Origin of the sequence: Thermobacillus sp., from assembly GCF_003390775.1 — a bacterium.
GTDB lineage: Bacteria > Bacillota > Bacilli > Paenibacillales > Paenibacillaceae > Thermobacillus > Thermobacillus xylanilyticus.
The window spans coordinates 113,965-171,635 of the sequence record NZ_QEWA01000033.1 but is presented as its reverse complement, the minus strand read 5'-3'; the positions used below and the strand labels follow the sequence as shown (position 1 = coordinate 171,635).

Genomic DNA, 57,671 nt, shown 5'->3' with positions numbered 1-57,671 from the left:
GCAGCTCCTGTATCCGCGCCGCCGGTTCGACGCGGATGCGGGCGATCTGTCGCTTCATCCATGACCACTCCCGCTCGCTTCCGCGCCCGCCGGCCGACTGAAGCACCGGACGGGCGGCGGAAGGCATAATATCCTAATCTAGCACGGATTGACGGGGCTGTCGAGTGGTTGAGGATTATTTTTCTGTGTGAAGCGGTCGGAATACCCCGGAATAATTATTTTAGTCGGATAGTGAACAAGCTCGGCTAGTTAGAGGAAGATTCTTCGCTTAGCTAAGATGGGCCGACTGAACGGGGCGATAAAGGATCGACTGAACGAGAGTGATGAAGCCAACCGCACGGTGAGACGGTCCGGCCGATGGCTTCTGCCGACCACAGGCGAACGGCTGACAGGCGTTCGAGCCGCCCGTCAGCCGGTTGACCGGTCCGCAACCGGCCCTGGAATATGCCGGAGTCCGCGGCATCCGGCAGCCTGTGCGCAATCCGGCTATTACTTCGGAGCGCCCGGGGCGGCGATCTTGCGGAAGAACGGTCTCAAGTCGGCGTCGAAGTTCAGCAGGTACGGCCGGTTGCCCGAATCGAAAACGAGCAGCATCGGCTTCTCCCGTTCGCAATGGAACAGGAAGATGTCGCGGACGGTGATCGATGCACCGCCGATCCGCACCACGCCGGGCTCGGCAAGCGGCACCCGGTAGACGTAGCCGCATTCCTCGCCGGGCTGCAGCTTCGGCGACAGGCTGGTCACCGATTGCAGCCATTCGCGCGCCATCCGCTGGAATTCCTCGTCGTTCGCCACGGAATGGACGACTTTGCCGGCTTTCACGTCAAAGATTTGCACCGGTCTTGCGGGCAAACGCTCTGTCTTCCCGGCCGCGTGCAATCCGGCGGACGGCAGCAGGACAGTCGCCAGCGCAATTAGTGCGGCCAGCAGGGATCTCGGCATGGGATCAGCTCCTTGTCAGGGGTTGGGATGGATGTTGCCGTTAGTGTTGCCAACTTGACATGACGCCATGTCAGGGTAATATGAGAAGAACACGGCAAATCAGGAGGCGGAGCGATGGGACGGAAAATGCGGATTTCCCTCGTGCAGATGCACGTAGATGCGGGCAGCCCGGAGGCGAATTTCGGACGGGCGGCCGAACGGATGGAGCAGGCGGCGGCGGACAAGCCGGACTTGATCGTCCTGCCCGAAATGTGGAACACCGGCTATGCGCTGGAGGTAATCGGAACGATTGCCGATCCGGCAGGCGAGCGGACGAAGGCGTTCGCATCCGATTTCAGCCGCCGGCACGGCGTGAACGTGATTGCCGGTTCGATCGCGGAGCGCCGGGAGGACGGCGTCTACAACACGATCCGGATTTTCGGCAGGGACGGAGAGCCGGCCGGCGAATACGACAAAATCCATCTGTTCCGGCTGATGGACGAGGAGAAGCATCTGAGGCCCGGACAGCGGATCGGCCTTGCGGAAATCGACGGCGTGCGTGCGGGCGTCATGATCTGTTACGACATCCGCTTCCCCGAACTGGCGCGGACGCTTGCGCTTGCGGGCGCCAGACTGCTGGTCGTGCCGGCGGAATGGCCGCACCCCCGCCTGGAGCATTGGCGGACGCTGCTTCGGGCGCGGGCGATCGAAAATCAGATGTACGTCGCGGCTTGCAACCGGGTTGGGTCCAGCAACGGAACGGATTTCTCCGGCCATTCGATGATCATCGATCCGTGGGGTGAAATCGTCGCGGAAGCGGGCGAAGAGGAGACGATCCTGACGGCGGAAATCGACCTGGAACTGGTGGAGGACGTGCGCCGGCGCATTCCCGTTTTCGAAGACCGGAGGCCGGCGCTGTACAAACTCGATGCCGGGCAGCCGGTATAGGCGGCGAAGCCGCGCCAACAAGCCCTTTTCCTTGCCTGACCGGCGGGGAGAAGGGCTTTGAAATTCCCGTTGTGCGCGGACGGGGAGCTGTGCGATAATGATCAACGGATTTTCGCGAATCGGTGCGCATGGCCGGAAGACTGCGCGTGTGGGGGACGTCGATTGGCCGCGGTTGCATTGTCCATTTTCATAGTCACGATTGCGCTCATTATTTGGCAGCCCAGGGGACTTCCTGTCGGCTGGACCGCGTCGGGGGGCGCCTTGCTGGCGCTCGCCGCCGGGGTGGTCAACTTGAGGGATGTCGGCGACGTTGCCGGGATCGTCTGGAATGCGACGCTCGCCCTCGTGGCCGTCATGCTCATCTCGTCGGTGCTGGAGAAAGCCGGCTTCTTCGAATGGGCCGCGCTGCATATGGCGCGGCGGGCGCGCGGCGACGGGCTGCGCATGTTTCTGCTGATCATCGTGCTCGGCGCGGCCGTATCCGCGCTGTTCACGAACGACGGCGGCATTCTGATCATGACGCCGATCGTGCTTGCCATGGTCCGCGCGCTCGATTTCGACGCCCGGACGGTCGTGCCGTTCGTGATGGCGACCGGATTCATCGCGGACACGACTTCGCTGCCGCTCGTCATCAGCAATCTGGTCAACATCATTTCCGCCGACTTCTTCGGCATCGGGTTTGCCGCATACGCGAGCCGGATGATCGTGCCGAATCTGGTCTCCGCCACCGCCAGCCTGCTCGTCCTGTATCTGTATTTCCGGAAGAGCATCCCGGCCGGCTATGACTTGTCCCGGCTGAAGCATCCGAAGGAAGCGATCCGGGATCCGCGGATGTTCCGGTGGGCGTGGGCGGTGCTTGGCATTCTGCTGGTCTCCCTGTTCGCCGGCGAAGCGCTGAACATTCCCGTATCGGCCCTGGTCGGCGCCGCCGCTGTCCTGCTGCTCGCCATCGCGCGGCGAAGTCCGGTCATCAACACGAAGCAGATTGTCAGGGATGCGCCCTGGAGCATCGTCGTGTTCTCGATCGGGATGTACGTCGTCGTGTACGGTCTTCGGAACGCCGGACTGACCGACCTGCTGAGCCGCTTCATCGAACATGCCGCCGGATGGGGATGGTACGCGGCGACGATCGCGATGGGCCTGCTGGCGGCCGTGCTGTCTTCCGGCATGAACAATCTGCCGGCGGTCATGATCGGCGCGTTGGCCGTCTCCGGCACGGAGACCGGGGGCTTCATCCGCGAAGCGCTCATCTACGCGAATGTGATCGGCTCGGATCTGGGACCGAAAATGACGCCGATCGGCTCGCTCGCCACGCTGCTGTGGCTGCACGTGCTGTCCGCGAAGCAGGTGAAGATCGGGTGGGGGGATTATGTCAAAGCCGGCGTCATCCTGACCGTGCCGACGCTGCTTGCGACGCTGTCCGGTCTGGCCGCATGGCTGTATGCGCTCCACGAACTCCGTTGGAACGCCTGGCTCGCGATCGCGCTCATCGCCGCGGCGTTCGCCGTCATCGCGCTGGTTCGCAGCGTCGTAAAAGCGGCGAAGCTGCATCGGCACAAGCGGGGGCCTGCCGTATCCGGCCGCTGAGATTTCCGGCCGGCGGGGAAGCCCGCGCATTGCCAGACTTCCCCGCCGGTCAGCCGCCGCTCTTGCCGGGCGACGGCGCGGCCGCTCCCGGGGCGGTCTCCCGAAGCGTCTCGATGAACGCCCGCGCCGCTTTCGACAGGTAGCGGCCGCTGCGGCTGGCGATGACGAGGGTGCGCGTCGGAGCGGACGCAAGCCGCAGGTAGACGGGCGAGAACGGCGTGCCGGGCGCCCGCGCCACCATCTGCGGCACGAAGGCGATGCCCATGCCGGCCGCGACCAGCGACTGCACCGTCTCGATGTTGCCGCTCTCGAACACGATGCGCGGCTCGATGCCGGCTTCAAGGCACAGGTCGAGCGTAATTTTGCGAAACCCCTGGCCTTTCTTCAGCACGATGAACGGCTCGCCGGACAGCTCCGCCACTTCCACGCCGCCGGTTCGCCCGGCCAGCCGATGGCGGGGCGGCACGGCGAGGATGATTTCTTCCTCGATCAGCGGCTCCCAGGTCAGTGAAGGATCGCCGAGGGGAAGCGAGAGGAGCGACAGGTCGGTCTGTCCGCCGGCCGTGAGCTGCTCCAGACGCGATGTCGTATCTTCGACAAGCGTCACTTCGATCTCGGGATAGCGCGCCCGGAAGACGGGCAGAACATGCGGCAGCACATGCGCACCCGTAATCGGGAGGCTGCCGACGATCAGCCGCCCTTTGCGCATTTGCGCGAGGTCGTCCATCTCCTGGCGGAGCTGCTCGACGGCATCCAGAATGACCGCCGCCTTCTCGATGAAGACGGTGCCGGCGTGGGTCGGCTCCACACTGTTCGTCGTGCGGCTGAACAGCAGGACGCCGAGTTCGTTCTCGAGCTTCGACAGCTGCTGGCTGAGCGAAGGCTGGGCGATATGCAGTTTCTCGGCGGCGCGGGAGAAGTTCCGCTCCTTCGCGAGCTGCACGACGTATTGCATTTGTCGCAAATCCACGAATCTTGCACGCTCCTTCAGGCAAGAAACCGTTTTTCGAATCAGAAAGCCGATGGTGCTATAGGTGAAACCTATTGCCTATATAGTTATTATATCTTTGTTCAATCAATGAGAACATGATAAAATAGAACCAGCATAGGCGGGACGCCGCGCTCCCGCGCAACCGACAATGGGGTGATCGCATGGCGAAGACAATGTACGAGAAAATCTGGGATAACCACGTCATTCATTCGGAGCCGGGCAAACCGAGCATTCTTTACATTGACCTTCATCTGGTGCACGAAGTGACGTCGCCGCAGGCGTTTGAAGGGCTGCGCATGGCCGGCCGCAAGGTCCGCCGTCCGGATCTGACCTTCGCGACGATGGACCACAACGTGCCGACGAAGGATCGGTTCAACATCACCGACCCGATCTCGAAGCAGCAGATCGACACGCTGACGAAGAACTGCCGCGACTTCGGTATCCGGCTGTTCGACCTGAACGACATCGACCAGGGCGTCGTGCACGTCATGGGTCCGGAGCTCGGGCTGACGCAGCCGGGCAAGACGATCGTGTGCGGCGACAGCCATACGTCGACGCACGGGGCGTTCGGCGCGCTGGCGTTCGGCATCGGCACGAGTGAAGTCGAGCACGTGCTGGCGACGCAATGTCTGCAGCAGGCGAAGTCGAAAACGATGGAAGTGCGCTTCGTCGGCAAGCGCAAGCCGGGCGTCACGGCGAAGGACATGATCCTCGGCCTGATCGCGAAGTACGGCACCGACTTTGCAACCGGCTACGTCATCGAGTACACGGGTGAAGCGATCCGCGAGCTCTCGATGGAAGAGCGGATGACGATCTGCAACATGTCGATCGAGGCGGGCGCCCGCGCCGGCATGATCGCGCCGGACGAGAAGACGTTCGAATATCTGCGCGGCCGCGAGTACGCGCCCAAGGGCGAAGATTTCGACCGGGCGGTCGAGTATTGGAAGACACTCCGCACCGATGAAGGCGCGGTCTTCGACAAGGTCGTCGAGTTCGACGTCGAATCGCTCGTACCGCAGGTCACCTGGGGCACGAGCCCGGGCATGGGCACGGACATCACGTCCTGCGTGCCGGATCCGGACAGCTTCCCGACGGAGAACGAACGGAAGGCCGCGGCAAAAGCGCTTGAATACATGGGCCTTACGCCGGGCACGCCGATGACGGAGATCGAGATCGACTACGTTTTCATCGGCTCCTGCACGAACGGCCGCATCGAAGACCTGCGCGCCGCCGCCGAGATTGCCCGCGGCTACAAGGTGCATCCGCGCGTGACGGCGATCGTCGTGCCGGGTTCCGGCCGCGTGAAGATGCAGGCGGAGAAGGAAGGCCTCGACAAGATTTTCAAGGAAGCGGGCTTCGAATGGCGCGACGCGGGCTGCTCGATGTGTCTGGCGATGAATCCGGATGTGCTGCAGCCGGGCCAACGCTGCGCGTCGACGTCCAACCGGAACTTCGAAGGACGCCAGGGCCGCGGCGGCCGGACGCATCTCGTCTCGCCGGCCATGGCGGCCGCTGCGGCGATCATGGGCCGCTTCACCGACGTGCGGGATTGGAAGATCAAGACCGAATTGACGGTCTGATTCGCAAAGTGAACGGAGAGGAGCATATACGATGGAACCTTTCATCCGACATACGGGCATCGTCGCGCCGGTTGACCGCGTGAACGTCGACACGGACGCGATCGTACCGAAGCAGTTCCTGAAACGGATCGAGCGGAGCGGCTTCGGCCAGTTCCTGTTCTATGAATGGCGGTTTGACGAAAGCGGCAATCCGAATCCGGATTTCGAACTGAACAAGCCGCGCTACAAAGGCGCATCCATTCTTATCTCGCGCGCGAACTTCGGCTGCGGTTCGTCCCGCGAGCACGCGCCGTGGGCCATTCTCGACTACGGCTTCAAAGTCGTCATCGCCCCGTCGTTCGCCGACATTTTCTACAACAACTGTTTCAAGAACGGCATTCTTCCGGTCACGCTGAGCGAGGAGCAGGTCGACGAACTGTTCCGCCGCACGGCCGAGCATGAAGGCTACCAGCTCACGGTCGATCTGGAAGCGAAGAAAATCACCGACGGACGCGGACTCGAAATCGGATTCGACCTCGACGAGCATCGCCGCCAGTTCCTGCTGCTCGGCCTGGACGACATCGGCCTGACGCTGCAGCATGAAGACAAGATCGCGGCGTACGAAGCAAGACGCGCGGCACAGCCGTTCTGATCGCGGACGGATAAGAGCCGTTCCGGATTTTCCGGAACGGCTCTCGTGCGTCAGGCACCTGAAAATGCGCGAAATCACGCGCAATCGGGAGATTTCCGGCGGTTTAGTCGTTCGGTCCCATCTTTTTCGACATCTCGCAACTTTTCTCAGGTACAGGCGTCTAATCCTTCAGACAAGCGTTCGGCTACATCAGCTTCTACGTTTGCAGTATTTCCGCAGCCAGAGGTGGACCCATGAAGAGAATTGTTGCGTTGCTGTCTCTGTTGTTCGCGCTCATTGCGCTGTATCCAGCCGAATCGCATGCCGCCGAGCCGCCGAGCCTGTACATGAACGGCGTACGGATCGCGGAAGGCGCAAGCCCGCGCGTCGTGAACAACTTCACGATGGTTCCCATCCGCGTCATTGCCGAAGATATCGGCTACACCGTCAATTGGACCGCCGGCACGGATCAGGTCCGCATCTCGAACGGCAGTTCGCTCATCGAACTGACCTTTGGTAAAGATACCGCGCTGGTCGACGGCCGGGAACTCAAGCTCGGGGCCGCCGCATTTGTCGACAAGGGCGTCACCTATGTGCCGCTGAGGTTTGTCGGGGAGCAGCTCGGTCTCCAGGTCTATTGGGATTCGTATTCGAAATCGGTTTTCCTGTACAATCCGCAATCGGCCAACCCGGATGAAGGCGATGCGGACGGCGATGAAGGAATTGGGACGGAAGATGGAGAAGTAAAAGAACCGGGCGGTGAATTGCCGGCCGTGCCGGCAGATGCGCTCGCCGTCGTGAAAGAGATCCAATTCGACGGCGCCCGCCGCGTCACGGTGCTTTTCCAGGGTTCCATGACGCCGAACAAGCCGCTCTGGTCAGGCACGAAACTTGTCATCGACATTCCCTACGCCTCGCTTTCGCCGGAGATCATGGCGGACCTTGCCGCCCGGAAGGCGTCGCAGGGGGAACTGATCACCGACACGAGGGCGCTCGAACGCGTCCGCTATTCGTACTACAGCAACAATCCTTCGACGGTTCGGGTCGTATTCGATCTGAAGGTGAGACAGGACTACGAGATCACGCTTGAAGAAGGCGCGCTTCATGTCGATTTCGTGCTGGAAGAATTGCCTGCAGCGGATCCGAACAAGAAGTACAAGGTCGTCATCGACGCGGGGCACGGCGGAGAAGATCCCGGCGCGCCGAGCGTGACCGGCGATTGGGAGAAGACGTTCAATCTGGCCGTCGCGCGCAAGGTGTACAAGCTGCTGGAACAGGACAGCCGGATTGCGCCCTACATGACGCGGAGCGACGACACGTACATCGGTCTGTACGAGCGGGCCGGTTACGCCAACAACCTCGGCGCGGACCTGTTCATCTCGATCCACGCCAATCGCTACACTTCTTCGGTCAGCGGCGTCGAGACCTACTACAACCGCGCGGAAAGCCTCAAGCTGGCGGAGGTGCTGCACAAGCATCTCGTCAAGGCGACCGGATTGCCGGACCGAAAAGTGCGCAAGGCGAATTTCGTCGTCATCCGGGAGACGAAGATGCCGGCCGTTCTGCTCGAATGCGGATACCTGTCGAACGAGAAGGACGCGAAGCTGCTGTACACGGAATCGGTGCAGGACCGGATCGCCGCGGAGATCGTCGCCGGCATCAAGGAGTACCTGACAGCATACGGAGGGAAGTGATCGCGTGCGGAAAATGTCGGGATTGACGGCGCTGCTCGTCGCCATGCTGCTGATCGCATCCTGCGGGAAAGGAACGGAACCGGCATTGCCCGGAAACGGGGCTGACACGAACACCCCGGCCGCGGGACAGAACGGCGAGCCGGAGACGAAGCCGGAATCGGTGACGGTGAAGTACTATGTCTCGGACGAAGAGATGAACAGCCTGATCGAGAAACAGACGACGATCGAACCGGCCGGACCGGGGGATGTTTACCGGCTGGCCATCGAGGCGCTCAAGCAGGAGGATGAGGCGGCCGGCGAATTTTCGTTGTGGAAGAACGCGATCTTCCGTCAGGTCGAACTGGACGGCGGCGTGCTGACGGTCGACATCTCCCTGCCCGGCGAAGCGCGCCTCGGTTCGATGGGCGAATCGCTGGCCCTCGAAGCGATTACCCGGTCGGCTTTCCAGTTCGATGAAGTCGAAGCGCTCGAAATTCTGGTGGATGGCGAACAGGCCGAAAGTCTGATGGGACATGAGGAGCTTCCTCATCCGATCGAACGGGGAGCCTATCCCGACGACCTGAATTTCCGGACTGCGCAAGCCATGCAAGACGAGCCGTAAACGCTGATAGCGGACCGGCGGATGCCGGTGAACTTGATGGGAGGGGAACGAACATTCATGGCAGTACATAATTGGAAGAAATGGCTGTCTGCCGCGCTTGTCTGTTCGATGCTGGCAGGCGGCGGCGCGGCCTATGCGGAGTCCGACGACGACGCGGCACAAACGGGGACGGAGGCGGAATCGACGGACGCCGGCGCGAATGCCGGAACGGACGGCGTATCGGACGGTGGAGACGAAAGTCCCTTGCCGGTTTCGGGCACCGGGTTCTCCGATGTTCCGAACAACCACTGGGCAAGAAAGCATATTACGAAGCTGAACCTTCAAGGTATTGTCCAGGGCTATGAAGGCAAATTCAATCCCGCCGCGAGCGTCTCGCAGCAGGATGCGGTGCTTATGGCGCTTCGCTTCACCGGCGCGGCGGAGAAGGTCGATCCGGATACGCAGGTGCTGTTCCCGGATTCGTTCATTGTATCGGGCTACGCCAAGCCGTACATCATGCAAGCGATCTATGAAGGGCTGATCGAGGAGAAGGAAGAGTTCCGCCTTGCGGAATCCGAACCGGACAAGGCATGGGGAACGAAACCGGCAACCCGGGAATGGGTGACGAAGCTGATCATCCGGGCGATCGGCGAGACGGCCAAGGCGGAAGCGATGGCCCGGGATCTGCCCGCGTTCGCGGATGCTTCGCTGATTTCCGACATGTACGTCGGCTATGTGAACGCCGCGGTCGAACTGGGCATTGTGAAAGGCATTTCGGCCGACCGGTTCGCCCCGAAAAATACGGTTTCCCGCGCCGAGCTGGCGACGATGCTGAGCCGCGCGCAATATCTGTATCCCGTCGAATACAAGCGGCAGCACAGCGGCATCCTGACTTCGCTGAGCGGCACGCAGCTGACGCTTGCGCATGAGGACGGCACGACGCAGACGTTCACGCTCGATTCGGATACGGCCGTGTACCGTTTTGATTCCGAGAGCGCATCCTCGCTTGCGAATCTGAAACTCTATACGCAGGCGGCCGTCATCGCGGACGGCCGGCGGGCGCTCTACGTCGAACAGATGGACAATGAGGAGCGGCTGGAGAAGACGACCGGCGTCATCGTCAGCATCGATTCTTCCGAGCGGCTGCTGTATGTGAAAGTCGGCACGCCCGTCGTGACCATTCCATACGAGAGCGACCTGGCCGTCCTGGACCGCGCAGGAAGCAATCTCGGGCTGTCTGCACTGGCCGAGAACAGCGAAGTCGACATCTTCCGCGAGACGTTCAGCGAGTCGAAGCGGGCGGTGCGGATCGAGCTGAAGTCCGCGCCGGTCAACAAGCAGGGACGGGGCAAAATTGTCAGCATCCAGCCCGGCGTAATCGAAATTGCCGACGACGGCGCCGAAGCGGCGGAAACCTGGGATATCGCGGCCGCGGCGGTCATTTCGAGACAGGGATCGCCGGCCACGCTGTCCGATCTCCGCAGCGGCGATGTCGTCTCGTACACGGTGAAGAACGGCGCGATCACGCAAATTGCGGTCGAATCCGGCGCTTCGCGGACGGTGACCGGTCTGTTCGACGGTTTCAGCGCCGACCGCAGTTCGATCATCTATACCGTGAACAACAAGAAGGAAGTCAGCGATCTCGCTTCCGGCGCGACGCTGGAAATTCCGGGATTTGCCGCCGCGTCCTGGGACGACCTGTACAAGGACGACCGGATCGAGCTGACCCTTGACGGCAGCGACAAGGTGACGGGGGTCAAAGTGGTCGGCCGGAACATCACGACGGTGAACGGCGCGTCGATCGTCAACCTGTCGAACGACACGCTGACGTTCAAGGACCAGAACGGCAAACCCGCCGCCGTTACCCTGAACAGCAAGACAAGGATCGAAATGAACAATTCGTATCTGTCGCTGGATGCGGCCAGAATGTTTTTCGTTGCAGGCCGCAAAGTGACGATTACGTATTCGGAAGACCAGGCGATCACGATCCGTTTCGCTTACCGCCATACCGGCACGCTGCAGTCGCTGAATACGGCCGGCTCAAGCATCGTACTCAAGCTTGATGACGGCAGTACGGTGACCATCCCGTACCAGACGCCGGCGGTCCAGATCCCCGGCAAGGCGGGCGCGACGATCTCGGATCTCAAGCCCGGCGACCGGGTCACCGTACAGCTTGATCAGAATCTCGACAAGGCGCTTGCCATTCTGGCGCACCGCGTCGTGCAGATGAACGTGGCATCCGTTGACGCGTCCGCCCGCAAGGTGCGGCTCACTTCGGAAGCCGGCGTGACGAGCGAGTACACGCTCTCGGCCGATACCCGTCTTCTGGACGAAAACGGCAGCAGCCTAACGCTGTCCCAGCTGGCGGCGGGCCGGACGGTGAACGCCGAGTTCGCCGGCAGCGATCTGATCCAGCTGCAGACGGTTATCGTGAAAGTGGGCAAGATCGTCTCGACTTCGCCGGGCGCCGTCTCGTTCGCGGCTTACGGCGGTTCGGTCGAGGATATCGCGCTCGGCGCGAACTTCAAGATCGTCAAGAACGGCGTCGTCTCGACGTCCACGGCCGCGCTGGCCGCGAATGACCGCGTCGAGATCCGGACGAGCGAGTCGGGCGAATACGTCGTGACGGTCATCGCCGGACAGGTGAAGACGTTCTGGAAGTATGACGCCGCCGCGAACGAGATTCAGGTGCGCAAGACCAGCCTGAACGATCAGAACCAGTACAAGCTGTCGAACGATACGCTCATTACGTCCGGCGGGCAGACGATCGCCGTCACCTCGCTGAAGATGGACGACAAGATCGCCCTGTACATTCATAACGGCAAGCTGCTTGAAATCGAAAAGCTGTAATCTTGCAATTTCAGACTTGCTGAATTGACCCGTGCCGCCCCGCGCGTCCGCAAGGATGCCGGGGCGGTTTCTTTCGCACATATTGCGGCTGCCGGTATTTTTCGATACACTACGAACGAATGCTGTCGGCAGGCGTCTGAAGATGCGGACGGGTTTAAGCGGGAGTGGTGAAGCGATGAAGCCGGACAAGATGCGCACTATTTTGGACACGATCGCCGGAATGTTCCCCGATGCGCATTGCGAGCTGGTGCACAGCAATCCGTTCGAACTGACGATTGCGGTGCTGCTCTCCGCGCAGTGCACGGACGAGACCGTGAACAAGGTGACGGCGGATCTGTTCAAGAAATACAAACGGCCCGAAGACTATCTGGCTGTGCCGATCGAGGAGCTCGAGCAGGATATCCGCCGCATCGGCCTGTACCGGAACAAGGCGGCCAATATCCAGAAGCTGTGCCGCATGCTGATCGAGAAGCACGGCGGCGAAGTGCCCCGCGACTACGAATCGCTCGTCGAACTGCCGGGCGTCGGCCGCAAGACGGCGAACGTCGTCATCTCCAACGCGTTCGGCGTGCCGGCGATCGCCGTCGATACGCATGTGGAGCGGGTATCGAAGCGGCTCGGCATTGCGAAGCCCGACGATTCGGTGCTGGAAGTCGAGAAGAAGCTGATGCGGCTCGTGCCGCGGGACGAATGGACGATCACGCATCACCGGCTGGTTTTCTTCGGCCGCTACCATTGCAAGGCGCAGCGCCCGAACTGTCCGGAATGTCCGCTGCTCGATCTGTGCAAGGAAGGAAAAAAGCGCATGAGGCCGTCGGGCTGACGGCATACTATTCGGAGATACACGCATTCGACATTGAAGACAGAGGTGAGCCGCGCAATGCGTTGTATATCCGTCTATACGCGCGACTTCGGATCGTTCTCGGATCTGTATGAACAGATTCTCGTTTCGCTGCCGGCCGAGAACGAAGAGATCGTGCTGGAAGGCATTACGGTCAGCGGCGCGGGCGAGGTGCCCGAAGGCTACATCGAACGGCTGCGGGAACGGCCGGATGTGGTCGTCATGAAAGAACGGACGCACAGCGCGACAATTTTACAACACGGCGATCTGTTCGAGATTTGTCTGCCCTGACGGGGGCCGGCATGGAGAGGAGAAGAACGTGGGGAACCAAGGGGAGCTTGCGGCGCGCATTTCCGCCGCGCTGGACGATATTCGGCAACAAATGATCGCGGCCGGAGACGATACGCATGCGCAGCGGGTCGGCGCGCTGATCGGCAAACTGGCCGAGCCCTTCGCGCAGGTGGCGTTCTGCGGCCATTTTTCCGCGGGCAAATCGACGCTGGTCAACCGGCTGTGCGGCAGTCGGCTGCTGCCGTCCAATCCGATTCCGACGAGCGCGAACGTCGTCACGATCCGGCACGGCGAGCCGAAGTCGGTCATTCGGCTGGCGCGGGACGGCCGGCGCGAGACGAGGACCGTGCCGCTTGACGAGCTGGAAGCGCATTGCCGGGACGGCGAAGGCGTGGAGTCGATCGAACTGTATCATCCGGCCGCGCTGCTTGAAGGCGGGGTGGCGCTTCTCGATACGCCGGGCATCGACTCGACGGACGACGCGCACAAACTGGCGACAGAGTCGGCGCTTCATCTCGCCGATGTCGTCTGCTATGTGATGGACTACAATCACGTGCAGTCGGAGATCAACTTCGAATTCGCGAAGCGGCTGGCCGACTGGGGTAAGCCGCTTGTGCTCATCGTCAGCCAGGTGGACAAACACCGCGAGGCGGAATTGCCGTTCGCAGCCTATCGCAAGAGCGTCGAGACGGCGTTCGCCGATTGGAATCTGTCACCGGCTGCGATTCTGTACATCTCGAACCGGCAGCCGGACCATCCGTATGACCAATTCGAGGCGCTGCAGGCGCTGCTGGCCGGCATCGCCGGGATGAAGGAGGAGCTGAGCGCATACAGCGTCCTCAGTTCGGCGCGCTATCTGATCGCCGAGCACGGCCGCTGGCTCGAAGCGCGGTCCGAAGGGGAGCGGCAGCGGCTCATCGAGGCCGCAGGCGGCGAAGAGGCGATGACGGCGGTGCGGGCCGAGCTGGACGCGCTGCGCCGCGAGCTGGAGGAGCTGAAGCGCGGACCGGCAGAGCTGAGACTCAGGCTCCGCCGCGAAACGCAATCGCTGCTCGACAACGCGAATGTGATGCCCGCCGCGGTGCGTGATCTGGCCGGCGCGATGCTGGAGAGCCGCAAGCCGGGATTCCGCGCGGGGCTGCTGTTCGCCGGCGCGAAGACCGCCGCGGAGAAGGCGAACCGGATGCGGCGGTTCGTGGACGAGCTGAACAACCAGGCGAAGGCGGCGGCCGAATGGCATTTGAAAGCGATGCTTCGGCAGGCGGCCGAACAACTCGACTGGCGGGGCGATACGGTCGAGCGCGAGCTGATCGATCCGGTCGGCTTCGAGTTGACCGAGACGCAAGCGGAGTCGCTGATCAAGTCGGGCGCGGTGTTCGGCAATGAATATACGATGACGTACAGCCGGGATGTGGCCGAAGCGGTGAAAGCCGGGTATCGCGAGCGGGCCTGGGCGGCCATCGACCGGCTGGCCGAAGCCGCCGCCGCGCGCGCGGAAGCCGCGGCATCCGCCGCGGCGGAGAAGCTGGCGGCGCTGGCGGAGCAGGCGCGCGCACTGGACGCGCTCGAGGCGCTCGACGCGGAGCGGCTCGGGGCGCTGGCCCGCCTCGAAGCGCTGCTGCCGGAGACGCCCCCGCGTCCGGCGCTGCCGGAGGTCGAAGCGCCGGACGCAGCGCCGGCTGAAGCAGCGCAGACCGCGCCGGTGCGTGCGGCGGTGGATCTGTCCGCCGCGGTGAACGCAGGTGCCGCGGCCGGCCCGGCCGATCGGCCGCGGCGGTCCGGCGCGCCCGCGCCGGGAGAAGGCGCGCTCGGGCCGCAGCGCCGCGCGGCCGCCCGGCTGCGCGAAGCGGCGGCGCTGGTGGGGCCGCACGCGCCGCTGAAGTCCGCGGCGCAGGCGATGCTGGCCAAGGCGGAGCGGCTCGCCAGCGGCAAGTTCACGATCGCGCTGTTCGGCGCGTTCAGCGCGGGCAAGTCGTCGCTGGCGAACGCGCTGATCGGCCGCCGGGCGCTGCCGGTGTCGCCGAACCCGACGACGGCGGCGATCAACCGAATCGCCGCCCCCGAGCCGGGCGAACCGGACGTGCATGCGCGCATCACGATGAAGACGCGCGAGCAAATGGCGGCCGATGTCCGCCATTCGCTGACGATGCTCGGCCTGGGCGAAGAGGCCGGCAGCACGGACGATCTGGACGCGCTGCTCGAGCTGGCGGCGCGGATCACGCCCGACCGGCTCCACCCCGGCGGCCGGCCGCACTACGCGTTCCTGAAGGCGGCGCGCCAGGGCATCGCGTCCTGCGGCCCGCTGCTCGGACAGCAGCTGCGCGCCGATGCCGAGGCGTACCGCTCGTACGTCGCGGACGAGACGCTGTCCTGCTTCGTGCAGGAGATCGATCTTTATATCGACAGCCCGCTGACGGCGCAGGGCATCGTGCTCGTCGACACGCCGGGCGCCGATTCGGTGAACGCGCGGCATACCGATGTCGCGTTCCACTACATCAAGAACGCGGACGCGATCCTGTTCGTCACCTATTACAATCACGCCTTCTCCCAGGCCGACCGGCGTTTCCTGACGCAGCTCGGGCGGGTGAAGGACCAGTTCGAGCTCGACAAGATGTTTTTCATCGTCAACGCGGCCGATCTGGCCGCGGACGAAGCGGAACTGCGGGATGTCATTGCGCACGTCGAGGACAACCTGCTGAAGCACGGCATCCGGCATCCGCGGATGTTCCCGGTGTCGAGTCTCGCCGCGCTGGAGGCGAAGCTGAGAGGCGAGGCGGACGAATCGTCCGGCATGCCCGCGTTCGAGCGGGCGCTGGCCGGCTTCGCGGCCGGGGAGCTCGGCGGGATGGCGCTCGAGGCGGCCGATCGGGAGCTCGAACGGGCGGCCGGGGCGCTCAAGCGCTGGCTCGACGATTCGCTGCAGGACGAGGCGGTGCGGCGCAGCCGGCTGGAGACGCTCAAGCAGCGCGCCGCCGAAGCCGCCGATGCCGTCCGCGCCGCGGCGGCGGATGCGCCGTTCGAACCGCTGCGCCAGGAACTGGGCGAGCTGCTGCACCACGTGCAGCGCCGCGTCGCGTTCCGGTTCGGCGAAATGTTCGGCCTCGCGTTCCATCCGTCGGCGCTGCAGGACGACGGCCGCGATCTGAAGCGCGCGCTCGCCGCGTGCTGGGAAGAGCTGCGCCATGCGCTCGCCGTCGAGCTCAGGCAGGAGCTGCAGGCGACATCGCTGCGCATGGACAACGCGCTGCGCCGGCTGGCGGCGCGGCTGTACGACGCGGAAGCAAGCCGGCTGAAGGCGGAGCTGGAAGGGTTCGATCCGGCGCCGTACGAAGTAGAGGTGCAGTCCGCCGCCCCGCACGACGACGGCTGGACGACGGATGCCGTCGACATGAAGCGGCTGTGGAGTCTGTTCAAGAGTCCGCGGAAGTTTTTCGAACAGGGCGGAAGAGACGAAATGCGCGCCGAGCTGGAGCGGCGGCTGGAGCCGGACATCCGCCGCTGGATGGAAGAGCGGGCCGCCGCCTGGGAGGCGGCATACGCATCGGCCTGGCGCGCCGCGGCGGAAGCGGCCGCGGAACGGCTTGCGGGCGAGATCGGCGCCTTCATCGGCAGTTCGGAGGCGGCGCTTGCCGGCGCCGCGCGTCCGGATGAACTGCAGGCCCTGCTCGAACGGCTGGAAGCGCTGCGGGTGGATGAAGGCATTTCTATCACGATTTAAACGAATATTTGCAAGATCGCAACCGGCGTCCGGATTCACGGGCGCCGGTTTTGCCGTCTGTACGGCGATCCTTCCTCCGGATGTCAGAGAAACGGCGAATACGCCAGCCATCCGCGGTGATTCGGAAGAATGACGGGAAATAGTTCTCCTTATTACCGCGATTCCGAGAGTAAACACGGAATATCGAACGGCACCATGTTTGCCCCCGGCACGGCAAGCTGTTAAGATTCATTCATGCTTTGCAACTTAAGGGATTGCGGGGGAGCCTATCCAAGTGGACGTCTTCAGGCAATTGAAATCTTTTTACTGGCCGCACCGGAAGCTGTTGTTTCTGTCAATTGCCGCTCTGGTGTGCGTCACGGCGCTGGGCCTTGTCCAACCCTATTTGCTGCGTGTGTTGATCGACGACGTCATCATGGCGGAACAATTCGACCTGGTGCCGGCTGTGGCGCTGTCGGTTGTCGGAGTTGTCATCGTGAAGGCGTCCATGCAGTTTCTGCACGGCTTCACGGGAGGACGGCTGGGGAACCGCGTCGCCTACAACCTGCGGAACGCGCTGTACAAGAAGCTGCAGTATCTGTCGTTCCAATATTACGACACGGCGAAGACGGGCGACCTGATGTCCCGTCTGACGGGCGATCTGGAAGCGATCCGGAATTTCGTCGGTTTCGGATTCGCGCAAATTCTGAACATGTTCCTGATGGTCAGCTTCGGCGGCGCGATGCTGCTGTCGATCCACTGGCAGCTGACGCTCGTCACGCTCGTGTCGATGCCGTTGCTGGTCATCGTGGCGATGAAATTTCAGAAGGTCATTCATCCCGGCTTCCGCGAAATGCGGCTCGCGATGAGCCGGCTGACGACGGCGGTGCAGGAGAACATCACCGGTGTGCGAACCGTCAAATCGTTCGCCCGCGAACGGCATGAAGTCGAGAAATTTACGACACGCAACGACGACTATCGGGAAAATCAGCTCAATATCGCTTTCCTGTGGGGCAAGTACTTCCCGGTCATGGAAGTGCTCGCGAATGTATGCGTTGTCATCCTGCTTGTCTACGGCGGAACGCTGGTCATCCGGGAAGAACTGTCGCTGGGTGCGCTGGTTCAGTTTTTCAGCATGGTCTGGTATATCATCGGGCCGCTGTGGGGGCTCGGCTTCCACATCAACGGCTACACCCAGTCGAAGGCATCCGGCGAACGCGTACTGGAGATTCTGAACCAGCATATTCACGTGAAGGATAGCAAGGATGCGATCGAGCTGGATCCCTCCAGGGTGAAGGGGCATGTGCAGTTCAAGAACGTCACGTTCAACTATCCGGACAAGGGGCCTGCGGTCCACGATCTGACGATCGACGCGAAACCCGGTTCGGTCATCGGGCTGCTCGGCGGCACCGGCTCCGGCAAATCGACCATCATCCAGCTGCTGATGCGGGCGTACAACGTGAAGCAGGGAGAGATTCTGCTTGACGGCATCGACATCCGCAACATCAAGATCGAAAGTCTGCGCTCGCAGATCGCGCCGGTGTTCCAGGAGACGTTCCTGTTCTCCGCGTCGATCCGCGACAACATCGCCTACGGCGTGTCGGAATATACGATGGACGACATCATTCGCGCGGCCAAACTGGCGAAAGCGCACGATTTCATCATGGAATTGCCGCAAGGGTATGACACCGTCGTCGGCGAGCGCGGGCTCGGATTGTCCGGCGGACAGAAGCAGCGGATCGCCATCGCGCGGGCGCTCATCCGCAACCCGCGCATCCTCGTTCTGGACGACGCGACGAGCGCCGTCGACATGGAGACCGAGCAGGAGATCCAGGCGGGCTTCAAGGAAGTGATGGCCGGACGGACGACGTTCATCATCGCGCATCGCATCTCGTCGCTCCGCCATGCGGATGAGATCATCGTGCTCGATCAGGGCCGGGTGATCCAGCGCGGCACGCACGACGAGCTGCTCGCCGTGCCCGGCCATTACCGCGATACGTACAACATTCAATATGCCGACCGGCCGGACGCCGAACGGGACGGGGCGGAAAGAAGGGTCGCGAAGTGAGCGGGAAGCACAACGGACACCATCATCGAGCGGAAAACGGCGCAGACCAGGCCAAAATCAAGAACGAGCGGTTCGTCTACCAGGACGACGAGCTGATCGAGAAGCCGTTCAACTGGTCGCAGCTCACCCGTCTGTACGGCTATATGAAGCCGTACAGACGGCAATTGCTGCCGGTCATCATCATCACGATGGTGCTCGGCACGCTGACGAGGCTGACCGTTCCGGCGCTCATCGCCTTCGCGATCGACGAAGCGATCGCGCCCGCGGACGGATCGCCGAGCCTGACGAAGCTGTATCTGTTCGGCGCCTCGGCGCTCGCCCTCTACCTGATCCAGTGGGGGACGAACGTGTTCCGGATCCGGTACACGAACATCATCGGCCAGCGCGTCATTTTCGACCTGCGGCGCGAACTGTTCACCCACATCCAGAAGCTGTCGTTCCGCTTCTTCGACCAGCGGCCGGCCGGCTCCGTGCTCGTCCGCGTGACGAACGACATCAACGCGCTGCAGGATCTGTTCACGAACGGCGTCGTCAACCTGATCATGGACTGCGTTCAGCTCGTCGGCATCGCCGTCCTGCTGCTCGTGCTGAACTTCAAGCTCGGCCTGGCCGTCATGATCACCGTGCCGCTCATGTTCATCGTGTCGACCTCGCTGCGCAGACGGATCCGATTCGCCTGGCAGGATGTCCGGATCAAGCAGTCGCGGCTGAACGCCCATCTGAACGAGAGCATCCAGGGCATCCGCGTGACGCAGGCCTATGTGCAGGAGAAGGCGAACATCGGCTATTTCGACAAAATGAACACGGTGAACCGGCTGGCCTGGAACAAGGCGTCCGCCATGAACCAGTCGTTCGGTCCGGTCATCGAGATCACAGCAGCCGTCGGCACGCTGATTCTGTTCTGGTACGGCTCTTATCTGGTCCAGTCCGGCGCGATGACGGTCGGCCTGCTCGTGGGCTTTGCGAACTACATCGGCAACTTCTGGGAGCCGATCAACCGGCTCGGGCAAATGTATTCGCAGCTCTTGATCGCGATGGCTTCCTCCGAGCGGATCTTCGAATTCATGGATGAAAAGCCGACGGTCGGCGAGCTGCCGGAAGCGAAGAGGATGCCGGAAATCCGCGGCGACGTCAAATTCGAGAACATCGTCTTCGAATACGAGCCCGGCCGTCCGGCGCTGCGCGGCATCAGCCTGGAAGCCGCGGCGGGACAGTCGATCGCCCTGGTCGGCCACACCGGCTCGGGGAAGAGCACGATTATCAATCTGCTCTGCCGCTTCTATGATCCGGCTCACGGCCGCGTGCTCATCGACGGCATCGATATCCGGGACGTGACGCTCGAAAGCCTCCGTTCGCAGGTCGGCATCGTGCTGCAGGATACGTTCATTTTCTCCGGCACGATCCGCGACAACATCCGCTACGGCCGGCTGGACGCGACGGACGAGGAAGTCGAAATGACGGCGAGGGCGGTTCACGCCCACGATTTCATCATGAAGCTTCCGCAAGGCTACGACACCGAGGTGCAGGAACGCGGCAGCGTCCTCTCGATGGGGCAGCGCCAGCTGCTGTCGTTCGCCCGCGCGCTGCTCGCCGATCCGCGCATCCTGATTCTCGACGAGGCGACGGCCAGCATCGATACGGAGACGGAGCTGAAGATCCAGGAGGCGCTCAAAACGCTGCTGACCGGCCGGACTTCGTTCATCATCGCGCACCGGCTGTCGACGATCCGCCACGCGGACAACATCATCGTGCTCGACCACGGCCGCATCGTCGAGCAGGGCAATCACGACGAGCTGATGCGGAAGCGGGGCGTCTACTACGGGCTGATCGAGGCGCAATATCGGTTTTTGTCGGCTTGAACGGCATGGTTTAAGTAAAAAGGGCTGTTTCGCAGGCGGTTTAAGCCGTTTCGCGAGACAGTCTTTTTTTCATGGATCTGCCGCCAGAGATTGTGACGTAAAAAATATTATGTAAACCAAAATTCGATTTCATTTGATAACAAGGGATCCCTCCAAACGCCCAAAATCCCGCGTCCCGCTGGCCCGCTTTACGAAACGGGATATAATGAATTACAATAAAGCTTGTTTGCCGCACTGGATAAGGCGGCAAAATCAGCCGAATCCGGCACGCCGTGAGAATCGATGAAGGAGGGCGCGCATGGCGGAGCAATTGGATTTATTCGCAGATGAGACATCCGTGCGGGAGCGCGGTTACGATGCAGACGACATCCAGGTGCTGGAAGGCTTGACGGCCGTCCGGAAACGCCCGGGCATGTACATCGGCAGCACGTCCAGTTCCGGCCTGCATCATCTCGTCTGGGAGATCGTGGACAACGCCGTCGATGAACATCTGGCGAAGTTCGCGACCGAGATCGATGTGACCATCCACGCCGACCAGTCGGTGACGGTCTGGGACAACGGCCGCGGCATCCCGACCGGCATGCACAAGACGGGCATCCCGACACCCCAGCTCGTATTCACGGTGCTGCACGCGGGCGGCAAATTCGGCGGAAACGGTTACAAAAAGTCCGGCGGTCTGCACGGCGTCGGCGCTTCGGTAACGAACGCGTTGTCCGAATGGCTCGAAGTGGAGATTTACCGCGACGGCAAAATTCACCGCCAGCGGTTCGAATATTGGGTCGACAAGGATGGCAAGGAACATGTCGGCGAGCCGGTGACCGGTCTTGAAATCATCGGCAACACGCGGAAGACCGGAACGAAGGTGACGTTCAAGCCGGACGCCCGGGTGTTCCACGGCAACATTTCGCTCAATTATGACACGCTGGCCGAACGGCTGCAGGAGATCGCCTTCCTGAACGCCGGTCTGAAAGTGACGCTCAAGGACGAGCGGACCGGCAGGGAGGATCTCTTCCATTATGAAGGCGGCGCCAGCCAGTTCGTCGCCTTCCTCAATGAAGGCAAAGCGGTGCTCACCGATGTCATCCATTTCTACGCGGAACGGGACGACATCGAAGTCGAGGTGGCGCTGCAGTACAATGACGGCTACACCGAGACGATCGCGTCGTTCGTCAACTCGATTCCGACCCGAGGCGGCGGCACCCACGAGACCGGGTTCAAAACGGCGTATACCCGGGTCATGAACGAGTATGCGCGGAAGAACGGCATTCTGAAAGAGAAGGACAAAAACCTTGACGGCGCCGACCTGCGCGAAGGGATGATCGCCGTCATCAACGTGAAAATGTCCGACGTCGAATTCGTCGGGCAGACGAAGGACCAGCTCGGCAGCGCCTCGGCGCGCAGCGCGGTCGACGCGGTCGTCTCCGACAAGATGGCCGTGTTCCTCGAGGAGAATCCGCAGGTCGCGCAGCAGCTGCTGAAGAAGGCGATTCAGGCGGCGAAGGCGCGCGAGGCGGCCCGCAGGGCGCGCGAGGAAGTCCGCTCGGGCAAGAAGCGGAGCGAGTCGTCCAACTTGAACGGCAAGCTGACGCCGGCCCAGTCGAAGGACTTCATGCGCAATGAGCTGTTTATCGTCGAGGGCGATTCCGCCGGCGGTTCGGCGAAGCAGGGGCGCGACTCGCGCTATCAGGCGATCCTGCCGCTCCGGGGCAAGCCGATGAATCCGGAGAAGGCGCGGCTCGCGGATATTCTGAAGAATGAGGAATACAAGACGATCATCTCGGCGATCGGCGCCGGCGTCGGCCCGGAATTCGATCCCGATGAGGCGAACTACAGCAAGATCATCATCATGACCGACGCCGACACGGACGGCGCGCACATCCAATGTCTGCTGCTGACGTTCTTCTACCGGTACATGAAGCCGCTCATCGACATGGGCAAGGTGTACATCGCACAGCCGCCGCTCTACAAGATCTCCCGCAAGACGGGCAAGCTGGAGACGGTGCGCTACGCCTGGACGGATGAGCAGCTGCAGAACTATCTGAAGGAGTTCGGCAAAAACTGCGAGCTGCAGCGCTACAAAGGTCTCGGCGAGATGAATCCGGAGCAGCTCTGGGAGACGACGATGAACCCCGAGACGCGGACGCTGCTGCAGGTGCGGATCGAGGACGCCGCCAAGGCGGAACGGCGCGTCTCGACGCTGATGGGCGACAAGGTCGATCCGCGGAAGAAGTGGATCATCGAGAACGTCGATTTCACCGAATACGAAGAGTAGGAGAGAAGCGGCATGGGCACGCTTGAACAGTTCCTGCCGGCATTTCTCGAAGAGGTCGTGGGAGACCGCTTTGGCCGGTACTCAAAATATATCATCCAGGACCGGGCCATTCCCGATGTCCGCGACGGGCTGAAGCCGGTGCAGCGCCGCATCCTGTACGCGATGTACGAAGCCGGCAACACGCCCGACAAGCCGTACCGCAAGTCGGCGAAAACGGTCGGCGACGTGATGGGCAACTACCATCCGCACGGCGACGCTTCCATCTATGAAGGCATGGTGCGGATGGCGCAGCCGTGGAAAATGGGCCATGTGCTGATCGACGGCCACGGCAACTGGGGTTCGCTCGATGACGATCCGCCCGCCGCGATGCGGTACACGGAAGCGCGGCTGTCGCCGATCGCGATGGAGATGCTGCGCGACATCGACAAGCGGACAGTCCCGTTCAAGGACAATTTCGACAACACGGCGAAGGAGCCGGTCGTGCTGCCTTCGCGTTTTCCGAATCTGCTGGTCAACGGCGTCAGCGGCATTTCGTCCGGCTTTGCGACCGAGATTCCGCCGCACAACCTGCGCGAAGTGATCGACGCCTGCATCGCACGGATGGATGATCCGGACATTACGCTCGAGAAACTGCTGGGCATCGTGAAAGGTCCGGATTTCCCGACGGGCGGCATCATCATGGGCGAGGAGGGCATCCGCGAAGCCTACGCGACGGGCAAAGGGCGCATCTATATCCGGGCGAAGACGGATATCGAGGAGCTGCGCGGCGGCCGCAAACAGATCGTCATCACCGAGATCCCGTATCAGGTCGTCAAATCCCGGCTCGTGACGGCGATGGAGACGATCCGCCTGGAGAAGAAGGTGGACGGCATCGCGGAAGTGCGCGACGAGAGCGGCCGGAACGGGCTGCGTATCGTCATCGAGCTGAAGAAGGACGCGGACGCCGAAGGCATCCTGGCCTATCTGCTCAAGAAGACGGATCTGCAGATTACATACAACTTCAACATGGTGGCGATCGTCAACAAGGCGCCGCGCCAGCTCGGCCTCAAGGAGATGCTGACGGCGTATATCGACCACCAGAAGGAAGTCGTCTCCAATCGCTGCCGGTACGAGCTGGAGAAGGCGGAAGACCGCGCCCACGTCCTCGAAGGACTCGTCAAGGCGCTGAATATTCTCGACGATGTCATCGCGACGATCAAGGCATCGAAGAACCGCCAGGACGCGCAGCAGAACCTGGTCGCGAAGTTCGGGTTCACCGAGCGGCAGGCGGACGCGATCCTGACGCTCCAATTGTACCGGCTGACGAATCTCGAGATTACGCAGCTCACGAAGGAACTGCGCGAGACCGAGAAGCGCATCGCGTACCTGAAGTCCATCCTGTCAAGCGAGAAGAAGCTGCTCGGCGTCATCAAGGACGAGCTATTGGAAATCCGCGGCGCGTACGGGGTCGACCGGCGCTCCGACATCCGCGGCGAAGTGGAGGAGCTGAAGGTCGGCCTCGAAGTGATGGTCGCGTCCGAAGACGTACTGGTGACGCTGTCGCAGGAAGGCTACATCAAGCGGACGAGCAGGCTGTCCTTCACCCGATCCGGCGGCGACCTCGACAATTCCGGCGTCAAGGAAGGCGATATCGTCCGCCTCGTGCTGGAAGTGAATACACTGGATCAATTGCTGCTGTTCACGCGGAAGGGTTCGTACTTCCTCCTGCCGGTTCACCAGATTCCGGAGTTCAAGTGGAAGGACACCGGGACGGCGCTGGTCAACGTCGTGCCGCTCGCGAAGGACGACGGCATCGTCGGCATCGTTCCGGTGCGGGATTTCGAGCGGGAAGATCTGTCGCTTCTGTTCGTGACGAAACGCGGACAGGTGAAGCGGACCGCGCTGAAAGAGTATCAGACGACCCGCACGGGGCCGATCGCCGCATGCAGACTTGCGGACGGCGACGAAGTGGTGCAGGTGCTGGCGAGCACGGGCACACAGCAGCTCATGCTCGTCACGAAGCTCGGGATGAGCATCCGCTTCGAGGAGTCCGAAGTCAGTTCGATGGGACGCGTCGCCGCCGGCGTGCGCGGCATCATGCTGAAAGAGAACGATGAAGTCGCGGCCGCCCTGCTCGTGAAAGGCGAAGAAGGCGAGGTGCTCGTCGTCACCGATCTGGGCTGGGCGAAGCGCTCGCTGCTGCTGGATTACCCGGTGCAGGGCAGGGGCGGAAGAGGTCTTGCGACATTCGTGTTCAACGAAAGCAAGCGTGGAAAATCGAACGGCAGCCGGCTGATCGGCGCGTTCCATTGCAAGGAAGAAGCCCGCTATACGCTGGCAACATCGTCGGGCGCTTCCTTCACGTTCAGTACGGAAGATACGCCGATCGAGCTGCTGCGGTCGGGCGGCAAGCGCGTCGCCGCGCTTGACAAGCAGGACGCGGCGGTCTGCTGCTTCCGACGTCCGGACCTTGAATCCCGGGAAGGGGAAGCCTGAGCCTGATCTGACGCATTGCTGAACCCGCGCAACCGGAAAGGATTTTCCGGGGGCAGCGGGTTTTTGACGTTTGCAGAACGGGCGGTCTCCAGGCGCTTCAAGTGGTTTTACTTGTTTCGACGTCGGGCCTTGCGTACAAAATGTCATCGGTTGTCGGCTGGAAGGGGGAAGTATCGATTCGCGGCATAAATTATTAAGTGCATTAACCTTTTTTTCGACAAGAGCGGCTGATATAATGAAAACAAGGCGGATATTGGGAGGGATTGGGATGTTTGCCGCGGAATTTGCCCGTCTGTGGATGAAAATCACGAAAGACTGGAAAATGCATCTCGATGAAGCGCTGGCTCCCGCCCTGACCGAAAGCCAGCTGAACGTGCTGGAACTGCTCCTTGAACATCAGCCGATGAAACCGTCGGATATGCTTCACTATCTGTCCACGACGCCGGCCGCGATCACGACACTGCTCGACCGGATGGAGCGGGGAGGACTCATTGCGCGCACCCGGGACGAAACCGACCGCCGCATCGTGTGGGTGACCGCGACGGACCGGGGGTTGCGCGAAGCGCGGCGCGGGGTGGAAATCCGCGAACGCTACATCGGACAGGCCCTGGACCGGATTTCGGCCCACAATCAGCAGCTGCTCATCTATCTGCTGGGCAAGATTGCGGATGAGCCGATTGTACGGCCGGCCGCCGCGGGAGACGAGCGGTAGCGCTCATCGCCCGTCCGGTGCGCCCATGGCAGCCAGCCGCTTCCGGAGCGCGTCCAGGTTTGTCTCCATCTGCTCATAATCGGCCGCAGAGAGCAGCGGATCGCTGCGCTCTTCGAGCACGCGCTCGACGGGGAGGATCCGGTAATGATTGCGGCCGTTCGCTTTGTAGCGGTGAACCCACGTGATGACCGGCTCCACGTCCGCCATCCGCGTCACGCCTTCCTCTTTGCGCAGCATGATCCGGTACAGTACGCCGTAATCCTTCGTGCCGCCGCGCTGGTTCGAGATGAAATTGCCCATCGAATAGATGATGACGCCCTGGCGCGCAGCACCGCTTTCGTCCTGTGTCTCCACGACTTCATACGGCTGGATGACATGCGGATGCGAGCCGGCGATCAGGTCGGCTCCGGCGGCGATCAGCCTGCGCGCGAGCGCTTTCTGTTCCTCGTTCGGCATCGTCTGGTACTCCACGCCGAAATGCAGCGCGATGACGATATAGTCGGCGCCGGCTTCCCGCAGCGCCGCGATGTCCCGGATGATGCGTTCCTCATCGATCAGCGCGACGAGCCACGGTTTGTCTTCCGGCACCGGGATGCCGTTCGTGCCGTACGTGTAGGCGAGCAGTCCGATGCGGATGTGATGCCGCTCGACGATGGTCAGCTCGGCCGCTTCGTCCGCGGAGCGGGCGGTGCCGCGGGTGACGAAGCCCTGTTCTTCCAGAAACCCGAGCGTGTGTTCGACGCCCCGTGCGCCGCGGTCCAGCGAATGGTTGTTCGCGGTTGTGACAATGTTGAATCCGGCGTCCTTCAGCGCGGCCGCCAGCTCATGCGGCGAGCTGAAGCGGGGGAAGCCCGAATAGTCGCCATCGGCCGACAGCGTCGTTTCGAGGTTGGCCATCGCCCAGTCGGCTTCCGCAAGGAGCGGCTTGACCTCGGTGAAGTACGGCGAGAAATCATACCGCTTGCTGTCCATGTCATAGTAAGCCGGAAGCTGCGGCATGTGCATCATGATGTCGCCGACCGCGGCGAGCAGGCCTTCCGCCGGCACGCCGGAGCCCGGCTCGCCGGGGGCTGCCGGTTCCGGCTCCGGTTCGACCGGCAGCTCTTCCGGCGTCTCGTCCGGTTCGGTACCGGCAGATCCGCCGCCGCTGCCGGCATCGTTGCCCGATCCCGCATGATCCGCCGCGCTCTTGCCGTCAGGCACGCCGGACGTTCCGTTCCACGCGGTCAGCGCATAGATGAGCGCCAGCCCGGCAAGCGAGACGGCGAGCATGAGGAGGATCGCGAAGCGCCGTTTCATCATCTGTCCGTCCTTTCGGCGGTGAACGATCCTTCCGCAAGCGACCATGCCGAATCGGGCCAGGAAGCCCAGACGCCTTCGCGCGGCGGAAGGGAGCGGATCTCGAGCCATTCCTTCGTCACCGGATGGGCGACGCCGATATAGGCCGACCAGAGCGCCGCGGTGTCATGGGACCGGACGCCTTCGCCCGCGCCGTATTTCCGGTCGCCGGCGAGGGGGCAGCCGATGGCGGCCATCTGCACCCGGATCTGGTGGGGCCGGCCGGTGTGCAGGCGGACGGCGACGAGCGCCCGGCCTTCCGCCTCGGCGACGACCCTGTACGACAACACCGCTTCCTTCGCGTCCGGCACGGGCTTGGGATAGGCGGTTACGATGTTGGTCTTCGCGTCTTTGCGCAGATAATGGACGAGCGTCGCCTCGCGGGAAGACGGCACACCTTCCGTGCAGGCGATGTAGCCTTTGGCGAACGAGCGGTTCCGCACCGCGTCGGACAGCCGCGACGCGGCCTTCGACGTCTTCGCCAGAAGCATCGCGCCGCCGGCCGGCCGGTCGAGTCGGTGGACGAGTCCGAGGAAGACGTTGCCCGGTTTGTTGTAGCGCGCCTTCAGATCGGCCTTGACGACCGTCAGGATGTCCGGCGCGCCGGTCTCGTCCGCCTGCGACAGCATACCGGGCGGCTTGACGACCGCGATCAGGTGGTTGTCCTCGTACAACACCTGAACGGCGGGCGCGCCGCCGTCATGGCCCGTCATGACGCCTCCCAGCGGCCGAGAATGCCGCACGGCAGCACCAGGCCGGAGCGGGTGATCGGCAGACCGATTTCGCCGCAGCGGATCGTGCCACCGAACTTCCGGCCGATCGTCATTTTGAGCAGATTGTTCAGCACGGCGGGGGACAAGCCGGTCGTATAGGCGTTGATCAGGACGAACAGCGGTTCGTCCGACAGGATCGGCAGACACGACTCCAGGAACGGGTACAGGCTCGTCTCCAGCTTCCACATTTCGCCGTTCGGACCGCGCCCGTAGGAGGGAGGGTCCATCACGATGGCGTCGTATTTGCGGCCGCGCCGCTGTTCCCGCTGGACGAACTTGAACACGTCATCCGTAATGTAGCGGATCGGCCGGTCCGCAAGCCCCGACAGGGCGGCGTTCTCCTTCGCCCACTGCACCATGCCCTTCGCCGCATCCACATGGACGACCTCGGCTCCCGCCGAAGCCGCGGCCACCGTTGCGCCGCCCGTGTAGGCGAACAGGTTCAGCAGCCGGACCGGCCGACCGGCGCCACGGATCTTGTCCATGATCCAGCTCCAGTTCACCGCCTGTTCGGGGAACAGTCCCGTATGCTTGAAATTGGTCGGCCGGATGAGAAACGTCAGCTCGCCGTACCGGATGTTCCAATGTTCCGGCAGCTTGCGCCGATATTCCCAATGTCCGCCGCCGGACGAGCTGCGGTGGTAATGGGCATGGGCGGTCAGCCATTCGTCCGTCTCCCGCCCGATCGGCCAGATGATCTGCGGATCCGGCCGGCGGAGGACCACCGTTCCCCAACGCTCAAGCTTCTCGCCGCCTCCGGCGTCAATCACTTCATAATCGACCCATTGATCTGCTATGTAGTACATCGGACAGACCTTCCTTGACTTCGCATAATTGGCGCCGGGATATCGATCAGGGACGCGAAAAAATCGCCCGACCGCACCCGCGCCTGACAATGGAACTATTATAGCGGAAGGCGGAAGCGAGGACAATTGCGGACCGGCGCCGCCGCCGTTTCCGTCTTTGGACTCGCCGCCGAGCAGCGAGCTGATCAATCCGCCGAGATCGGAGAGAAACGCGAGCAGATCTCCGAGCAGACCTCCGAATGCGAGCGTCCTGACGGATGCGGACGAGACGAAGCCGGCTGCGGAAGCGGGGGCGGCTTGCGAGAAGGAAGCCGTCAAGACCAGAATGAGTGCCAGCGTGAGAAATTTGACCCGTGTCAAGATCATCACCTCCTATTCATTAATACGAACATTACTGTACGTTATAAAGGTTATCACAGACGGTTGACTTGTATATGGCGCAAGACGCGGTCGGCGTTCGGACAAATATTTTTATTTCCGCTGAACTGTCAAAAGGGTTTCGCGCGCATCCGACGAATGGAATAAGAAGGGAAAAGCATCCTCGGGAGGAATCGACGTGAAATTCAAATTCAGTATCATGAAAAAAGTCGTACTCGGTATCACGGCAGTATCGGCGGTAACGTACGGAACAAGCGCGTTCTTCATTCTGGTGCTAATGGATTATTTAGATGAACATATATCCGAAGTCTGGTTTATTGTCGGCACGCTGCTGCTTGGCATTTTCTGGACCGGATTTCTGGGCATGCTGGCGGCGAACCGATTGATCAAGCCGCTCAAGCAGCTCATGCAGACGGCCAACAAGGTGTCCGAAGGCTACCTGAACGTCGAGGTCGTTCCGCCGCGTTCGGACGATGAACTGCGAGCGCTTGCCCTGTCGTTCGACGCGATGATCCGGCAGCTGCGCACGATCGTCGACGGCATCGCGGACAACTACAAGGCCACCCATCTGCATGTCGGCGAATTGGGGAATGCGATCGAACAGGCCACCCGGCACATCCAGAACATTACGGACCGTGTCGACAAAATGTCCGACGGCGCGGAACATCAGTCCAAATCGACGGCCGTCATGTTCCGTTCGCTGGAGCTGGCATCAAGCGCCGCGAACGAGATCAGCGAGCTGGCCGAAGAAGCGCGGAGATCGGCGATCAAGATGGATCAGACGATCCGCGAGAACGGCGAAGCGATTGCGTCGCTAGTGGAAGGCATGCGGAAAATGGCCGTCCTCAACCGGGAATCGATCGAAACCGTGCGGCGGCTGGACGAGCATGCCGGCCTGATCGGGAACATCTCCGAAGTCGTCGCCGGCATCGCCGACCAGACGCACATGCTGTCGCTCAACGCCTCGATCGAAGCGGCGCGGGCCGGGGAGGAAGGACGCGGATTCGCGGTCGTCGCGGAAGCCGTCCGCAAGCTGGCCCAGCAGAGCGCCGAATCAGTGCAGGATATCCGGCAGCTGATCGAACAGATCCAGCAGGAGATCAGACAAGTGGTGGAACAGATCTCCGAGCAGTATGAAGTGGCGGAACAGGAGTCCGAACACGGCGAGAAGTCCGCGGAAGCGCTGCGCCTGATTGCCGGAGAGGCGGACAATGTGCACAAGATCGTGGTGGAAGCGTCGAACCGCGTCATGATGCAGGCGGAGCAAATGAACAGCACGCTCGCCGAGGCGCGCGCGGTCGTCGAAATTGCGGAACAGATCCGGGAAGGGGCGCAGCAAGTGTTCGCGTCGACGCAGGAACAATATGCGCTCATGCAGGAAATCACGTCGACGTCCGAACAGCTTCAGCAGCATTCGGCCAATCTGAGAAAACGGATCGAATTTTTCAAATCCTGACCCTTACGAATCGAGTAGGAGGGGGCTAGCCGCCCCCTCCTACTCGATATGCGGCCGGCATCCGGCACGGCGTGCATAACTTCGGCCCGTTCCCGAATACAATCGTGTAGCGGCATCGCTTGTCCGATTGCGGGCAAGCGGCGGCTGATGCGACAGGAAAGGGTGAGTGCGGGATGGACCATACGCCGGATATCGCGCTGCTCGGCATCGGCACCGCCGTTCCGGCCTGGCGACTGGATCAGGCGGATACGGCGCTGCGGGTGGCGGAAGCGCTGCGGGACGATCCCGGCGCGGCGCGCTGGGCACGGCGCATCTTCCGCCAACAGGGCATCGAGGCGCGCTACACGTGCGAGCCGAATCTGCTGGAGGAAGCCGGCGCGTGCCGCTATTTTCCGCGGAGCCGGGAGGCGGCTCCCGCCACCGCCGAACGGATGGGCGTCTATCGCCGTGAGGCGCTGCCGCTCGCGCGTCTTGCGGCGGAGCGGGCGCTCGCGGACAGCGGCACGCCGCCCGGGGCCGTGACCCACCTGATCACGACAAGCTGCACGGGGCAATATTTGCCCGGACTGGACGCGGAGCTTATCCGGGCGCTCGGCCTGCCGGCGAGCGTCAATCGGCTGCCGCTCACGTTCGTCGGCTGCGCGGCGGGGCTCAAAGCGATCGGGCTGGCCCGGCAGTTCGCGGCCGCTTCCCCGAACGGGGACGTCTGCGTGCTCGTCGTCTGCGTCGAGCTCTGTACGCTGCATTTCCAGCCTTCGGGCGCCAGGGAAGATCTGTTCGCCGCATCGCTGTTCGGAGACGGCGCTTCCGCCTGCGTCGTCGGCGCGCCGGCGGACGGGCGGACTGCCGTGTTCAGGCTCGGGCAGCCCCGGTCTGTCCTGCTGCCGGGCGGGGAAGCGGACATGACCTGGAACATCGGGCCGTACGGATTCGAACTGATGCTTTCGGCGAATGTGCCCAGGCTGATCCGCACCCATCTGCCCGCGGAGATCCGTCCGTTCATGGCGGGGGGAACGGCTCCCGGGCTGTGGGCGATCCATCCCGGCGGACGCGGCATCATCGACGCGGTGGAGGAGACGTGCGGGCTGTCGGCGGAGCAGACGCGTCCGAGCCGGGAAGTGCTGCGGCAGTACGGCAACATGTCCTCCGTGGCCATTCTGTTCGTGATGCAGGAGCTGCGGCGGGAGCTTCAGCGGCGGCCGACACGGACCGGACCGCTTGACGGCATCGCCGTCGCCTTCGGTCCGGGGCTGACGGCCGAGCTCTTGCCGTTCGGCTTCGCGCATGCCCCGGTTCCCGGGGAGAGCGGGCAGGTTGCCGTCCATGCTTGACCTGCTTCGGATGCGGGCTTCGCAGCCTGAACGGATGGACGGCAGCGGCGTGCCGGAAGCGGAGCTCGCGGGCGCCTACCGCCGGCTGCGGACGCTCAACCGGCTGTTCGCGGCCGCGGCGCCGATCCGCACCGGCGTCGAGCGTCTCTGGATCGAAGCGGGCAGGCCCGCGCGGCTGTCGGTGCTCGATATCGGCGCCGGTTCCGGCGATGTGAACCGTTCGCTGCTCCGCTGGTCGGAACGGAACGGGATCGGGATCACGATCCGGCTGGTCGACGTCAGGGAAGAAGCTTGCCGCGAGGCGAGGCGGCTGTTTCGCGGGGATGCGCGGATCGAAGTGGCGCGCGGCGATTTGTTCGACCTGCCGGATCAGGCGGCGGATATCGTCACGGCGACGCAGTTCGTCCACCATTTCGGACCGGACGAGCTGCCCCGCGTCATCCGCCGCATGCTCGGCGTCTCCCGGATCGGCGTCGTCCTGAGCGATCTTCGCCGCCACATCGTCCCCTGGGCCGCAGTGTGGCTGACGGCGCGGCTGTTGACGGGGAACCGCTGCATCCGGGTCGACGCGCCGCTGTCCGTGGCGCGCGGATTCCGCGACGAGGATTGGGACAAGCTGGCCATTGACGGCGGCATCCGGGAGATGTGGTATGCGCGCAAGGCGCCGTACCGCTACGTCGTCGTCATCCGGAAAAGCGGTACGGAAAAAGGCGGTGATGCGTCTGGCGGACAAGACGGTTGACGCGGTCGTGATCGGCGGAGGCCCGGGCGGCAGCGCCGCGGCCCGCGAGCTGGCCGCGGCGGGATGGGAGACGATCGTCCTGGAGCGGCGCGCCTTTCCCCGGCACAAGGTATGCGGCGAATTTCTGTCGCCGGAAGCGAAGACGACGCTGCGCGAGCTCGGGCTCGAAGACACGGTGAACGGCCTGTCGCCCGTCCGGATCGAGCGCGTCCGCCTGTCGGCGGCCGGCGGCAGGCCGCTCGACGTGCCGCTTCCCGGCGCCGCGCTCGGCATCAGCCGCCGTGAACTGGACGCGGCGCTGCTGGACGGCGCCCGGCGGGCGGGAGCGGAAGTGCGCGAAGGAATCCGGGCGGCGGGCATCCGCCGGGAAGGCGGTATCTACGCCGTCGACACGCAGGGGGACGGAACGGCGGGGACGGTTCACGCGCGCGTCGTCGTCGGCGCCTGGGGAGCGGGAGCGCGCAAGGCGTTCGCGGACCCGCGCGCCGCCCGGACGGGCGCATCCCGGCTGCTTGGCGTGAAGGTCCATTTCGAGGGAATCCCCGTCATTCCGGTGACGGAGCTCTACGCGTTCCGCGGCGGATACCTCGGCCTGTCGCCCGTGCCCGGCGGGAGGGTCAACGCCGCGGCGCTGCTCGATCCGCGGGCGTTCAGCGGCGGGGAGTCTTCCGCCCTGGCCTGGATCGCCGCAGCGGCGCGCCGCCATCCCGAACTGGCGCGCAGACTCGAAGGCGCCAGGCCCGTGCCCGGCACGGAGGCCGCGGTCTCGCCGGTCATGCTCGACCGCAGGCCGCTCGCCTGGTCCGGCTGCCCGCTCGTCGGCGACGCGGCGCTCCGCATTCCGCCGCTCTGCGGCGACGGCATGTCGATCGCGCTGCGCTCCGGCCTGGTCTGCGCGCGGCTGGCCGATCGCCGATTGCGCGGCGACATGACGGATGATGCGTGGCGCCGCGAATACGAGCGGTTCTTCCGCCGGGAATGCGCCGGCGCGCTGCGGCTCGGACGTCTGCTGCAGACGGTGCTCGGCCGTCCGGGCGCCGCCCGGCTGCTGCTTGCAATCGGGCATGCCGCGCCGGAATGGGCTGCCTCGGTCGTGCGGCGCACCCGGCTGGCGGAGCCGGGCAGCTGAAAGCCGGGGAAGAAGAAGGCGGACGCCGCAACCCGCGGCGTCCGCCTTTCCGTTATTTCATTCTGAGCATCATGGTCCACAAATCCGCCGGTTCGTAGCCGAGCCGCCAGACGGCGACGCCGGCCAGATCGTACTTCTTCGCCAGTTCGATCCTCGCCTTGATCGTCTGCTCCGTCTCCATCCAGAACACATAGGTCTGACCGTCCTTGACATACGTCACTTTCGTCTGACCGAACGTCGGGTCGTAAACCGCCGTCTCCTCGACCTCATTCAGCAGGGCGGGGATGTCCTTCATCAGCACCGCCCGCGAGCCGAGCACATTGCCGGAAGCGTCGACTTTCCATTCCCGCACATAAAACGGCACGCCGAGGAACAGTTTCGAGCGGGGAATGCCGTAGGACAGAAAATCGATGATGCCTTGCTCCGTCCAGGCCAGACCGGATACGGAGCCGGGCTTCGTGCTGCCGCTCCAGTACTGGTCGTAGGCCATAATCATGATGTAGTCGACGGCTTCCGCAATTTTCTCATGATCGTAAGCGGTCTGGTGATTCCAGGCTTTGTCGCCGCGGATCAGGTCGATGGATATTTTCATGCCGCGGGCATGGACGGCGTCCGCCAGCTTCCGCACGAAGGCGGTATAGCGGTTCCGGTCCGTTCCGGCCACTTCCTCGAAATCGAGATTGACGCCGTAGACGCCGAGCTCGGCCAGCCGGTTCACGAGGGCGTCAATGAACCGCTTCTGCGCCGCTTCGTCGGCGAGAAACGCGCTGGTCATCCGCCGGTCGAACTGGTTGTTCACGAGCGGCATGACCTTGATGCCGCGGGCCTTCAATTCCTTCGCAAGCGCCGGATCCGACTTGTCCTCCAGCGTGCCGTCCGCCGAAGCGAGCTGGAACCAGGTGGGCGAGTCGATGTCGAGCCCCTGCGTGTTCGCAATCTGGCTCAGAATCGTGCCCGTGCTCGATGAACCGTTCCAGCCGAGGTAGAGCAGCCGGCTCGCGTTGCTCCAGAGCACCCGTCCGTCCTCCGTGCGGATGGAGGCGTTCGCGAGGCCCGATGCGGCGGTGATCGCGCTTTTCAGCGCATGGAACTGCCGGACTTCGCGGTCGCCCTGGTAGACGCGGTAATACGGGATGTTCGTCCAGAGCACCTTGCCGTCCCGGATAATCTCCGCTCCGGCCAATCCTTTCGCGTAGGCGACGGCGTTGTCGAGGCCGAAGAACCTTTTCCGTTCCTTGCCGTTCTGGAAGACGGCGAACGGCGGGACGTTCGAGTGGACGACCGTTCCCGTGTCCAGGTGGATGACTTCGCTGCCCGCGATGCCGGCCGCGGCCTGAATGGCGTCGCGCAGATAGCCGTAGCGCTTCTCGCCGGGTTCCCCATTAACGAGGACGGCATAGGCGGGAGCTTTTTCCCGTTCCGCCGCTTCCTCTTCATCCGTAAGGTTGTCCCAGATCCATGAATTCGTCGCCAGATCGATGACATGCATGTTCCGATAATATTTCGCGACGGCTTTCGCCTCCGCCAGCGTGGTGAACGACCAGGCGGGGAGGGTTTTGTGCCCCTGGTACAACCGGTAACGCGCGAATTTCGCGTAGGCCCAGCCGGGCTGTTCGAGATCGCGGATCGCGACGTTGATTTTGCCGGCCGCCGCCTTTTTCGCTTCGGCATATGTACGGAACAGCATGTTCGGTGCCAGCACGCCGTCGACATACACCGCATAGCGAGGATAATTGTGCCAGACCCAGGCGCGGTCGGCAATCTTCTCGACGCGGCTGTACGCGAACTGCTTCGCGTAGGCGATCGCCTGCGATTCCGTGGCAAATTCTTTGAGCGGTTTGTCGTTCTGATAGACGCGGTACTTCGTGATGCGGGCGAGATCCGCCGCGGCGTTCGCCGCGGATGCCGCCTGCAGGCTGAGCGCGAAAATGATCAGCAGCGCGAGAACCGCCCGTAGGGCCCGAAGTTCCATTCGAGGCTCAACATCCTTCCTCTGGCAATCTGTGAATCTATTAGTTTAACGCAGAAGATGGAGGAAGGTTGCTTGGCAAAGTTTCCATGGCGCCCAAAAAAATAAACGTAAAAACATACCGGCACTTCCGGAGCCCCGTACTCAAAATAAAAACCGCCCGGCCCATTCGCTGATGAGCCGGACGGCCGCCCTGCATAAGCAGGCTGAACCCGCCTTTAATCCGCAATGTCCGCCCAGATCTCGTCATCCAGCCCGAGCCGGATCTGTTCGCGGAACACCCGTCTGCCGTATTCGGTGAACATATACCGCTCGATTGCTTCGAGCAAATTCGCTTCGACGATGTACTGGCTGCGGCCGAGCACCCAGACCTCGGCCGTATAGCCGTAATCCTCATCCCATTGAAGCTGCACTTCAACGTCGGTCGGCTTCACGCCTTTCCGTTCGGCGAAATGAAGGCAGACCGCGTTGACGATCTCATCCATTGACAGCCGCATGCTCAGTACGGTCTCCTCGATTCACGCGGCGGTCTCCGGTCGCGGAAGTACCGGTATGCGGCGCGGATCAGCACGAACAGGAAATAGATGGCGAGCACATTGATCATCAGGCCGAGCAGTTCGCCGAAGAATCCCATGCCGGCGAACAGGCTGCCGAACAGAAGGCCGGCGAGACCGCCGATCATGAGGCCCTTCATGAAGCTGCCGCCGCCGAAGAAGCCGCGCTGCGTGCCGGCGGTGCCGCCGGTTGTGTTCGCGCCGGCCTTCGTGCTAGAAGCGGTGCCGGAAGCCGTCCGATCGGTTTTGCTGACGTTGTTGTCCTGAATTTTCTTCGGCTGCTCCTTGAACGTCTGCCTCGGTGCGGTAAAGCGGCCGCGGCGCGCATCGGCCGGTTCGGCGACCGTCACGAAGAACACGGTGAAGACGGTGAGCAGCAGAAGCGCTTTCGTCCAGGTCGATGACTTCATGGTATGACTTGCCTCCCACTATGTTCTGTCTTCTGGTATCATCAACTTATACGTCCGGGTCGGGTCCCGGTTTCAAGAAAGTTGTTTAAGAAAATGCCGTTACAAGAACAGGCAGGCTGGCAGGTGAACGGGCATGTCCGCGTATCCGGAACCGTATGTGGATTATCTGTTCGAGTTTCACGCGACGCGCGATTACTTCGAATGCCATGAACGATTGGAGGAATACTGGAAATCGCTGCCGCTCCGGGATCCGGACCGCGACGTCTGGGTCGGACTGATCCAGCTCGCGGTGGCGCTGTACCATCATCGACGCGGCAATGCGGCGGGCGCGGTGAAAATGTACCGCGGCGCGGCGGCGCGGCTCCGCCCGGAGACGCTCGACCGGCTCGGACTGGACGGCGCGGCGGTGCAAGAAATCGCAGCCGAATCGGCGCGCCGGCTCGAAGCGGCGGGGAGAGAAGCCGTTTACCGGGCGGTCAATCTGCCGATCCGGGACGGCGAACTGCTCAAGCTGCTGCAGGAACGGGCTCGCCGGCAAGGTTTTGCCTGGGGAGCGGACGATCCGCTCGAGGAGAGCATCGTCCGGCGGCACGCGCTGCGCGACCGGTCGGACGTCATTGAAGCGCGGGCGAGGGCAGCGGCCGAGCGGACGGCTGCGCGGCGGCGCGATCCGTAGCGCCGGAATCCCGCAGCGCTCACACGGCTTGTCCGGTGTAGCCGTCCACGACGAGGTCGAGCTTGCCGGTGACGGGGTGCACGATCAGGCCATGCACATAGGTGCCCGGCGGCAGCAAGGGGTGGCGGCTGACGATGCGGACGCTTTTCTCGACGCTGTCGCGCACGTTGTCGAACCCGGTCAGCCACCGGTCAAGCTGAAAGCCCGCGTTCGTCAGCATCTCGATCGTCGAATCGGCGATGCCGCGCTCGCGCATGTGCTCCAGCACGACATCCGGATCAAGACCGGTCATGCCGCATTCGTGGTGTCCGACGATGAACACTTCGGTCGCCTTCATTTCATACAGCGCGATCAGGATGCTCCGCATGATGTTGCCGAACGGCTGCGTGACGATGCCGCCGGCGTTCTTGATGATCTTCGCGTCGCCGTTGCGCAGGTTCATCGCCCGCGGCAGCAGTTCCGTCAGCCGCGTGTCCATGCAGGTGACGACGACCATTTTCTTGTCGGGAAAGCGATCCGTCATGTACGCTTCATACTCGCGGTTTTCGACAAACTTTCGGTTATGTTCCAATATGGATTCCAGCCGTTTCATGATTAACCTCCCGAATGCCGGGCCGTGATGACCCTGAGATGCGTCGTGTAGATTTGTCCCGCGCCGCGCAGCATCAGACCGTCGCCGTCCGGCGCGCGGTCAATCACCAGTCGATCTTCGAAAAACACTTCATGCCGCGGATCGTATCCGACCTCGAACGGTCCGTTCGTCTCCGCCTCCGCATCTCCGGGCGCCGGTTCATCGATCGTCTGCAGAGCGGGGACGCCGCTGACGGCGCAGCCGCAGCCTTCCGCATCATAGATCAGCCTGAGCCGCCGTCCGACGCCCGGCATGGCGGCAAGCCGGCCGGCAGCTTCCGGCGTCATGTCAATGCGCATCGCGATTCTCCTTTCGCGGCCCTGGGCCGCCGCAAGTCAAAGTTGATTATACGGTGCGAGCGGACGTATCATCAAGTGGAGAGCCAAATTGCTGGAAAGGCGGTTGGATGCATGGAGAAGGCGGAAGCGCTCGCGAAATTCCGCGAGCTGATCAAGAAGATCAAAAGCTACGAGGAAGTGATCGGGCTCGCGTATTGGGACATGCGGACCGGCGCGCCGAAGAGCGGCATCGACGCCCGATCGGAGGCGGTCGGCGTCCTGTCGGCCGAGTCGTTCAGACTGGCCGTATCCGATGAGATGGGCGAACTGCTGGCGCGTCTCCGGGAGCCCGATGCGTACGGGAACCTGTCCCGGATCGACCGGAGGCTGGTCGACGAGACGGCGAAGGAATACGAGCGGAACCGGCGCATCCCGCCGGAGCTGTATCAGGAATACGTCGTGCTGACGTCGCAGGCGGAAGCGTTCTGGGAGCAGGCGAAGGCGAACAACGACTATGCCGGCTTCCGGCCGTACCTTGAGCGGATCATCGACTATACGAACCGGTTCATCGAACTGTGGGGCGTGAAGGGGACGCGTTACGACACGCTGCTCGACCAGTATGAACCGGGCATGACGACCGCCGAGCTCGACCGGCTGTTCGGGGGCCTCCGGGAGAAGCTCGTCCCGCTCGCGGCCGCGATCGCCGAATCGCCCGCTCAGCCGGACCGTTCGGTCCTGGCCGGGACGTTCGAGCCGGAAGCGCAGCGCCGGTTCAGCCTGTTCATCCTGAAGGAAATGGGCTTTGATTTCGAAGCCGGCCGCCTGGACGAAAGCGTCCACCCGTTCGCGACGGGACTCAATCCCGGCGACGTCCGCATCACGACACGCTACCTGCCGAACGATGTGGCCAGCGCCCTGTTCGGCACGATCCACGAGGGCGGCCATGCGCTATATGAGCAGAACCTCGGCAGCGAGCTTGCCGGCACGACGCTGCAGACCGGCACGTCGATGGGCATCCACGAGTCGCAGTCGCGTTTCTGGGAGAACATCATCGGTCGCAGCCGTCCGTTCTGGCAGCGCTATTTCGGCGAGCTTCAAAGCCATTTTCCGGGCCGGCTGAATACGGATGCGGAATCGTTCTACCGGGCGATCAACATCGTCGAACCGTCGCTGATCCGCATCGAAGCCGACGAGCTGACGTACAACCTGCACATCGTCATCCGTTACGAAATCGAAAAAATGATTTTCGACGAAGGCGTCACCGCGGCGGATTTGCCGGAGATCTGGAACGCGAAATACAAGGAATACCTCGGTATCGAACCGCCGAATGACGCGGAAGGGGTGCTGCAGGATGTCCACTGGTCCGGCGGCGCGTTCGGCTATTTCCCGTCGTATGCGCTCGGTAACATGTACGCCGCGCAGTTCGCCGCTGCCATGGAGCGGGAAATGCCGGACATATGGGAACTGGTCGGTTCCGGCCGCCTGATCCCGATCAAAGACTGGCTGACGGAGCGCATTTACCGGTACGGCAAGCTGGAGACGCCGGGCGAGATCGTGCGGCGCGTAACCGGCGGACCGCTGAATCCGTCCTACCTGACCGATTACCTGGAGGAAAAATACCGCGATATCTACCGGCTGTAATCCCGGGCGCAAGACCCGGCCGGAACGCCATGCGAGGCGGACCGGCCGGGTTTTTCGTACTTGGGCGCCCGCCGCCATACACCAACCGTCTGCCCGGAGAATAGGTTGTAACACACCCGATTCAACCCGGTAGGAAAAGGCGGTGAAGGTGCATGCAGAAGCGATCGCGATACGGATGGCTGCTCGCGGCCGCGCTGATCGCTGCGCTGCTGGCGGGCTGCGGCGGCGGTTCGAAAGAGGCGGCGAAGGTGAAAGTGGGTGAGGTGACGCGCTCGCTTTTCTACGCCCCCTTATATGTCGCGCTCAGCCAGGGCTTTTTTGAAGATGAGGGACTTCAGGTCGACCTCCAGACGACGGCCGGCGGCGACAAGACGATGACGGCGCTGCTGTCGGGCGGCATCGACATCGCGCTGGTCGGTTCGGAGACGTCGATCTATGTCTATCAGCAGGGTGCGGATGATCCGGTGATCAATTTCGCCCAGCTGACGCAGACTGACGGCACGTTCCTCGTCGCCCGCGAGAAGAAGGAGCCGTTCGACTGGAACGAGCTGAAAGGATCGGTGTTCCTCGGCCAGCGCAAGGGCGGCATGCCGCAGATGGCGGGCGAGTTCACGCTGCGCAAACACGGCATCGATCCCCATGAAGACCTGGAGTTGATCCAGAACGTCGATTTCGCCAACATTCCGGCGGCTTTCGTTTCGGGAACGGGCGAATACGTCCAGCTGTTCGAACCGCAGGCGTCGATCTTCGAGAAGGAAGGCAAAGGGTACGTCATCGCGTCGTTCGGCGTGGAGAGCGGCCGGCTGCCGTACACGGTGTTCATGGCGAAGCGAAGCTACATCGAGAAAAACAAAGAAATCGTCCAGCGGTTCACGAACGCGGTCACGAAGGCGCAGCGGTGGGTCGAAGACCATCCGGCCGGCGAAATTGCGGACGCGGTACTCGAGTTTTTCGAAGGCACGGATCGGGACATTGCCGCCCGCGTCATCGAGCGGTACAAGGCGCAGCAATCGTACGCCGTCGGCGGCGTGATCGACGAGGAAGAATGGAACAATCTGCTGGACATCATGGAGCAGGCCGGCGAGATCACGGAGAGAACGCCGCGTGACGCGATCGTCGACAACTCGTTCGCGGAGCAGGCGCTGCGCTGATGAAAAGCGCGTCAGCCGCATGGCGCAAGCGGAGGAGGGATGCGGATGGACGCCATGCTTCGACTGTCCGGCGTATCGCACGCTTACGTCGGTCCCGGGGGCGCGGCGCTGGCCGTGGACGGGCTGAATCTTGACGTCGCCGCCGGCGAATTCGTCAGCCTGGTCGGACCGAGCGGCTGCGGCAAGACGACAATCCTCAATCTGTTGGCCGGCCTCATCAAGCCTTCGCGGGGAACCGTCGAACTGGCGGGCGAGAAGGTGATCGGCCCGAACCCGCGCATCGGCTACATGCTCCAGCAGGATTATCTGTTCCCGTGGCGGAACATCCGCGACAACGCGCTGATCGGGTTCGAAATCGCGGGCGCGCGCGGTCCGGAAGCCGAGCGGCGCGTCGACCGGCTGCTTGCCGAATTCGGCCTGGCCGGGGCCGCGCGCCGCTTTCCGCATGAGCTGTCCGGCGGGATGCGCCAACGCGCCGCGCTCGTGCGGACGCTGGCGCGGGAGCCGGATGTGCTGCTGCTCGACGAACCGTTCTCGGCGCTCGATCTGCTTATTCGTTTGCAGCTTGAAGATCTCGTATGGGAGACGGTGCGCGCGCGCGGCGTGACGGCCGTGCTGGTGACGCACGATCTGGAAGAGGCGGCCGCGATGAGCGACCGCGTCGTCATTCTGGACGCATCGCCCGGCCGCATCCGGACCGTGCTGGACGTGCCGGCTTCGATCCGCGCGAGACAGCCGTCCGAAGCGCGGTGGGAACCGGAATTCGGGCCGCTGTTCCACCGTCTGCGGGGGATGATTCAGGATTCGGAGGGAGGGGGTCCGGGCCATGCCCGAGGAGCGGGAACACAGCTGGATTCGCGAGCTTGAGCATAAGTACCGTTCGCGGGCCGCGCGAATCACGCTGGTTGTCCGGATTTTGCAGATTGCGCTGTTCGCCGCCTTCATCATCCTGTGGGAGACGGCCGTTCGTTCCGGTTGGATCGACGAGCTGCTGTTCAGCTACCCGGGCAAAATCGCGAGGATGCTCGGGGAGCTCGCCGCTTCCGGATCGCTTCTGCCGCATACGATGACGACCGTGGCCGAGACGACCGCCGGCTTCGTGCTCGGCACGCTGGGCGGAACCGCCCTGGCGGCGCTGCTCTGGTGGTTCCCGGTCGTCTCGCGCGTGCTCGATCCATACCTGGTTGTGCTGAACAGCATGCCCAAGGTGGCGCTCGGTCCGATTTTCATCGTCGGCTTCGGTCCCGGCTACCTGTCGATCATCATGACGGCGGTGTCGGTGACGATCATCATTACGACGCTCACGATCTACGGCCGCTTCCGGGAAATCGACGCCAACTATCTGAAGGTGGTGAGGCTGTTCGGCGGCACGCGGGGCCAGGTGTTCCGGCTGGCCGTCCTGCCCGGCTCGCTGCCGACGATCGTCTCGGCGCTGAAGGTGAATGTCGGATTGTCGTGGGTCGGCGTCATCGTCGGCGAGTTTTTGACGGCAAAACGCGGACTCGGCTATCTGATCATCTACGGATTTCAGGTGTTCAATTTCACGCTGGTGCTGTCATCGCTTATCGTGATCGGCGCGGTCGCCGCCGTCATGTACGGACTCGTCTCGCTGATCGAGGCGCGGCTGTCGCCGGGTTACAGGGACCGGTGAGCGGAAAGCTGAGCGTTGTGCATGCGAGCGGGCCTTTTTCCAGAGGAAGCGGGCTTGTCCGAAAACTGCGGGGACGGGCGGATGAAAATTGCGTCGTTTTGCTGAGAAGCCGAATACTAACACAAGCCTTGCGCGGCATAAACATAAAGATGAAGTTGCCGCGGCGCAATCAACATTCGCCCATGTCCTGCATAGACTTTAACTGAATGATTGCATGGAGGAGGTTAAACAGCATGGCAATTGCAGATAAACAGCTGAAGTGCAGAGAGATAATCACGAAGGCTGTCTGCGGAAAAGGTCGTAAGTTCTCCACCGTCTCCCACACCTTCACGCCGCCCCATCGGCCGACCAGCATTCTGGGGGCCTGGATCATCAATCATCAATACGAAGCGGTCCGGTCGGGCGACGGTATCGAGGTCATCGGCACTTACGATATCAACATCTGGTATTCCTACAACCGCAACTCCGAGACGGACGTTGCCAAAGAGACGATTTCGTATTCCGAACTTGTGCCGCTTTCCTACATCGACCCGAAACACCGGGCTTCGACGGAGGAAGTGTCCGCCGTCGCGACGCAGGAGCCGAGCTGCGTTGAAGCGAACATTTCCGCGAGCGGCGCGGATGTCGTCGTGCGCGTCGAGCGCGAGTTCGCCGTCGAAATGATCGCGGAGACGAAGGTGTGCGTCGCCGTGTGCCCCGGCGGCTGCGGCGACGAGGACAAAGCTTACGACGGCTACGACGACGGCGGTTACGAAGATCTGGATCCGGAACTTTTGGACGACGAGCTGTAAGCCGGCGGGCGGCTGGCGTGTGGGTCGCGCCGTTTTCCGGATCTGCAATGGCCGGTTCTCATATGCAGGATATGCGAACAGGTGCAATGATTCGAGGGCGTATGCCCTCTTTTTTGTCGAATGGGCGGTGCTTGCCTTGCGGCGGTCGGGGGGTGATGCGGCGTGACGGGACGATTGTGGATCGATGAGCAAACGGCGGCAAGCGGGGCCATGGCGCGGATCGCCGCCGAACTGCAGCTGCCGCGCTGCGGGCATGACGGCATGCCGAAGGCGGGCGACGCGGTGATCATGTTCCGGCGGCCCCGGCGGGAACGCGCGGCGGCGGAACGCGGGTTCGACGCCGGCGTCTGGCTCATGGACGGCCGTCCCGGGCTGGATCCGGACGATATCGGGCAGATGCGGCTTGCGGGCGTCAGGTTCGATCCTTCTGTTGCGGGCGGGGAGGCCGCTGCCGAAGGATCGGACGGGCATGCGGGCGCTGCGGGAGGCGTGCGGCTGTTCGAAGTGCCGGTCTTTCATTTGCAGCCGCTTGCGGTCCGTCGCGTCGGCCCGGGATCGGGCCTGCTGCCCGCCGACTGGAACGGGCCCCATCCGCTCAGGCGCCGGCTCGAAGCGGCGGCGGTCAAGGCGCTTTACGCGGCCGGCCGCGACTTCGGCACGGTGCTGCTCGCGGCGGCCGACGACGGCGCCGTGCGGGTGGCCGGACCGTTCGGCGGGCCGGAGGAGCGGGATTTGCCGCTCTGGGCGGAGGCGGTCAGGGCGTTCCGCGCGGCATTGGCGGAGGAAGCGGAGGCGGAGGCTGGCCGCCGGCGGGAGCTCTTGATCGGCGCCGATCCCGAGTTTCTGCTCGTCGGCCCGGACGGCCGCGTCGTCTCCGCTTCGCGCTATTTCCCGCGCGACGGGGCGGCCGGAAGCGACGCGCTGCGCGTGCGCGGCCGGCTCTGCTGCCCGGTGGCGGAGCTTAGACCCGATCCGGCGCCGGACCCGGCCGGCCTCATGCGCGGCATCCGCGGGCTGATGCGGCGGGCGGAGGCGATGACGGCGGAGGCCGGCCGGCCGCTCCGCTGGCTGGCGGGCGGGATGCCGGTGCCCGGCTTCGCGCTCGGCGGCCATCTGCACCTGAACGTTCCGCCGAGCGCCCGGCTGCTGCGCGTGCTCGACAGCTGCGTCGCGCTGCCGCTGGCCGCGGCGGAGGACGCGCGCGCTTTGCGGCGACGTCCGCGGTACGGCGCGCTCGGCGACTTCCGCGTGAAGCGCCACGGCTTCGAGTACCGGACGCCGCCGAGCTGGCTCGTCTCGCCGCTCGCCGCGCAGGCGGCATTCGCCGCCGCTTTGCTGGCCGCGCGGCACACCGCCTTGCTGGCGGCGCTTACCGGCCTGCCGAGCGAGACGGAGGCGGGCCGGCGCGCCTATTACGAAGGCGACCGGGATGCGCTGCGCGCGATCGCCCGCCGGGTGCACGACGTCATGCGCCGCGTGCCCGGCTACGCGCTCCACAGACGCTGGATCGCGCCGTTCTTCGCCGCGCTGGAGCGGGGGGAGGTATGGCGCGAGGACGCCGATATCCGGCCGAAATGGGGGTTGCCGGTGCGCTGACGCACGCGCTTGCTTTCCTCATCCCGCATGTTCTTCCGGCATAACAAAAAGGGGCGCTCCCGGGCGCCCCTTCACTTTGAGATAACCTTCCGGCATGCCGGACATTTTCGCCACTCCCCGACTTCGATGAAGATGATTGCAAACCATTTCGAGTATGGATAAGTTTTCATATCAGGAATAATGACCGTTCGTGATGTTGGCATCACCCGCAATGATGGGGAGCGGCGGCCAATCCGCTCGTTCCCCGATCGGTGCGCTTTCTGGTATAATGACCAATGATGTCCGGCAGATGCCGGTGATCATGGGAGGGGCGGCATGACGGCTCAATATACGCCGATGATTCAGCAATATTTGGCGATCAAAGAACAGGTGAAGGACGCGTTTCTCTTCTTCCGCCTGGGCGATTTCTACGAAATGTTCTTCGATGACGCGATTCTGGCCGCCCGCGAACTGGAGATTACGCTGACCGGACGGGACGGCGGCGGCGAAGAACGGATCCCGATGTGCGGCGTGCCGTACCATTCCGCCGAAAGCTACATCGCGAAGCTGATCGACAAAGGCTACAAGGTGGCGATCTGCGAGCAGGTCGAAGATCCGAAGGCCGCGAAGGGCGTTGTCCGGCGCGAAATCGTCCGCATCGTGACGCCCGGGACGATCATGGAGACCCGGTCGCTCGAAGAGCGGGGCAACAACTTCATCGCCGGCCTTGCGGAAGAGGACGGCCTCTGCGGGCTGGCGGTCTGCGACCTGTCGACGGGCGAGCTGTATGTGACGTCTTTTCCCGCCAATATCGAGGCGATCGCCGACGAGACGGGCGTGTATCAGCCGCGCGAAATCGTCGGCACCGAACAAATACTCGCAAAGCTGAAGGAATCCCCGGCGATGGCCGGGCGGAACATCGTCTATACCGCGAGGGAGGCGGCAGAGGACGGCCGGCTCGCAGAGCGGTTCGGCGCGGAGGCGCTCACAAGACTCGCGCCCGTCAGACGCCGGGCGATCGGCGTGCTGACCGGCTATCTCGAAGAGACGCAGCGCCGGGCGCTCGTCCATCTGTCGCGCTTCCGCGAATACGAAGCGAATCAATACATGATTCTCGACCAGCATACGCGCTGTAATCTGGAGCTCACCGAGACGGTGCACGAGCGCAGCCGCCGCGGCTCGCTGCTCTGGCTGCTCGACCGCACGTGCACGGCGATGGGCGCGCGGATGCTCCGGCGGTGGATCGACAAGCCGCTGCTCAGCCGCGCCGCCATCGAGGAGCGGCTGGATGCGGTGGACAAGCTGCATGCCGACCTCATGCTGCGTGAAGAGCTGAGAACCGCGCTGGGCGAAATCTACGACCTGGAGCGGCTGGTCGGCCGGATCGCGTTCGGCAGTGCGAACGGACGCGATCTGGTTGCGTTGAAGACATCGCTCCGCCAGGCGCCGGCCATCGCAAGCCTCTGCGCTTCATCCGGTTCTCCGGCGCTTGCCCGGCTGGTGGACAGCCTCGACACGTGCGCCGACATCGCGGACTGGATCGAAGCCATCATCGTAGACGACCCGCCGGTTTCGGTGCGGGACGGCGGACTCATCAAGAGCGGCTGCGACGAATATCTTGACAGGCTCCGCGAGGCGAGCGTGAACGGCAAGCAATGGCTGGCCGAACTCGAGCGCATCGAGCGCGAGGCGACCGGCATCAAGTCGCTTAAAGTCGGGTACAACAAAGTGTTCGGCTACTACATCGAAGTGTCCAAGGCGAATTTGGCGCTGCTGCCGGAAGGGCGCTATGAGCGGAAGCAGACGCTGGCCAACGCGGAGCGTTTTGTCACGCCGGAGCTGAAGGAGAAAGAGCAGCTCATCCTCGAAGCCGAGGAGAAAATGGTCGACCTCGAGTACCGGAAATTCGTCGAGCTGCGCGACCGGATCGCCGGGGAGATCGAACGGCTGCAGAAGCTGGCCGGCGCGATAGCCGCGATCGACGCGCTGCAGTCGTTCGCGACCGTCAGCGCGGAGCGGCGCTATGTCCGTCCCGTCATCACCGAAGGGTACGACCTCATCATCGAGGACGGGCGGCACCCGGTCGTCGAGACGATGACGGGCGATTCGCCGTTCATCGCAAACGGGACGCGCCTGACCTCGGATTCGCCGATGCTGCTCATCACCGGGCCGAACATGGCCGGCAAGAGCACGTACATGCGCCAGGCGGCGCTCCTCTGCATCATGGCGCAGATCGGCTGCTTCGTGCCGGCCCGGCGCGCCGAGATTCCGCTGACCGACCGGATCTTCACGCGGATCGGGGCGGCGGACGACCTGGCGGGCGGCCAGAGCACGTTCATGGTCGAGATGCGGGACATCCAGATCATGACCGAACGGGCGACGCGCCGCAGCCTTGTCATTATCGACGAGCTGGGCCGCGGCACGTCGACGTCGGAAGGGATGGCGATCGCCCAGGCCGTCATCGAATACGTGCACGACCGGATCGGATGCAAGGCGCTGGTGTCGACGCATTTCCACGAACTGGCTCGACTTGAACAGACGCTCGCCGGCCTGTCGAACGGCTGCATGGCCGTCGCGGAAGAGGCGGGCACCGTGACGTTCCTGCGCAAGCTGGTGCCGGGCGCGGCGGGGACAAGCTACGGCATCTATTGCGCGCAGCTGGCGGGACTGCCGGATTCGATCATCGAACGGGCGTACGAGCTGCTGCATCAGGCGGAAGCCGAACAGGCACGGTTGGAAAAACATTCGGCCGAAGCAAAACGTCAAGATTCATCGGAGGCGCGTGAAGCGGATGCGGTGCGCGAAACGGCCGTCAGCGCCGGCGCCGCTCCCGAAGCGGCCGCCGCCGCGGAAGAGCCGCTGCAGCTGGCGCTGTTCGCCGAACCGCCGGCGCCGCCGAAACCGAAGCGCAGCGCCACGGAGACCCACGTGCTGGAGCAGCTGCGCAAGGTCGACCTGATGAACATGACGCCGCTCATGGCGATGCAATGGATCCATGAGATGAAAATGAAGCTGAACGAGCAGTAAAGCAATCGGACGGGACCAGGCAGCGGAAAGCGGGGGAGCCGAATGGGAATCATTCAGGTGATGGACGAGCAGCTTGCGAACCGGATCGCCGCGGGCGAAGTGGTCGAGCGCCCGGCGTCCGTCGTGAAGGAGTTGGCGGAGAACGCGATTGACGCGGGGGCGACCGAGATCGATATCGCGGTCGAAGAGGGGGGCCTGACCTTCATCCGCGTGCGGGACAACGGCTCGGGCATCGAGGCGGACGATCTGGAACGGGCGTTCCAGCGCCATGCAACGAGCAAAATCCGCACGGACCGGGATCTGTTCCGCATCGCGACGCTCGGCTTCCGCGGCGAAGCGCTGCCGAGCATCGCGGCCGTCTCGCGCGTCTCCTGCCTGAGCGCCGCGGACGACTCCGGACTCGGGCGGAAAATCGTCCTCGAAGGCGGCCATGTCCGGTCGATCGAGCAGGCCGCATCGCCCAAGGGAACGGAAATCGTCGTGCGGGACTTGTTTTTCAACACGCCGGCCAGACTGAAATACATGAAAACGATTCAGACCGAGCTCGGCCATATTTCCGATTGCGTGAACCGGCTGGCGCTGTCCCATCCCGGCATCGCGTTCACGCTGACGCACAACGGAAACCCGCTGCTCCGCACGACCGGCGGCGGCGACCGGCTGCAGGTGATCGCCGCGATTTACGGCGCGGCGGCCGCCCGGCAGATGCTGCGGGCCGCCGCCGATCATCCGGACTACCGGCTGGAGGGCTGGCTGTCGAAGCCGGAGCTGACCCGGGCGAACCGGAGCGGCATCACGACGATCGTGAACGGCCGCTACATCCGCAGTTTCGCGATCCAGCAGGCGATTCTCGAAGCATATCATACGCTGCTTCCGACGGGCCGTTTTCCGCTCGTCGTGCTGGAAGTCGGCATGCATCCCGGCCTGCTCGACGTCAACGTCCATCCGGCGAAGCAGGAAGTGCGCTTCAGCAAGGAAGCGGAACTGAAGGAGCTGGTCGAATCGGCGCTGCGCCGCGCGCTCGGGCGGACGGCGCACATTCCTTCGGCGCCCGCCGCCGGGATGAAGCCGGCGGTCATCCAGGAACGGCTTTCGTTCCCGCCGGCACCGCCGGACCGGCCCGCTGTCAAGCCGCCGTCCGCCGGCGGAATCGCGGTGCCGCGCGACGCCGCGGATCGTCTGTACCGGCCGTCCGCCAGGCTGAATGAAGCCGCGATCCGCGAGACGGCCGCCGGTCTGGCCTATGGCGCGGACCGTTCGACCGCGGATACCGGCGGATTCTCCGGTGCGGCCGGCCCGGCGGCGGCGCCGGCCGCCGATGCTGCAAATCCGGCCGCGAAGCCCGGACCGGCGGATGCCGTTCAGCCTCATCCGGCCGCCGGGCAAGATGCCGTCCGGCCGGACGGCGAGCGCGAGGACTCCGAACGCCGGGCTTTTCCCGAGATGTCCTGGATCGGTCAGCTTCACGGCACCTATATCCTCGCCCAGAGCGAGGACGGCCTGTATCTGATTGACCAGCACGCGGCGCACGAGCGGATCAATTACGAATACTATCTCCGCAAATTCTCCGAGCCGCCGAAACTGAGCCAGACGCTCCTCGTGCCGATGACGCTCGAGTTCACGTCCGGTGAAGCGGAAGCGATCCGCAGCCGGCTTGACGCGTTCGCCGCGGCCGGCGTCGAACTGGAACCGTTCGGCGGCAGCGCCTTCCTCGTCCGGGCGTACCCCGAATGGCTGCCGCAGGGCAGTGAACGGGAAATCATCGAGGAGATGGCCGAATGGATTCTCGCGGAGAAGAAGTCGATCGACATCGGCAAGCTGCGGGAGAAGGCGGCGATCATGACCGCCTGCAAGGCGTCGATCAAGGCGAACGACCGGATGACCCGCGAAGAAGGCGAGGCGCTGATCGCCCGCCTGTCCGCCTGCAGCCAGCCGTATACCTGCCCGCACGGACGTCCGATCGTCGTCCACATCTCGACCTATCAGCTGGAGAAAATGTTCAAACGGGTGATATAATGATCGTGACGACCGGCATGAAGCCGACGGAAGAGGAAACCGCGCAGGCGAAAGGTCTGGCGAGCGAGCTGGGCGGCCGATACGTGCCGCGCGGCAACGCGACGCTGGCTTCCTTCATGAGGCGGTACGGCTCGAAGCGGGTGTTGGTCACCGGCCCTGACGGGCTCAGGCTGCACACGAAGGACGGCGGCCAGCCGCTGCGCTATCACCCGGGCATGGCGCTCGTCCGCGTCAAGCGGCTGCGCGAAGGCGTGCGCGATCCGCTCGTCGAAATCAGCGGGGTGAGGCCGGGGGACAGCATCGTGGACTGCACGGCCGGACTGGCGGGGGACGCGTTCGTGTTCTCCTTCGCGGCGGGTCCGACGGGCCGCGTCGTCGCCCTCGAGAGCGAGCCGGTGCTGCACGCGATCGTCCGCGAAGGCCTGCGCACCTACAAGACGGGAATGGACGATGCCGACGCCGCGCTGCGGCGGATCGAACTGATCCGGTCCGATCATGCCGAATATTTGTCATCCCTGCCGGATGACAGCGTCGATATTGTCTATTTCGATCCGATGTTTCGCATTCCGGTGCACGAATCGTCGAGCATGGAGCCGCTCCGCGGCGTCGCCAATCCGGCGCCGCTCTCGCATGAGGCCGTCCGCGAGGCGAAGCGCGTCGCGCGCCGCGCCGTCGTGCTGAAGGAAAACCGCGACAGCGGCGAATTCGGGCGGCTCGGCTTCACCTGGGTGATGCCGAAGAAAACGTCCGCCGTCGCATACGGGGTGATCCGCGTTGAACGTCATTGATCTCCGCACCGGCAAACCCCGCCTGCTCGTTCTCGTCGGCCCGACGGCGGTCGGCAAGACGCGCTACAGCCTCGAGATCGCGCGCAGATGGAACGCCGAGATCATTTCGGGCGACTCGATGCAGATTTACCGCGGCATGGACATCGGAACCGCCAAGATCAAGCCGGATAAGACGGAAGGCATCCCGCACCATCTGATCGACATCCGCGATCCCGAAGAACCGTTCGCCGCGGCCGAGTTTCAGAAGCTGGCGCGCGAATGCATCGAAGAGATCGTCGCGCGCGGACGGCTGCCGTTCATCGTCGGCGGCACGGGGCTGTACATCGAATCGCTCCTCTACGGCTTTGATTTTCCCGAGGCGCCGTCCGACAGTCGGGTCCGTTCGGAGCTGAAGCATTATGCCGAGGAGCACGGCGCCGAAGCGTTGCACAAGCGGCTCGGGGAGGTCGACCCCGAATCCGCGGCGCGCCTTCATCCGAACGATGTGAAGCGCGTCATCCGCGCCCTGGAGATCGCGCTGGAGACGGGAGAGGCGATGTCGACGAAGGTCGCCGGCTTCCGGGAACCGAGGGAATCGCCGTACGCGTTCTGCCTGATCGGGTTGACGATGGACCGGAACGTCCTGTATGATCGCATCAACAGGCGCGTCGACGCAATGATCGACGAGGGCCTGGTCGATGAAGTGCGGGAGCTGCTCCGGCGCGGCGTGCCGCCGGAATCGACTTCGATGCAGGCGATCGGCTACAAGGAGATCGTGCCGCATCTCACCGAAGGCTTGCCGCTGGAAGAAGCGGTCGAGCGGCTGAAGCGCGACACGCGTCGTTACGCGAAACGGCAGCTCTCCTGGTTCCGGCGGATGAAAGGGATCGAATGGGTGGATGTGACGGACGAAGGAAATTTTATCGCCAATCTGGAAGCCATTCATGCTATAATAACAGGAAAGTTCGAGGATTAGCCCGAATGTACATGTAACCAATCTTTTCGACGGGGGTAACGGCCCATGAGCAAATCCATCAATATTCAGGATACGTTTCTCAATCATCTTCGCAAGGACAGCGTTCCCGTAACGGTCTATTTGACGAACGGCTTCCAGATCCGGGGCGTCGTCCGGGCATTTGACAACTTCACGATCGTCATCGAGAGCGAAGGCCGTCAACAGATGATTTACAAGCACGCAATCTCGACCTTTACCCCGCAGCGCAGCATCTCGCTCATGCCGGATTCGGGAGCCGAATCCTGACAGAAGCGAAACTTTTTGACCGCCCGCGTCGTTAATTCAAATAACGGATCGACAAGGAGCAACCCGCCCCTTGGTGCCGCAACGGTGAACTTGAACCGCCGGAGCGGCCCTGCCGTGGGTTGTTCTTTTGTTTCCGGGAAACATAGAGAGAACAGGCAACCGAGACGGAGGAGGGGAGTCTGCTGTGACGACAAATCGCAATCCGAAGCGTCCGTCCGGCGGCAAGACATCCGGGAAGGCGGACAAGAAACGCGGGGGAAGAAAAAGGGGAAGACACTGGTTTGGCTGGTTTCTGGCCACCGGTTGTCTTGCGGTCGTCTGCGCGGTGGTTGGCTATCTCCTGATCGTGCTGAACGGAGAACGGATACTGGCGGCGAACCAGAAAGCGTTCGAGTTCGCCGAGACGACGATCATTTACGACAAGGACGGCCGCGAAGCGGCCGCACTTGCGACGGTGGAGAACCGGGAATATGTGAAATTCGGGGATATCCCGGAGCTGGTGTACCGGGCGTTCGTCGCGGTGGAAGACCGGCGCTTCTATGAGCATGAAGGCGTCGACTTTTGGGCCATCGGCCGCGCGATCGTAAAGGACATCATGGCGCGGAGCATGGTGGAAGGCGGCAGCACGATCACGCAGCAGCTCGCAAAGAACATGTTCCTCAGCCATGAGAAAACGTTCTTCCGCAAGGCGTCGGAAGCGTCGATCGCCGTGGCGCTCGAGAAGAATCTGTCGAAGGACGAGATTCTGGAGCTGTATCTGAACCGGATCTATTTCGGCAGAGGCGCGCACGGCATTCTGGCGGCGTCCAAGCTTTATTTCGGCAAGGATGATCTGAACAAGCTCGAGATCTGGGAGATAGCGACGCTGGCCGGCATTCCGAAGGCGCCGAACGTTTACAACCCGATAAGCAACCATGAGCGGTCGCAGGAGCGGATGGCCGTCGTGCTTTCGCTGATGGAGCAGCAAGGACTGATCACGGCGGAGCAGGTGGAAGAGGCGAAGAAGAAGGCGGCAGCATACGAGCCGCCGGAAGACGCTTATGCGGGCGCGGCATCGCAGAAATATCCGGCTTTCGTCGACTTTGTCGCCACCGAAGCGGAACGGGTGACCGGACTTACCGAAGAAGAGCTTCGCGTCGGCGGATACAGAATTTACACGACGTTGAACGTTAACGCCCAGCAGATCGTCGAGAAGGCGTTCGCCGATCCGGACAATTTCGAGGAGAGCGCGGATGACCGGATCGTCCAGGGTGCGATGGTCATCATCGATCACCGGACAGGCGAGATCGAAGCGATGGCCGGCGGACGCGAGTATCAGAACAAGGGGCTGAACCGGGCGGTGCAGCCGCGGCAACCGGGATCGGCATTCAAGCCGATCGCCGTTTACGGCCCGGCGCTCGAGTCGGGCGACTGGTACCCCTGGTCCAAACTGCAGGACGAGAAGAAATGCTACGGCGATTATTGTCCGACAAACCCGGGCGGCAAATATGCGGGCTCGATCACGATGCGCCAGGCGCTCAAAGAGTCGCGCAACGCCTCGACGGTCTGGCTGCTCAATGAAATCGGCGTGGATCGCGGCCTCGAATTCGCGAAGCGGCTCGGCATCGAGCTGGATGCGGACGACCGCAATCTGGCCATCGCCCTCGGCGGTCTGACGCGCGGGGTGACGCCGATGGAGATGGCGACGGCCTACAGCGTGTTCGCCAGCGGAGGCGTATCGGTCGACCCGCACGCCATCGTGCGCATCGAAGACCGGAAAGGCAAGGTCATCTACCAGTACAAGGCGCCGGAAGCGAAGCGGCTCATCAAGCCGGAGACGGCCTGGTACATGACGGAGATGCTGCAGGCGGTGCTGGAGAAAGGCGGAACCGGCACGAAGGCGCTCATCAACCGCCCGGTCGCCGGCAAGACCGGAACGACCGAGCACGGCATTCCGGGCTTCAAGTCGAGCGCCAACCGCGATGTCTGGTTCGTCGGCTATACGCCGGAATGGACGGCCGCGGTCTGGATGGGCTATGACCGCACGGATGAGCAGCATGTGCTGAAACGCGGCAGTTCGATGGCGGCGGCGCTGTTCGCCAAGGTGATGGGGGAAGCGCTGAAGGATGTGCCGGCATCGTCCTTCACGAAGCCGGAAGGCGTGAAGACGGTCGTAAAGCCGCCGACCGTCGGAGGATTCTCCGTTACTTGGAGCGATGCGGATCTCGGCGTCCGCCTGTCGTGGTCGCGGCAGGGCGAGGGACTGCTCTACCGCGTCTACCGCAAGGCGGAAAACGAGGACGAATTCGAGCTGCTCACCGTAACGGAAAGCACGACGGCGCTCGACCTTGCGGTCGAACCCGGCGTCACGTACGAATACTACGTGACCGTCTATGACAGGGAGCACGCGCTCGAAGGCGACAAGTCAACGATCCGCGGCGTGACGGTGCCCGATTCGATCTGGCCGGATCCGGAGCTGCCGTCGGATTTTCCGGACGGCGATTTTGACGGCAATGACGGAGGCATCTGGCCGTTCCCCGGTGAACCTGACGATTCCGGCATCCCCGGAGACGGCGAAGACGGCGGTCAGGATGACGGACAGGACGGAGGATCTGGCACGATTCCCGACGGAGGATGGAACAGCGGCGGATCGAACGGCAGCCGAAACGGCGAGCTGCCCGGCAACAGCGAATCCGGAAACGGCGGCGCCGGGCAGCCGGCCGGACCCGGAAACGGGGAAACGGAAGAAGGCGAGGCGGAAGAACCGGCGCCCGTGGACGGCGCGCCGGCTCCCTGACGCATGGCGAAGGCGGATTATCTCGCTGCCAACTGGTGATGAGCGGACAGATGTGGTAATCTTTTTTCATAAAGAGTCTCATCACATGCGGAAAGGTATCTTGCCATGAAACGTAAATTCTCGGATCGGGCCAACTGGCGGCGCATCCTGCGCAGAAGCTACAGCTGTCTGGCGCTTGACGGCGACGACTACCGCGGCTTGGTCACGTTCTATAGGATTCATGAGCTCCGCGAGCCGCTCTGGAAAGAATACAACGGACGCAGGCTCTGTCTGGCGAACCGGGGCTATCTGTGGATGCAGCATTTTCCGAAGGGCGAACATTTCGTTGTCACGACGATGTTCGATGACAAGGGCAAAGTCGTGCAATGGTACATCGACATTTGCAAAAATCAGGGCATGACCGACCAGAAGGTGCCGTGGTTTGATGATCTGTACCTGGACATCGTCGTGCTGCCGACGGGGGAAGTTTACCTCCTCGACGAGGACGAACTGGAAGAAGCGGTGAAAAACGGCGAGGTGACGAAGCGCGACGCGGAGATGGCGCGCAGAACCGCCGAACGGCTGCTGTCGATGATCCGGAACGGCCGGTTCCGTTATTTCACGCTCAGCCTGCGGCACCGCAAACAGCTTGCGGAACGGATCGTCGGGAAAGATCCGTCATGAAGGCGGCGGAAGCGCAGGCCGTCCGCCGGCGGAAACGCCGATCCGGACTGCCGGTGCGTCTGCTGAAGGGAGCCCTGTCTGCGGCCGTCGCCTGCGCGGGCTGGATCGCCTGGATTTATTGGAAGATCGAATCGTTCGAACCGAAGATGGAACTGCCCGAATATGACGCCGGCATCGTGCTCGGTGCGGCCCTCTGGAACGGCGAGCCGAGTCCGGGTCTGAAGGAACGGCTGGACAAGGCGTTCGAACTGTACCGCGAAGGCCGGTTCCGCGTGTTTATCCTGACCGGCGGCTATGACCATGCGGGTTCCCGGCTGACGGAAGCCGAAGGGATGAAGCACTATCTGGCCGCACTCGGCGTGCCGGAAGACCGGCTCCTGCTCGAGCCCGAAGCGCGGAGCACCTATGAGAATCTGGCGTTCAGCCGGGACGTCATGGATCGGGAAAGGCTTCGCACGGCGCTCATCGTGACGCACGATTTCCATGCGGCTCGGGCGCGGGATGTCGCGCGCTGGCTCGGCTACGAACAGCCGGGGTTCGCGGCGGCGGAATCGTCCGTGCTTCCCGCGTCGCAGAGACATGTCCGGGAAATCGCGGCTTTCACGAAGTGGAAGCTCGACAGCGTGCTGCTGCGCATCGGCCTGCAAATTCCCGACCGGCCCGGCTTGTGAACCTTGCGCGTCCGCATCCGATTCTGCTAATATCTCGGACCGCTCGCGAATAAGATGGATAAGGCATCAGGCGGACCGTCGACATCGTCCGATCTATCTGAGAAGGATGGGATGTTCTTGATGAACGGACGCGCAGCAGCGGCGGGCGGCACGGGAGCGCCCAGACCTTCGCGGCAGATCAGCATCGTCCTGCGGCCCGTCGAGCCGGCCGCATCACCTGCGGAACAGCCGGTGAGCGAAATGGTGAAGGGCGTTGAACCGGGCTCGCCTTTCGCCGAAATCCAGCGCGAGCTGGACGCGATGGTCGGCATGGAGAAAGTGAAGGCGCTCATCTACGAGATCTATGCGCTCCTTCATGTGTCCGGTCTGCGGGCGGCGGCGGGGCTGTCGGTCGGCCCCCAGGTGTATCATATGATTTTCCGCGGCAATCCGGGCACGGGCAAGACGACGATCGCACGCATTGTGGCGAAGCTGTTCCAGAAGATGGGCGTGCTGCAGAAGGGACACCTCATCGAGGTGGAGCGGGCGGATCTCGTCGGCGAATATATCGGGCATACGGCGCAGAAGACACGGGACCTCGTGCGCAAGGCGCTCGGCGGCGTATTGTTCGTGGACGAAGCCTACAGCCTCGCACGCGGCGGCGAGAAAGATTTCGGCAAGGAAGCGATCGATACGCTTGTGAAAGCGATGGAAGACTACAAAAATCAGTTCGTGCTCATCCTTGCCGGTTACCCCGAGGAAATCGACATGTTTCTGATGTCCAACCCCGGCCTGCCTTCCCGTTTCCCGATCCGGATCGACTTTCCGGATTATACGGTGGACCAGCTGGTCAAAATCGCCGAGCTGATGGTGAAGGAGCGGGATTACGAGATGCAGCCGCAGGCGGTCGCCAAGCTGCGCCAGCATCTCGCCGAGCTGAAGCGCGAATCGATGTTCGCTTTCAGCAACGCGCGCTATGTGCGCAATGTGATCGAAAAGGCGATCCGCCACCAGGCGGTGCGGCTGCTCAATCTGTACGGCAGCGGCCAGCCCGGCAGGCAGGAGCTGATGACGATCCGGCCGGAAGATTTTCGCTGGGATACGGAGGATGCGTAAAGCCGGCGGACCATACATTTCAGGCAATGAAGGAGCGGTGGCGGCATGACGACGCTGCACGAGACGGCGGCTGACATTCGGGAACGGGCGATTCTGGTCAGCCTGGTGACGGACGAGATGAAGCGCGCCGGCGTCGATCCGG

General features: G+C 63.2%; 47 protein-coding genes (2 of these 47 only partly in view). 36 read left to right on the top strand and 11 right to left on the bottom strand.

Annotation, left to right across the window (positions count from 1 at the left end; translation table 11 throughout):
- Together C6W55_RS06900 and C6W55_RS06895 are read right to left on the bottom strand one after the other, a co-directional pair.
- Nucleotides 1–58 carry the beginning of a pyridoxal phosphate-dependent aminotransferase gene (locus C6W55_RS06900; RefSeq protein WP_015254680.1) on the bottom strand. The gene continues 1,136 nt to the left of window position 1, outside the view, so 58 of the gene's 1,194 nt are visible here — the first part of the coding sequence; its start codon is at nt 56–58; its stop codon lies off the left edge, out of view.
- 431 nt (nt 59–489) lie between these two features.
- The gene (locus C6W55_RS06895; protein WP_286892056.1) at nt 490–942 is read right to left on the bottom strand and encodes a hypothetical protein; all 453 of its coding nucleotides are present in this window, start codon (nt 940–942) and stop codon (nt 490–492) included.
- A 114-nt stretch (nt 943–1,056) separates the two neighbouring features.
- Between C6W55_RS06895 and C6W55_RS06890 the strand changes: the two genes are divergently transcribed.
- Nucleotides 1,057–1,869, top strand: a complete 813-nt coding sequence (locus C6W55_RS06890; protein WP_015254678.1) for a carbon-nitrogen family hydrolase — start codon at nt 1,057–1,059, stop codon at nt 1,867–1,869.
- Nucleotides 1,870–2,031: 162 nt separating this feature from the next.
- A complete protein-coding gene (locus C6W55_RS06885; protein ID WP_286892055.1) occupies nt 2,032–3,456 on the top strand; it encodes an arsenic transporter in 1,425 nt (474 codons plus the stop codon).
- A gap of 49 nt (nt 3,457–3,505) precedes the next feature.
- Here the strand turns inward: C6W55_RS06885 and C6W55_RS06880 are convergent, their stop codons facing one another.
- Nucleotides 3,506–4,426: a LysR family transcriptional regulator gene (locus C6W55_RS06880; protein ID WP_286892054.1), complete on the bottom strand. Its 921-nt coding sequence runs from the start codon at nt 4,424–4,426 to the stop codon at nt 3,506–3,508.
- Between the two features lie 182 nt (nt 4,427–4,608).
- Between C6W55_RS06880 and leuC the strand changes: the two genes are divergently transcribed.
- From leuC to C6W55_RS06815, 13 genes are all read left to right on the top strand, one after another.
- Nucleotides 4,609–6,027, top strand: a complete 1,419-nt coding sequence (leuC, locus tag C6W55_RS06875) for a 3-isopropylmalate dehydratase large subunit (RefSeq protein ID WP_015254675.1) — start codon at nt 4,609–4,611, stop codon at nt 6,025–6,027.
- Between the two features lie 31 nt (nt 6,028–6,058).
- Nucleotides 6,059–6,658 carry a 3-isopropylmalate dehydratase small subunit gene (gene leuD / locus C6W55_RS06870; protein WP_015254674.1) on the top strand — a complete coding sequence of 200 codons (600 nt, stop codon included), beginning with the start codon at nt 6,059–6,061 and terminating at the stop codon, nt 6,656–6,658.
- Between the two features lie 233 nt (nt 6,659–6,891).
- Nucleotides 6,892–8,331 (top strand): N-acetylmuramoyl-L-alanine amidase, encoded by a 1,440-nt coding sequence (locus C6W55_RS06865; protein ID WP_015254673.1) that lies wholly within the window; start codon nt 6,892–6,894, stop codon nt 8,329–8,331.
- A 13-nt stretch (nt 8,332–8,344) separates the two neighbouring features.
- Complete coding sequence (locus C6W55_RS06860; protein WP_232427793.1) at nt 8,345–8,932, top strand: GerMN domain-containing protein; 588 nt, start codon at nt 8,345–8,347, stop codon at nt 8,930–8,932.
- A gap of 57 nt (nt 8,933–8,989) precedes the next feature.
- Entirely contained in the window at nt 8,990–11,761 is a 2,772-nt protein-coding gene (locus C6W55_RS06855; RefSeq protein WP_286892053.1) for an S-layer homology domain-containing protein, read from the top strand.
- 175 nt (nt 11,762–11,936) lie between these two features.
- Nucleotides 11,937–12,584: an endonuclease III gene (gene nth / locus C6W55_RS06850; RefSeq protein ID WP_286892052.1), complete on the top strand. Its 648-nt coding sequence runs from the start codon at nt 11,937–11,939 to the stop codon at nt 12,582–12,584.
- 57 nt (nt 12,585–12,641) lie between these two features.
- Nucleotides 12,642–12,893: an NAD/NADP transhydrogenase alpha subunit gene (locus C6W55_RS06845; RefSeq protein WP_286892051.1), complete on the top strand. Its 252-nt coding sequence runs from the start codon at nt 12,642–12,644 to the stop codon at nt 12,891–12,893.
- Between the two features lie 28 nt (nt 12,894–12,921).
- Nucleotides 12,922–16,611 (top strand): dynamin family protein, encoded by a 3,690-nt coding sequence (locus tag C6W55_RS06840; protein ID WP_286892050.1) that lies wholly within the window; start codon nt 12,922–12,924, stop codon nt 16,609–16,611.
- A 274-nt stretch (nt 16,612–16,885) separates the two neighbouring features.
- Nucleotides 16,886–18,658, top strand: a complete 1,773-nt coding sequence (locus C6W55_RS06835; protein ID WP_015254667.1) for an ABC transporter ATP-binding protein — start codon at nt 16,886–16,888, stop codon at nt 18,656–18,658.
- Nucleotides 18,655–20,517, top strand: a complete 1,863-nt coding sequence (locus C6W55_RS06830; protein ID WP_483316351.1) for an ABC transporter ATP-binding protein — start codon at nt 18,655–18,657, stop codon at nt 20,515–20,517. Before C6W55_RS06835 ends, C6W55_RS06830 begins: the two co-directional genes overlap by 4 nt.
- Before the next feature lie 298 nt (nt 20,518–20,815).
- Complete coding sequence (gene parE, locus C6W55_RS06825) at nt 20,816–22,789, top strand: DNA topoisomerase IV subunit B (protein WP_286892049.1); 1,974 nt, start codon at nt 20,816–20,818, stop codon at nt 22,787–22,789.
- Nucleotides 22,790–22,801: 12 nt separating this feature from the next.
- Entirely contained in the window at nt 22,802–25,264 is a 2,463-nt protein-coding gene (gene parC, locus C6W55_RS06820) for a DNA topoisomerase IV subunit A (protein WP_286892047.1), read from the top strand.
- A gap of 268 nt (nt 25,265–25,532) precedes the next feature.
- Nucleotides 25,533–25,976, top strand: coding sequence for a MarR family winged helix-turn-helix transcriptional regulator (locus C6W55_RS06815; protein ID WP_015254663.1), 444 nt, complete (start codon nt 25,533–25,535; stop codon nt 25,974–25,976).
- A 3-nt stretch (nt 25,977–25,979) separates the two neighbouring features.
- On the opposite strand, the gene C6W55_RS06810 is transcribed toward C6W55_RS06815, so the two are convergent.
- The 3 genes from C6W55_RS06810 to C6W55_RS06800 are packed head-to-tail and all read right to left on the bottom strand — an operon-like array spanning nt 25,980 to nt 28,893.
- On the bottom strand, nt 25,980–27,275 hold the full coding sequence (locus C6W55_RS06810) for a CapA family protein (RefSeq protein ID WP_286892045.1): 1,296 nt from the start codon (nt 27,273–27,275) through the stop codon (nt 25,980–25,982).
- A complete protein-coding gene (locus tag C6W55_RS06805; RefSeq protein WP_015254661.1) occupies nt 27,275–28,027 on the bottom strand; it encodes an RluA family pseudouridine synthase in 753 nt (250 codons plus the stop codon). Before C6W55_RS06805 ends, C6W55_RS06810 begins: the two co-directional genes overlap by 1 nt.
- Complete coding sequence (locus C6W55_RS06800; RefSeq protein WP_286892083.1) at nt 28,024–28,893, bottom strand: class I SAM-dependent methyltransferase; 870 nt, start codon at nt 28,891–28,893, stop codon at nt 28,024–28,026. Before C6W55_RS06800 ends, C6W55_RS06805 begins: the two co-directional genes overlap by 4 nt.
- Before the next feature lie 556 nt (nt 28,894–29,449).
- Between C6W55_RS06800 and C6W55_RS06795 the strand changes: the two genes are divergently transcribed.
- The 4 genes from C6W55_RS06795 (at nt 29,450) to C6W55_RS06780 (ending at nt 33,929) form a co-directional block, all read left to right on the top strand.
- Nucleotides 29,450–30,727 (top strand): methyl-accepting chemotaxis protein, encoded by a 1,278-nt coding sequence (locus tag C6W55_RS06795; RefSeq protein ID WP_286892042.1) that lies wholly within the window; start codon nt 29,450–29,452, stop codon nt 30,725–30,727.
- 173 nt (nt 30,728–30,900) lie between these two features.
- Entirely contained in the window at nt 30,901–32,058 is a 1,158-nt protein-coding gene (locus tag C6W55_RS06790; protein ID WP_015254658.1) for a type III polyketide synthase, read from the top strand.
- Entirely contained in the window at nt 32,051–32,800 is a 750-nt protein-coding gene (locus C6W55_RS06785; protein WP_286892040.1) for a methyltransferase domain-containing protein, read from the top strand. The genes C6W55_RS06790 and C6W55_RS06785 overlap by 8 nt, the downstream gene beginning before the upstream one ends.
- Entirely contained in the window at nt 32,775–33,929 is a 1,155-nt protein-coding gene (locus C6W55_RS06780) for an NAD(P)/FAD-dependent oxidoreductase (protein WP_286892080.1), read from the top strand. Before C6W55_RS06785 ends, C6W55_RS06780 begins: the two co-directional genes overlap by 26 nt.
- Before the next feature lie 52 nt (nt 33,930–33,981).
- On the opposite strand, the gene C6W55_RS06775 is transcribed toward C6W55_RS06780, so the two are convergent.
- From C6W55_RS06775 to C6W55_RS06765, 3 genes are all read right to left on the bottom strand, one after another.
- Nucleotides 33,982–35,901 (bottom strand): glycosyl hydrolase family 18 protein, encoded by a 1,920-nt coding sequence (locus tag C6W55_RS06775; RefSeq protein ID WP_015254655.1) that lies wholly within the window; start codon nt 35,899–35,901, stop codon nt 33,982–33,984.
- 215 nt (nt 35,902–36,116) lie between these two features.
- On the bottom strand, nt 36,117–36,395 hold the full coding sequence (locus C6W55_RS06770) for a YxcD family protein (protein WP_213483330.1): 279 nt from the start codon (nt 36,393–36,395) through the stop codon (nt 36,117–36,119).
- A gap of 2 nt (nt 36,396–36,397) precedes the next feature.
- Nucleotides 36,398–36,862, bottom strand: a complete 465-nt coding sequence (locus C6W55_RS06765) for a hypothetical protein (protein ID WP_015254653.1) — start codon at nt 36,860–36,862, stop codon at nt 36,398–36,400.
- A 133-nt stretch (nt 36,863–36,995) separates the two neighbouring features.
- Here C6W55_RS06765 and C6W55_RS06760 point away from each other — a divergent pair, with 133 nt between their 5' ends.
- Entirely contained in the window at nt 36,996–37,538 is a 543-nt protein-coding gene (locus tag C6W55_RS06760) for a DUF309 domain-containing protein (protein WP_213483328.1), read from the top strand.
- Nucleotides 37,539–37,557: 19 nt separating this feature from the next.
- Here the strand turns inward: C6W55_RS06760 and C6W55_RS06755 are convergent, their stop codons facing one another.
- Together C6W55_RS06755 and C6W55_RS06750 are read right to left on the bottom strand one after the other, a co-directional pair.
- The gene (locus C6W55_RS06755; RefSeq protein ID WP_286892038.1) at nt 37,558–38,130 is read right to left on the bottom strand and encodes a beta-class carbonic anhydrase; all 573 of its coding nucleotides are present in this window, start codon (nt 38,128–38,130) and stop codon (nt 37,558–37,560) included.
- A 2-nt stretch (nt 38,131–38,132) separates the two neighbouring features.
- Complete coding sequence (locus C6W55_RS06750; protein WP_286892037.1) at nt 38,133–38,468, bottom strand: iron-sulfur cluster biosynthesis family protein; 336 nt, start codon at nt 38,466–38,468, stop codon at nt 38,133–38,135.
- Nucleotides 38,469–38,579: 111 nt separating this feature from the next.
- Between C6W55_RS06750 and C6W55_RS06745 the strand changes: the two genes are divergently transcribed.
- The 16 genes from C6W55_RS06745 to hflX all read left to right on the top strand — a co-directional run.
- Nucleotides 38,580–40,088, top strand: coding sequence for a carboxypeptidase M32 (locus C6W55_RS06745; protein ID WP_286892036.1), 1,509 nt, complete (start codon nt 38,580–38,582; stop codon nt 40,086–40,088).
- 152 nt (nt 40,089–40,240) lie between these two features.
- Complete coding sequence (locus C6W55_RS06740) at nt 40,241–41,239, top strand: ABC transporter substrate-binding protein (RefSeq protein WP_286892035.1); 999 nt, start codon at nt 40,241–40,243, stop codon at nt 41,237–41,239.
- 45 nt (nt 41,240–41,284) lie between these two features.
- Nucleotides 41,285–42,106, top strand: a complete 822-nt coding sequence (locus C6W55_RS06735) for an ABC transporter ATP-binding protein (protein WP_286892034.1) — start codon at nt 41,285–41,287, stop codon at nt 42,104–42,106.
- Nucleotides 42,066–42,890 (top strand): ABC transporter permease, encoded by an 825-nt coding sequence (locus C6W55_RS06730; RefSeq protein WP_286892033.1) that lies wholly within the window; start codon nt 42,066–42,068, stop codon nt 42,888–42,890. The genes C6W55_RS06735 and C6W55_RS06730 overlap by 41 nt, the downstream gene beginning before the upstream one ends.
- 233 nt (nt 42,891–43,123) lie before the next feature.
- Entirely contained in the window at nt 43,124–43,681 is a 558-nt protein-coding gene (locus C6W55_RS06725) for an outer spore coat protein CotE (protein WP_286892032.1), read from the top strand.
- A gap of 162 nt (nt 43,682–43,843) precedes the next feature.
- Entirely contained in the window at nt 43,844–45,277 is a 1,434-nt protein-coding gene (locus C6W55_RS06720; protein WP_286892031.1) for a putative amidoligase domain-containing protein, read from the top strand.
- A 315-nt stretch (nt 45,278–45,592) separates the two neighbouring features.
- Complete coding sequence (mutS, locus tag C6W55_RS06715; RefSeq protein WP_286892030.1) at nt 45,593–48,283, top strand: DNA mismatch repair protein MutS; 2,691 nt, start codon at nt 45,593–45,595, stop codon at nt 48,281–48,283.
- Nucleotides 48,284–48,325: 42 nt separating this feature from the next.
- Nucleotides 48,326–50,296, top strand: a complete 1,971-nt coding sequence (gene mutL, locus C6W55_RS06710) for a DNA mismatch repair endonuclease MutL (protein WP_015254643.1) — start codon at nt 48,326–48,328, stop codon at nt 50,294–50,296.
- A complete protein-coding gene (locus C6W55_RS06705; RefSeq protein ID WP_015254642.1) occupies nt 50,296–51,084 on the top strand; it encodes a class I SAM-dependent methyltransferase in 789 nt (262 codons plus the stop codon). Before mutL ends, C6W55_RS06705 begins: the two co-directional genes overlap by 1 nt.
- Nucleotides 51,071–52,039, top strand: coding sequence for a tRNA (adenosine(37)-N6)-dimethylallyltransferase MiaA (gene miaA / locus C6W55_RS06700; protein ID WP_015254641.1), 969 nt, complete (start codon nt 51,071–51,073; stop codon nt 52,037–52,039). The genes C6W55_RS06705 and miaA overlap by 14 nt, the downstream gene beginning before the upstream one ends.
- A 45-nt stretch (nt 52,040–52,084) precedes the next feature.
- On the top strand, nt 52,085–52,324 hold the full coding sequence (gene hfq, locus C6W55_RS06695; RefSeq protein WP_015254640.1) for an RNA chaperone Hfq: 240 nt from the start codon (nt 52,085–52,087) through the stop codon (nt 52,322–52,324).
- 184 nt (nt 52,325–52,508) lie between these two features.
- Complete coding sequence (locus tag C6W55_RS06690; protein ID WP_286892029.1) at nt 52,509–55,100, top strand: transglycosylase domain-containing protein; 2,592 nt, start codon at nt 52,509–52,511, stop codon at nt 55,098–55,100.
- Nucleotides 55,101–55,205: 105 nt separating this feature from the next.
- The gene (locus C6W55_RS06685; protein WP_015254638.1) at nt 55,206–55,763 is read left to right on the top strand and encodes a ribonuclease FAU-1 family protein; all 558 of its coding nucleotides are present in this window, start codon (nt 55,206–55,208) and stop codon (nt 55,761–55,763) included.
- Nucleotides 55,760–56,434 carry a SanA/YdcF family protein gene (locus C6W55_RS06680; RefSeq protein ID WP_286892028.1) on the top strand — a complete coding sequence of 225 codons (675 nt, stop codon included), beginning with the start codon at nt 55,760–55,762 and terminating at the stop codon, nt 56,432–56,434. The genes C6W55_RS06685 and C6W55_RS06680 overlap by 4 nt, the downstream gene beginning before the upstream one ends.
- Before the next feature lie 120 nt (nt 56,435–56,554).
- Nucleotides 56,555–57,529 (top strand): AAA family ATPase, encoded by a 975-nt coding sequence (locus C6W55_RS06675; protein WP_041854330.1) that lies wholly within the window; start codon nt 56,555–56,557, stop codon nt 57,527–57,529.
- Nucleotides 57,530–57,574: 45 nt separating this feature from the next.
- A protein-coding gene (gene hflX / locus C6W55_RS06670) for a GTPase HflX (RefSeq protein WP_286892027.1) crosses the window boundary here: on the top strand, nt 57,575–57,671 show its 5' end (the start). Its footprint extends 1,190 nt past the window's final position; the window shows 97 of its 1,287 coding nt (coding positions 1–97); it begins with the start codon at nt 57,575–57,577; its stop codon lies beyond the right edge, outside the window.

Excerpts from the sequence above, each read along its gene's own strand:
- C6W55_RS06895 (WP_286892056.1), bottom strand. The coding sequence starts at position 942 with ATGCCGAGATCCCTGCTGGCCGCACTAATTGCGCTGGCGACTGTCCTG.
- C6W55_RS06890 (WP_015254678.1), top strand. The coding sequence starts at position 1,057 with ATGGGACGGAAAATGCGGATTTCCCTCGTGCAGATGCACGTAGATGCG.
- leuC (WP_015254675.1), top strand. The coding sequence starts at position 4,609 with ATGGCGAAGACAATGTACGAGAAAATCTGGGATAACCACGTCATTCAT.
- leuD (WP_015254674.1), top strand. The coding sequence starts at position 6,059 with ATGGAACCTTTCATCCGACATACGGGCATCGTCGCGCCGGTTGACCGC.
- C6W55_RS06865 (WP_015254673.1), top strand. The coding sequence starts at position 6,892 with ATGAAGAGAATTGTTGCGTTGCTGTCTCTGTTGTTCGCGCTCATTGCG.
- C6W55_RS06860 (WP_232427793.1), top strand. The coding sequence starts at position 8,345 with ATGTCGGGATTGACGGCGCTGCTCGTCGCCATGCTGCTGATCGCATCC.
- C6W55_RS06855 (WP_286892053.1), top strand. The coding sequence starts at position 8,990 with ATGGCAGTACATAATTGGAAGAAATGGCTGTCTGCCGCGCTTGTCTGT.
- nth (WP_286892052.1), top strand. The coding sequence starts at position 11,937 with ATGAAGCCGGACAAGATGCGCACTATTTTGGACACGATCGCCGGAATG.
- C6W55_RS06845 (WP_286892051.1), top strand. The coding sequence starts at position 12,642 with ATGCGTTGTATATCCGTCTATACGCGCGACTTCGGATCGTTCTCGGAT.
- parE (WP_286892049.1), top strand. The coding sequence starts at position 20,816 with ATGGCGGAGCAATTGGATTTATTCGCAGATGAGACATCCGTGCGGGAG.
- parC (WP_286892047.1), top strand. The coding sequence starts at position 22,802 with ATGGGCACGCTTGAACAGTTCCTGCCGGCATTTCTCGAAGAGGTCGTG.
- C6W55_RS06815 (WP_015254663.1), top strand. The coding sequence starts at position 25,533 with ATGTTTGCCGCGGAATTTGCCCGTCTGTGGATGAAAATCACGAAAGAC.
- C6W55_RS06810 (WP_286892045.1), bottom strand. The coding sequence starts at position 27,275 with ATGAAACGGCGCTTCGCGATCCTCCTCATGCTCGCCGTCTCGCTTGCC.
- C6W55_RS06805 (WP_015254661.1), bottom strand. The coding sequence starts at position 28,027 with ATGACGGGCCATGACGGCGGCGCGCCCGCCGTTCAGGTGTTGTACGAG.
- C6W55_RS06800 (WP_286892083.1), bottom strand. The coding sequence starts at position 28,893 with ATGTACTACATAGCAGATCAATGGGTCGATTATGAAGTGATTGACGCC.
- C6W55_RS06790 (WP_015254658.1), top strand. The coding sequence starts at position 30,901 with ATGGACCATACGCCGGATATCGCGCTGCTCGGCATCGGCACCGCCGTT.
- C6W55_RS06785 (WP_286892040.1), top strand. The coding sequence starts at position 32,051 with ATGCTTGACCTGCTTCGGATGCGGGCTTCGCAGCCTGAACGGATGGAC.
- C6W55_RS06780 (WP_286892080.1), top strand. The coding sequence starts at position 32,775 with ATGCGTCTGGCGGACAAGACGGTTGACGCGGTCGTGATCGGCGGAGGC.
- C6W55_RS06775 (WP_015254655.1), bottom strand. The coding sequence starts at position 35,901 with ATGGAACTTCGGGCCCTACGGGCGGTTCTCGCGCTGCTGATCATTTTC.
- C6W55_RS06770 (WP_213483330.1), bottom strand. The coding sequence starts at position 36,395 with ATGCGGCTGTCAATGGATGAGATCGTCAACGCGGTCTGCCTTCATTTC.
- C6W55_RS06765 (WP_015254653.1), bottom strand. The coding sequence starts at position 36,862 with ATGAAGTCATCGACCTGGACGAAAGCGCTTCTGCTGCTCACCGTCTTC.
- C6W55_RS06760 (WP_213483328.1), top strand. The coding sequence starts at position 36,996 with ATGTCCGCGTATCCGGAACCGTATGTGGATTATCTGTTCGAGTTTCAC.
- C6W55_RS06755 (WP_286892038.1), bottom strand. The coding sequence starts at position 38,130 with ATGAAACGGCTGGAATCCATATTGGAACATAACCGAAAGTTTGTCGAA.
- C6W55_RS06750 (WP_286892037.1), bottom strand. The coding sequence starts at position 38,468 with ATGCGCATTGACATGACGCCGGAAGCTGCCGGCCGGCTTGCCGCCATG.
- C6W55_RS06745 (WP_286892036.1), top strand. The coding sequence starts at position 38,580 with ATGGAGAAGGCGGAAGCGCTCGCGAAATTCCGCGAGCTGATCAAGAAG.
- C6W55_RS06740 (WP_286892035.1), top strand. The coding sequence starts at position 40,241 with ATGCAGAAGCGATCGCGATACGGATGGCTGCTCGCGGCCGCGCTGATC.
- C6W55_RS06735 (WP_286892034.1), top strand. The coding sequence starts at position 41,285 with ATGGACGCCATGCTTCGACTGTCCGGCGTATCGCACGCTTACGTCGGT.
- C6W55_RS06730 (WP_286892033.1), top strand. The coding sequence starts at position 42,066 with ATGCCCGAGGAGCGGGAACACAGCTGGATTCGCGAGCTTGAGCATAAG.
- C6W55_RS06725 (WP_286892032.1), top strand. The coding sequence starts at position 43,124 with ATGGCAATTGCAGATAAACAGCTGAAGTGCAGAGAGATAATCACGAAG.
- mutS (WP_286892030.1), top strand. The coding sequence starts at position 45,593 with ATGACGGCTCAATATACGCCGATGATTCAGCAATATTTGGCGATCAAA.
- mutL (WP_015254643.1), top strand. The coding sequence starts at position 48,326 with ATGGGAATCATTCAGGTGATGGACGAGCAGCTTGCGAACCGGATCGCC.
- C6W55_RS06705 (WP_015254642.1), top strand. The coding sequence starts at position 50,296 with ATGATCGTGACGACCGGCATGAAGCCGACGGAAGAGGAAACCGCGCAG.
- hfq (WP_015254640.1), top strand. The coding sequence starts at position 52,085 with ATGAGCAAATCCATCAATATTCAGGATACGTTTCTCAATCATCTTCGC.
- C6W55_RS06685 (WP_015254638.1), top strand. The coding sequence starts at position 55,206 with ATGAAACGTAAATTCTCGGATCGGGCCAACTGGCGGCGCATCCTGCGC.
- C6W55_RS06680 (WP_286892028.1), top strand. The coding sequence starts at position 55,760 with ATGAAGGCGGCGGAAGCGCAGGCCGTCCGCCGGCGGAAACGCCGATCC.
- C6W55_RS06675 (WP_041854330.1), top strand. The coding sequence starts at position 56,555 with ATGAACGGACGCGCAGCAGCGGCGGGCGGCACGGGAGCGCCCAGACCT.